The sequence below is a fragment of the Vibrio sp. 2033 genome (genome assembly GCF_033339735.1).
Genome location: NZ_JAWOVC010000002.1, coordinates 260752 through 318422, shown reverse-complemented (window position 1 = coordinate 318422; position 57671 = coordinate 260752). Strand labels below are relative to the sequence as shown.

Here is a 57671-nt window from a genome sequence, read left to right as displayed (position 1 = left end):
AGGGGATGTTGAGCTTGTAAGCATCAGCTACGACGGTCCAGATGGCATCTTCTCAGTAAATGGCGATGGCACTTGTAGCTTCGCACCGAATGAGAACTTCAATGGCCAAGTGTCGTTGGACGTGACTATTCGTGATGAAGATGGCGCAGAAGTCGACACCTATATCACTGTTGATGTATTGCCAATCAACGACGCACCAGTATCGGGTAACTTGGCTTACAACGTAGATGAAGATAACACGATTACATTGAGCCAAGAGCAATTGTTGTCTCAAGCGAGCGATGTGGACGGCGATGACCTTGTTGCTGAAAACTTGCTTGTGGATGGTAATGCGACAGTGACTGCTAACGACGATGGCAGCTTCACCATTACGCCAGATGCGAACTTCAATGGTGACATTGATATCACGTTTGATATTAGTGATGGTTCTGACACCTTGGTCGCGACGGCAGATCTAACGGTTAATCCAGTTAACGACCTACCACAGCCAGAAGATCAAGCGTTCACCATTGGCGAAGATGGCGTCTTGTTGTTCTCTGATGAAGATCTGCTTGATGGCGCAACGGATATCGATGGCGATGACCTATCGGTAGAAGGTGTGACCTACACAGGTGCTGATGGTGTCCTAACCGACAATGGTGACGGCACTTACAGCTTCGCGCCAAACGAGAACTTCAATGGCGACGTGAACTTTACCTTCGATGTTTCCGATGGCACAGATACCGTGACGGCGAATATCGATGTAAGCGTGACGCCTGAGAACGATCCACCGGTGGCAGGTAGCACGTCTTACACCGTACACGAAGACAACTCAATCACCATCAGCGATGAGCAATTACTAGCGAATTCGTCAGATATTGAAGGCGATGTTTCGGTTGATAGCGTGAGTTACAGTGGCAACGATGGCGTCTTCCAAGACAATGGCGATGGTACGTACACCTTCTCTCCAAACGAGAACTTCAATGGCGAGGTCAGCCTAGACGTTGTAGTTGTCGATGAAGAGGGTGCGACAGACTCAACCACTGCGGGTATTACCGTTCTTGAGGTGAACGATCCACCAATCGCAGGTGCGACAAGTTACTCTGTCAATGAAGACGAAGTCATTATCTTCACGGAAGAGCAACTGCTAGCGCAATCAAGCGATGTGGAAGGTGACGTGAGCCTAAAAAGCGTCTCTTACAGTGGTAGCGATGGCATTCTAACGGCGAATGACGATGGCACTTATAGCTTCGCGCCAAATGAAAACTTCAATGGTGGCGTAAGCCTAGACGTAGTAGTCGCTGATGAAGACGGTGCAACTGCGACAACCAACGCGAACATTGATGTATTGCCAGTCAACGATGCTCCGGTATCTGGCGACTTGGCTTACAGCGTCGATGAAGACGGTTCAATCACATTGAGTCAAGAGCAGTTACTGGCTCAAGCGGGTGACGTAGACAGCGATAATCTAGAAGCAGTGAACTTAACCGCGGTAGCCAATGCAACCGTTGTTGAGAACCAAGATGGTAGCTTTACGATTACGCCTGATGCGAACTTCAATGGCGATATCGACCTAAGCTTCGAATTGATTGATAACGATGGTGCGAGCGTGGAAGTGGGCGTTGACCTAACGGTGAACCCAATTAACGATGCGCCGCAATCAACGCCAGTGAATATTGCTGGCACCGAAGATACCACCATTCTTATCACGCAGGACATGTTGCTTGCTAACGCGACAGACATCGACAACACCTACGATGAACTGTCTGCTGTCGACCTAGTGATTGATGAGCAATACGGTGACTTGCTAGACAACGGTGATGGCACTTGGTCATTCACTCCGGCTGAGAACTTCAATGGTGATGTGCCAATGTCGTTCGGCGTCAGCGATGGTGATTTAGTTACGCCGGTTGAAGGCAATCTAAACGTCGAAGCGGTTAATGATGCACCAGAAGCACCAACCATCCAGATGCAAGGCGAAGAAGATGTGGTCATGGTGATTGACCCAGCTTACATCGCTGATCAAGTTACGGATCTTGATGGTGACGAAATCAGCGTAGAAAGCATCACGGTTCGTGCGCCTGCAAACGCGACATTAACTCAGCAACCAGATGGTATGTACCACTTGGTTACCACTCAAGACTTTAATGGTTTGGTGGAACTGGGCTACACCGCGACGGATGGTGAAGAAGTGGTTGAAGGCTCGTTGAATGTGGATGTTATCCCAGTCAACGATGCTCCATTCAATGTGGGTAATGCCTTTATGGCAACCGACGAGGATGGCGCATTCACCTTCGACGCTGGCGACCTGATGAACTTGTTCGGCGATATCGATACTGAAAACCTAGTCGTATCACGCATTATCACCGCAGAAGGTGAAGATGGTGGTGAGGTAACAGACAACGGTGACGGTACTTGGACATTCACACCGACTGGCGATTTTGCAGGGGTTTCTGACTTGCAAGTTGTGGTAAGTGACGGTGAGTTTGAGACGGTTCTTGATGTACCAGTGTTTGTTCGCCCGGTTGCGGATGGCGCGGTCATCACAACCGACCATGATGGTCCGTTAGTCTTCGGTGAGGACGAAACGGGTCACCTAGGCTTGAATGTCGGTCTAATCGACGATTCAGAAACGCTAAGTAACCTAGTGATGACTGGTTTCCCTGTTGGCTTCGAAGTTACGGATGGTGTGAACACCATTACCATCACGGAACCGGGTCAATACATCGACTTGAACGAGTGGGATATCTCAGACCTGCAAATGACGCCTCCGGCTGACTTTAATGGCGAGTTCTTCGTAACCGTGACCGCAACAACGGTGGATTACGGTGACGAGCCAGAAGAGTTCGAAGATGGCATCGATTCAGGTGACTTCGAAACCCTAGCGGGTGAACCCGTTATCCTAACCGCTGATGACCTAATCGGATTGGCAGAAAACGTAGACGCTGACGCGGGTGATGAAGTGAAATTCGTTCACCTAGCTGACCGCAGCCAAGGTGAGATTGTCGATAACGGTGATGGCACATGGACATTCAATCCAGCACCTGGCTTTACTGGTGAAGCGGATATCGCTTACGTGATTGATAAAGACGGTGTGCTGCATGATGAGCAAACAGGTGTGGTCGTGAAAGAAGATGCACCACAAGAGAATGCTTCTCCAGAAATCGACAGCATTTCTACCACAGAAATGGCAGCGGATGGCACCTTGTCGTTCACCAATGATGACATGCTATCGACCTTGAGCGATGCAGAAGGCGACAGCTTGAGCATTGAGTCAGTGAGCCTAATGGAAGGTCAAGGTGTGATAGAGACCGATAACCAAGGTAACTACCAATTCACACCAGCAGAAGGCTACACCGGAGATGTTCAAGTTGGCTTTATTGCCACTGACGGTGAAAACCGCATTGAGAGTTTCTTTAATGTCGACATCCAAGGTGAAGGTGAAACCACAACCAGTGAAGGCTACGCACTGGCTGATGATGGTTCACTAACACTAACGGAAGCACAGTTGATTGATGAGCTTGGCATTAGCCCTTCAGCAGAAGTGTTGGATGTCGCCGATGCAAACGATGCAGGTTTCTTCGCGAAATCAGGTGATGAAGAGTGGACATACTGGCCGAACGATGACTTCGATGGCAATTTGGCTATGGATGTTCAGGTCAACGACAATGGTGAAGTATCGACTCAGAATCTGAGCATCCAAGTTGCGGACGATTCAGCGCAAAGTGACGAGCCACAAATTCAAACTGCTCAAGCATCATCAGAGCAGCAAGTTGGCGAAGCGCAACAGCCTGAAGAGCAAGCAGCAAACGGTGCAGACAGTGAAGAGGAGAGCGCAGCTGATGTGACTGCAGCACCAGGCGATACCATTTCTATCTCGGTTCCAGATGAGGTCAGTGGTAACGAATCGGTGGATTATGCAGAAATGTCCGGTCTACCTGATGGTGCATCAGTAAGCAACGCACTGGATAATGGCGATGGCAGCTTCACATTAAGTGGCAACCTGAACCAACCAGTATCGGTTGACTTACCAGAAGGTTACGAAGGTACGAGCGAAATCCAATTCCAAGGTTACGACGAATTGGGCAGCGCAGTAGAAGGTGCGAGTGGCACAGTTGAAGTTGAAGTCGATGATCAATACACCATGCAAGGTTCTGCTCAAGATCAGCAACCAGACATGGCGGGTATGGAATCTGGCGGCAGCGACTGGACAAGTGCAGGAGGTCAAGATCAAGGTGTTGACTTCACGGACGACTCTGGCAGCTTCGACTCGGATACTCAAACGGGTACTGACCAAGGCAACGATTTCGATCAAAGCTCAATGTAACCAGTCCTAGACGAGGGCAGTGTCATTGCTGCCCAAACCAAAGCCATGCAGAGCCTACTTTGCATGGCTTTTTTGTTGGGCTTCTTTCTATGAGCTGTAGAAAAAAACTTGGAAATTGAAAAAAGTATTCTTAGTTAGTTTATACCCAAGTAACCTCGAGATGTTAGGTTCAGCGAGAATGGCTTGGTTTGTAGACGCGGCGGCGATTTAAAGGTCTAGTGGGTCTAAATCAAGAATCGACAACAAAGTATACAAACCAAGACAGCTCGCCCTTCGGGAGCGTGTCATTGACTCGGTTTCTGTGTCAAACAACTTGGAAAGAGCTGACTATTACGCTGCGTTGTTTTCCTTGACCCCGAATCAATGACAACGCTCTGAATCCTGCATCTTGAAGTCACTTGGGTATAAGAGTCATTTACAAGGAGGAGCGACATGTACCGTTATGTCAGTTCGCCAAAAGCGTCAAAGTACATAGTACCGCCGCCACTGCATCGTGAGTTGTCGTGTATGGATGTGCCGGAGTCAGAACTTGAGATGCGTGAAATTCTGAACAATTGGTTTGCCGATGGATTGGCGCCCATCATTCAGAATGAAGACAATTACATCTCTGCTAATGAGCAACAGCGCTTTGAGCAGCTCAGCCGCACGGTGGGCGTGCTACTGCGTAATAAAGATTACTACTTTGCCACCAAGCGGATTCTTTCATTGTGGGAGCAAGACTGCTTAGAAACGACTTACGTTAATTATCTGATTTTACGTAGTGAGCGCATACCATACTTCGAATAAGTCCCATTTATCGGCTTAAAATAGTGGTTTACATGGTTTTCTTAGTAACTTTTGATACTTGTATTTAACATTTTTATAAACATCGTTATATTTAAGGCTCATCGTTGTCAGGAGTTTATGGATGAACCTTACGATATCAGGGAAGTTGCAGCTCAGTTTTGTGCTGCTAGCCGTACTTTTTATGGCATCAGCGGTATTTACGTATCGCAACGTCACCACCGTAGAGCAATACGCCTCTTCGTTACTTAAATCCGATTTACCGACCGTCGACACCAGTCGCGGTATCCAACAGTCCGTTCAAGCGTCGCTGTCTTCTATTCGAGCCTACATGTTGCTAGGTGGCGATGAAGAGGCGAGCGCACGTTTGAGTGAGGACGTTCGCAATATCATGGCATCTACAGACGAGTCGCTTCCAACGTTGCAGGCTTTGATCTCTGAACAGGATTTTCAAGCGATTCAAAGTCAGTGGGATGCGGTAAAAGTCTCTTTGAACAAGCTGATTGAACTTAGCCACAGTGATGAGAACTTACCCGCGCACAACCTCTTTATTAACGAAGCGGCACCCATTGCAGAAGTGGCACTTGATCAGCTTCAAAGCTTAATCAACGAAGAGTCAGGAAACCCATTTGGTGGAGACAGAAAACGTCTGTTTAAAGTCTACGCCGACAGCTATACCTCGCTCGCCAATGCTCTGTCCGCCTTGCGAGATTTCCTGTTGTACGGGCAGCAAGATCACCTAGACAAATACCACGACTTGATTAAGTACCACAATCAGTCTGTAGCGGAAATCGACAGTAAACTCGACAGACTGACCGATAACGACCAATCACTGTGGTCACTATTTAAAGAAATGCAGCAACTGTACTTTCCTTTAGCAGAGCAGGTAATTGCATTGCGTCAATCGCCAGAATGGAACGAATCAAACTTGTTAATGGCGAATGAACTGTTGCCAGCAGCGGATGCACTAGACCAAAGTTTAGAAACGATCGTATTGGCTCAGCAAAGTCGTGCTGATCAAAGTGGACAGGGTATTAATCAGTCGATCAAGAACGTACTGACCACTATGTTGATTGCAGCAGCATTAGTTTTGTTTGCCGCAGTAGCGATTTCAAAATACATGGGCAACACCATTGGTCGCCGAGTGAAAAACTTATCGGAGCGTGCAAAGACGATCGCTTCAGGGGACGTTTCTCAGCCTTCGTTAACTGTTGTTGGGAAAGATGAATTGGCTGACCTTACCGATTCGATTAACCGCATGAACCAATCGTTAGCGAGCATTGTGGCAGGGGTGAGTGAGAAAGCGCACCAAGTGGATACCAGCATGGGAGCTTTGTTGGAATCGGCGCAAGTCACTTCATCGAATGTTGAACAGCAACAGACCAGCATTGTTGAAATGGGAAGCCAATTGGATGAAATCGCTTTAGCCGCGCGTAACACCCTAGATCAAGCCAATCAATCGGTGCAGAAGCTTTCTGATTCAAAAGGCGAGATTGAACAAGGTCGCGATGCACTAGAGCAAAACAAAGTCACCATGGAAAGCTTACATGGCAGCATTGAAACCGCGAGCACGCAAGTGACGCAGTTAAGCAAAGAGAGCGAAGCCATTGGTCGAGTGACGGAAGTGATTGAAGGCTTAGCAGAACAAACTAACTTACTGGCATTGAATGCCGCGATAGAAGCAGCGCGTGCGGGTGACCAAGGACGAGGCTTTGCGGTTGTGGCGGACGAAGTACGTATGTTAGCGACTCGCACTACTCAATCGACGACAGAAATAAACGGCATTATCAATGCGATTCAACGCTCGACCAATTCGGTGGTAGAGGAGATTGAACACAGTCAATCACTTGCGGAGCAGGGCGCTGAGCACATTGAAAAAGCGGTAACTCGTTTGCTTGTTACTACTGAGCAAATAGGTTCCTTGAATGAGCAAATGGCAGAACTTGCAGCAGCGGCAGAGCAGCAATCTCATGCGACCAATTCGATCACTGGATTGATGTCCGGTATTACTCAATCAGTGGATGAAGTTTCGAATAACAGCCAACGTGCATCAGAGACATCATTGCAAGTAAAAGAGCAAGTTACTGAGCTGAATCAACAGATGGCAACTTTCAAAACGGCGTAGATAAGGTTTACATCTTTCATCGACTTTTGAACGTTAACCAAATAGTAAAAAAGCCCCAATCCTTTTTACACAAAAAGGGTTGGGGCTTTTTGTTGGATGATACGCCGATATTCGTCTGCTTGCTCATTGGATTTGGCTATTTAAATCATAGCTAAAACCAAATTCTCTTCGCCGAGCCGGAGTCGTAATATGACTCCATCGGCAGCAAATACTGCAAAAGAATTTTTAAACTTTATACCAATCCCGGTAAGAGAATCGTTCGTTACTACGATTGGTATCATCCTTCTAGGAGCAAGATTATGAACAAACAAGTAAGCCTAATTGGTCTAGACAGCGAACAATCAGCACAACTAGCTCAACAGCTCAATCAACTGTTAGCGCATTACCAAGTGTTGTACATGAACTCTCGCGGTTACCACTGGAACATTAAAGGTGCGCAATTCTTCGAACTGCACGTAAAATTTGAAGAGATCTACACTGATCTACAAACAAAAATCGATGAGCTTGCAGAGCGTATTCTAACTTTGGGTCACACGCCAGCGCACGCATTCAGCAACTACTTGGAAGCAAGTGAAATTAAAGAACATCAAAACGCTACTTCTGGTGAGGAGTGTGTACAAGGTCTGGTTCAAGGCTTTAGCGTTCTGCTTCTAAAACAGCGTGAGATTCTACAAAACGCGGGTGAAGCAGATGACGAAGGTACAGCGGCATTGATGGGTGACTACATCCGTGAGCAAGAAAAATTAATGTGGATGCTTAACGCTTACCTACAAGGCTAAGCAGCGCATCACCCAAGCAATCCTTGGGAACGCATGAAACAATCGGGAATAAGTCATAAGGGGCACGCTGGTGCCCCTTTTTTTGTTTGCGTGTTTTATGTGTGTGCTTTATTTGCGTGGTAAGGATTGGAAATGGCTCAGTAAATCGCTGAGTTCATTAAGCGCCAACGAGGCTGAGTCATTGAAGGTTTCTTGATTCCCATGGTGCACAAGGCAAGAGGGCATCTGCGCGTTATACGCTGCCTGCAAGTCGTAAAGGTAATCGCCGACATAAAGCACTTCATCAGGCATCAAACGCCACTCTTTCGCCAATACCTGCAGAGACAAAGGGTCTGGCTTGGGCGGGAAGCATTCACGAGTGATGACTCGTTCTACTGAGATTTGGTTGTGCTCTAGTTTGCGCTGAGTGGCGATTTGGCAGTTGCGCGTCACGATAGCGGTTTTGATTTCATTTTGATGCAAGTGGGCGAGCAATTCATGGCAGCCAATCATTGGAGCAGACTGCTCAGCATCAGAAATCTCGTAATCAAATATCACGTTATGAGCGTGCTCTCGATGATGAGGATGCTCAAGTGCGTCGACAAAATCCAATAGATCTTCACTCTGCGGACAGCCAAGCTGTTGTCGCAATTCGCCGAAGTTCATATCAGAACTCACCAAGGTGTTGTCCAAATCAAACACCACGGCTTTAATTTTATCGAGCTGTAAAGGGAATGGAATCATAATGACCTCGTACAACTTAACCGAACTATCGTTTTAAAAAACAAAAGGTTATTGTTAAGTTTAGATTCTTCTGCTTAGATTGTACGAAAATAAATCACTAGTACGTCACAAATTAAATAGTCTTAACGATTTTAGTGTTTGATTACCTTTCCTCAAGACGAAAGATTTTGCCGCTGTCGGTAGAAAAGTAGATATAACCATCGGGGCTGATGGTTATATCTCTTACTCGCTCACCAAGATTCTCCATCAATCTTTTTGATTCGGTGAGCTTGCCATTCTCAATAGAAACCACGTTGATGTGCGCCAGCTTCAAGGCACCGGCGAGGATTTTTCCGTCCAACTCTGGGTATTTATCACCACGGTACAAAATCATATTACTGGGTGCGATAGAAGGGACGTATACCAGCTTGGGATCTTCCATTCCCGGTAACGACTTAGCTTCACCGACGTCCAACGGACCCCAATATTCTTTACCATGAGAGACTTTTGCCCAGCCGTAGTTCGCGCCTTTCTTGATTAGATTAATTTCATCGCCGCCGCGTGGTCCATGTTCAATAGACCACAGCTGTTTTGTTGCTTCGTCGTAAAACATACCTTGTGGGTTGCGGTGCCCGTAACTCCATATCTCAGGACGAGCTTGGGAAGGTTTGAATGGGTTGTCTTGAGGAACCGAACCATCAAGGTTAAGGCGCACAATACTACCAGCATGGGTTTGACTGTCTTGCCCATTATCACGTTCGCCACGGTCACCGATTGAGAAGTAAACTTTATCGTCTACAAATGAAATTCGACTGCCGTAGTGGCGACCCGTGTCGGTGATGGCATCAGCAACAAAGAGATCGTTCCAACCCACAAGTTGATTGTTTTGCAATTGCGCCGTCGCTAACGCCACCGTATTGCCTTTACTTGTGCGCTTGCTGTAGGTAAAGAAGAGTTGCGGGTTTTGCGTATCGGCATTCGGTGCGAGCGCAACATCCAATAAGCCGGCTTGTCCACTGGTGTTCACATCGGGGACGTTAAACAGCTTTTGAGGTTTGCCTGTGGTGATATCCAGCAACGAAACCGTACCGTTCTTTTGATTGACGATAACGCGTTGATTATCTAAGAACTCGATCCCCCAAGGGATCTGAAATCCATTCGCCACTTCGTTGGCGCGGTATTCGGCAGTGTTGGCAGAAAAGGATAAACAAGCGAGTAGGGTAGCAGCAATCGTTCTCATGGTTCCTTCCAATATGAATCGTGTTAATACTTAAAAGCTAACACTAAAAGACTATGTTTGGCAGAGATTCACTTGTATATGAATGTAAAAAATCCCCGATACGAGATCGGGGATTGAATTAAGGCTAGAGAATTGTTTAGTTAGCGAGATTACATCGCTTCTTCGAAGATCTTAGAAATTTCTTCGTGAGTTGCTTGTTTAGGGTTAGTGAAACCACAAGCGTCTTTCAGTGCGTTGTCTGCTAGTGTTGGGATGTCTTCTAGTTTCGCACCAAGCTCTTTAATACCTGCTGGGATACCCACATCTTTCGCTAGAGTAACGATAGCGTCGATTGCTGCCGCTGCACCTTCTTCAGCAGACATGCCTTCTACGTTTACGCCCATTGCTTTTGCTACGTCACGTAGACGCTCAGGACATACTTGCGCGTTGTAACGCTGTACGTGAGGTAGAAGAATCGCGTTACAAACACCGTGTGGAAGGTCGTAGAAACCACCTAGCTGGTGTGCCATTGCGTGTACGTAACCTAGAGAAGCGTTGTTGAACGCCATACCCGCCATGAACTGTGCGTATGCCATTTGTTCACGAGCTTCTAGATCTTCACCGTTTTTCACTGCTGTGCGTAGGTAAGCTTGGATAAGCTCAATCGCTTTGATTGCTACTGCATCAGTGATTGGTGTTGCCGCGATAGATACGTAAGCTTCAATCGCGTGAGTTAGGGCATCCATACCTGTTGCCGCAGTTAGCGAAGCAGGTTTAGCGAGCATTAGCTCTGGATCGTTTACCGAGATAAGCGGTGTTGTGTGCTTATCAACGATAGCCATCTTAATGTGACGCTCTTCGTCAGTGATGATGCAGAAACGCGTCATTTCAGATGCAGTACCCGCCGTCGTGTTGATCGCGATAAGTGGCATCATTGGTTTTGCAGATTGGTCTACGCCTTCGTAATCTGCGATTTTGCCGCCGTTAGAAGCAACAAGCGCGATACCTTTCGCACAGTCGTGTGGTGAACCGCCGCCTAGAGAGATAACGAAGTCACATTCGTTATCAGTAAGAAGTGCTAAGCCGTCGTTAACGTTGCTGATAGTTGGATTTGGTTGAGTGCCATCAAACACAACGGTTGCTACATCGCGCTCAGTGAGAAGGTCTTGAACTTGTTTGACTACACCGATTTGGTTAAGGATCTTATCCGTAACGATCAAACCTTTTTTAAAGCCTTGAGATTGGATGCTGTCTGCTGCGTCTTTCAAACAACCAGCGCCCATTAGGTTTACCGTAGGGATAAAAAATGCACTTGTCATATTGGATAGCTCCGTCGTTATTTTTAATAATCTTTCTTAATTTGCCATTTACTGTCGCACATTCGTTTCCAGATTGAAGTTGATCTAAAGCAAGTTTACCCACTTAGAGGTACTTGCAAGAGAAAAACTGTGACAGTGATCTTGTTGCACTGCGTATAAGTGCAACACTGATATAAAGTAGAACAAATATGAAACTATGGACGCAAACGATTGGCAGAAATTGACTTCTGACGCGGATATATCTCTAAATTCGACTAAAGTATAAAAAATCCCCATTAATAACTTAATTATCAATGGGGATAGGGAAGTGTTTTATAAGCTAACTACTAATAATTAAGCTATTTTAATCAGTTTTGATACTAACTTTTCGATACCTGAAGCCGCTTGAGAGATATTCTCTGCCAACATGTAAGCAGGGGTTGAAAGTACGAGGTGTTTTTCATCAAAAACGATGTCTTCGACAGGGCACGTGGTGTGTTCACCGCCCATTTGATTAAATGCTATTGAGACTGCCTCATCGTTGCCTACCGTTCCTTTCACGCCTTGCTCATAAATCATCGGAATAATGACAGGAGAAATACACAGATAGCCAGCTGGTTTTTTCGCATTAGCAAACGCGCGACAAGCTTGAGCTACGTGTGTGTTAATGGAGCACTCCGCACCCGAAACAGCGAAGTCGGTTAAGTTTTTCGCGGCACCAAACCCACCTGGAAGCAGTAGGGCATCGTATTCATCGACGTTAAGTTTGGCGACATCGTCAATATTTCCGCGTGCAATACGAGCTGATTCGATCAATACGTTACGTGTTTCATCCATTTCGTCACCAGTTAGGTGATTGATGACATGGAGTTGGTCAATGTTAGGTGCAAAGCAGTGCCAAGTTGCCCCTGCTTTCTCGATGGCGTAGAGCGCCAATACGGCTTCGTGGATCTCAGAACCGTCGTAAACGCCTGAACCACTTAAAATGACTGCGACTTTTTTCATGTTTGGATTCCTTTACTCTGAACGTTCCTTAGATTGCTCTTCGCTATCTAGACCATGCGTTTCCGAGTGTGTTTTAACGTTTTCACTCTCGTTGTCATCTTCATCATAGTAGCGCACAACAAAGGGTGTAAGCATAACACTAGAGGGCAGAAAATGTTTCATATCAACTCCAACGGCTTAATAGAATGATTTTTATACTGATTTTTATAAAACAGTACGTTGAACCTGATCATTTTTGAGTTAAGCTGACGTTTCCTTTGGCATTCGTGAGTGGTAGGTCACATGAAATCAGTGCAATTTCGTTTCACACTTTATGGTTGTATCGCGATTCTCTCTTGGAGTTGCCTGCTTGGCATCGCGAGGTTGGTTACGGAGAGTTTAGGTCCTGTAGGCGGGGCAGCCATGTTGTACTCTCTTAGCTCTGTTTTCCTTCTTATCGTGGTCGGTATTCCAAAGTTGTCTTACTTTTCTCCCAAGTATCTTGCGCTTGGTGGTGCGATGTTCGTCTGTTATGAAATATTTCTCGCTCTATCTTTGGGATATTCCAACTCGCGCGCGCAGGCAATTGAGGTGTCGATTGTCAATTACCTTTGGCCCGCACTGACGGTTTTATTTGCGGTCCTTGGCAGCAATAAAAAAACAAACTGGTTGCTTTATCCCGCAGTTACGCTGGCGTTTGTTGGGGTTGCTTGGACTGTGAGCGGTGAGAATGGCTTATCCATAACTCAGATCATGTCCAATGTTAGTAGTAACCCTCTGGTGTATTTTATGGCTTTCGCTGGCGCGGTTATATGGGCTTTTTATTGCAACTTAACCCAAAGGCAGCAATCTAAACATAATGCGATTACCCTGTTTTTCATTGCAACTGCTGTTTCGCTTTGGGTCAAATATGCGTTTACGGATGAGCCAACAATGACATTCAGTTGGGAAGCGATGGGGTACTTAGTGGCTTCTGCGGCTTTAATGGCTGGTGGTTATGGTTTATGGAACATCGCGATCGTTGGCGGCAATATGGTTTTTCTCGCCACCTTGTCTTACTTCACGCCCATTTTTTCCGCTTTATTTTCTTCCATTATTCTTGGCGTAACTCTGAGCCATAGCTTTTGGCAGGGCGTTGTGATGGTAACGGTGGGCTCGCTGATGTGTTGGTTAGTCACCAAAGAGAAGCGCGAAGCGGCTGGGTAAGTTACCAACGAGATCAGAGAATTTAAGTGAGCAACGAACAGATCTCCCTTGCGAGCTGTATTCGAATACGAAGCAACTAAATCGAAAAAATTAAAAAGCTCCCGAGATTGGGAGCTTTTTATGGAGTTTTAACGGCTCTTTGGTGGCACTCTAATAAGCGACGTTCAAGTGTAGTTGAAGCTTGAATCTGTGCTTCGACAGTCGCTTGATAAGCTGCTTACGAGTGTGCTCTAGTGTATCAAGCTCCAATGTGTCGTCATCAATATGTACGTCCACATTTACTCGTAGCTCTTGGCCCACCTTCGTTACGCCAGCCAGTTTCAATTGATGCTCAGTTACTTTTTCAATCTCAAGAACATCTTTGCCAACGCTCTGACACAGCTCTTTGCTTGGTGCCATCATTAGTAGTTCACGTAAGGCACCTACTAGCATATCGAACGGTACTTTGAGGAAGTAAAAGCCCATTAAAACCATCATCATGGGGTCGGCATATACCGCATACTCAGAGAATGGCGTTAGTGAAACAGCCCAAGCCGAGATAAATCCTACGGTCACCGCCACACTCAACAAAGTATCCATTTGCCACTGTTTTTTCTCCGCTTCAATCAAGCCTGATGAGAAGCGGCGGCTGCGTTTCGCCATAAACCACCAAGCGTAACCACAGCCGATAACATTCACGATGCCGAATAAGGTCGCAATAGAAGCATCGACCTCGCGACCTCCAGACATCAATGCTGATATCGCAGAGTAGAGAGAGAAGCTTACAACCACTAAAATGACGGCTGCTTTTATCGCAATAACGATTGGTTCTAAGACCGCTTTTCCAAATGGGAATACAGATTTTGAAGGCTTGTTAATATAGTAAGAAGCGGCCAGTGACAATAAAGTTAACAGTAAGCTGACCAAAGAGTAAACACCGTCAAAAACGATGACAATTGAGCCTACAAGCAAGCCAAGTACCATACCACCAGCAGCGAACCCAGATGCCAAAAGGGCTGAAATGGTTAGAATACGGTTTTCGTTTTTGCTTGTCCTGTCACACATAAAAGATGCCTTTGAATTTTAATACCTTACTATTCTTCGCTCATAAGGTAATTTAGGCAACCACAAAGTGACCGGTAACTAATTTAAAAAATTGCGTTTTTATTTATGTTCTTATAAAACAATGACTTACTGTGATTTTTTGGTGTCAGTAAAATTGACGCTCACTGATAAAATGTTTAGAAGTCAAATAAATACTCGCTCAATTTATCTGCTAACCACGTCATTGCTGGATGCTCAGTATGGCCGTTAGGTGAAAACATACAGTAGTCTTCTTGCGTCAAGCCGTATGTGTGTTTGATAACGGCGAGCTTCTGCTGACGAAGGTAATGGCGGATTAATGGTTCAGGAAGCACGCCCCAAGCGTCTTCTTCTAAGATGGTGTTCAGCATGTAGTCAAAACTCGAAAAACCAATATATCGAGTCGAGAAAGGTTGCAGTTCAGGGTTGTCTTTCTCATTTAGGTACACCATTAGTGCTTGCATCTGACTACGTAGATCTTCGTCTGAGACACGGCGCATCTTACTTAGGCGGTGTTCTACACTGCATACTGACATCATACGTATCTTGCCTAATGGGTTATATACGATACGAGGATCGTCTACTCGCTCATAATCAACGCCGAAAGCAAAATCTACTTGGTGGGTACTGACCAAGTTGGCTAAGTCGCCACTGGATGCCAAGATTAAGTTGAAGGTTGTTGAAGGAAAGCGGTTATTCAATGTATGAGATAATTCTTGCCAGAGATCATCAGGTAAGGAGTCGTCACGTGCTACCCAAACTTCCGCGTTAAACCCTTCCGAGATTTGAGCGCAGGTCTTTCTGACCCGTTGTGCGATGATAAGTAGGTGTTCGCAATCTTTGTAAATGGCTTTCCCAGCTTCAGAGAGGGTGAGCTGGTTGCCAGTTCGGTTAAACAATTCAACGTCGAGATCTTTCTCTAATGCCTTAATCGACATACTGAGTTTGGTACGATTGCAGTCGAGTTGCCTTGCCGCTTCAGAAACAGAACCACACTCAGCGATGGTGCAGAAGGCTTCTACTTGAGTTAAGTTCATGATTTGACACAACCAATAAATGAATTCAAATAATTTGGGTATTATGCAGATGCGCTCCCAAAGCCATGAAAGATTATCGAAAAAAACGCGAATCCGCCAGATAAGTCTATGGTCTTTTAACGGTTTTGCGGTAATCTATGTGGGTTACAAAAAGTGAACATGGAGGCCACGATGGCACAAGATTGGGACGGCTTAGCAAAAAACTGGGAATCAAATCCAGCAACAGAGCAATTTGCGCAGTCGGTGTTTGAGCAGTTACAACAGCTAACTCAGCTTGATGGCATTAAAGTACTAGATTTTGGATGCGGAACAGGGCAGTTAAGTCAACGATTGTCACCGATGGTTAAAGACATCGTAGCATTAGACGCATCGGAAGCCATGATTGAGGAACTCGATAAAAAAGAGCTCGTCAACGTAGAACCTGTGGTAGATGCATTATCTCGCGGCTTGGTTGCTCAGCACCCTGCGTTTCGTGGACAGTTCGACTTGGTGGTTGCATCATCAGTTTTAGCGTTCGTGGAAGACTTAGACGCGTCATTAACGATCTCACATTCTCTACTTAACCACGGCGGCTATTTTGTTCATTTTGATTGGATTGCAGAATGTGAACAAGACGGTTTTACCCTTGCGAAGTCTGAGCGTGCACTGAAAGAAGCGGGTTTTACTGAAGTTGAATCGCAACACGTTTTTGACATTACATCTGATGGTAAAACAATGTCGGTATTAATGGGGCTTGGTCGTCGCTAATACTGCTGAATAAAGAACACAAAATGACAAAAGCGAGCTAACAAGCTCGCTTTTTTCTTATCTGCTGAGGGTATATGTAACTTCACTTGCTCTAAACAAGTCGTCGTGGTGCAGGCAAGGACATACTCGAACAACTAAGTCTTCGGAGGTTATTTTGAGACGACTATCCTGCGTATCTCCTCCAGCACTTCAGGGTTGGCTATTGCGCCTAAATTTTCGACGTTTCGGTTGTTAACGACTTGCTTAACGGCTAACTCGACCAGCTTTCCTGAGCGTGTCTTAGGTATATCGCTTATTGCGTAAATCGCACTAGGTACATGCCTTGGAGAACATGCAGACTTTAGCTGTGCTTTGATGGAAGCGATCATCTCGTCATTGAGCTCTACCCCTTTGACTAATTGGACAAACAGCCATACTTGTTCGTTGCGATCGACTTCTTTTCCTACTGCGATCGAATCTAGAATACCGTCTATACAGTTCACTTGCTGATAGATTTCGGCCGTGCCGATTCTTACGCCACCGGGATTCAACGTAGTATCACTTCGACCATAAAACACGTATCCCCCAACGCTGGTCTGTTCAACATCATCGCCGTGGTGCCAAATATTGTCGAATTTATCCCAATAAGCGCGATGATATCTCTCACCGGTGTCGTTCCAAAAGCCAGCAGGGAAGTTGGGTAATGAATTGGCACAAACCAACTCACCGCGATCTCCCATTACGCTATTACCTTGTGGGTTAAAGACTCGGACATCGACCCCTAACCCTGCTGATTGGCACTCTCCCCGATAAACGGGAGAAATAGGGTTGCCTAATACAAAGCAGCCACAAATGTCTGTTCCGCCAGAAATCGAGGCGAGGTGTACATCTTCTTTAATGTGCTGATAGACATAATCAAACTGTTCTGGATACAGAACAGAGCCCGTTGAGCAAATGGTTTTCAGACTTGGAAATGCATCACTTTTCTGCGGAGAAAAAGATGCTTTTTCCAGCGCCTCTAGGTATTTTGCTGAGGTTCCAAACAGCGTCACTTCGGCTCGTTCTGCGAGGTCCCAGAGCACATCATGAGTGGGGTAAACAGGGCTACCATCAAAAATCACCAAACATGCACCGCTCGCGAGTGAAGAAACGTGCCAGTTCCACATCATCCAACCGCAGGTCGTGTAATAAAACACGCGTTCGTTCGGTTGAATATCGCAATGCAGTTGATGCTCTTTCAAGTGATTAAGCACCGTTCCGCCGACGGAATGAACGATGCATTTCGGTTTGCCTGTTGTGCCTGAAGAATAAAGCACAAATAGCGGATCGTTAAAATTCACACGAGTAAAAGTCAGCGCTTCGGGTGTGTATTGATTCAGGACGTTTTGCCAATCTTGGGTGCAGACATCGCATTCAAAAATGTGTGGTTTAAGGTAGCTAATTTGGCAAACTTGTTTAAGACCTTCAAGATGATCCGCAATATGCTGGTTTTTCTCTGACATATCGAAAGTTTTGCCATTGAATGTATAGCCATCACAAGTAAACAGGATTTTGGGTTTCACTTGACCAAAGCGCTCCAAAACGCTTTCGACGCCAAAATCAGGTGAGGTGGAAGTCCAGGTCGCCCCTAAACTGGTGGTTGCTAGCATGGCTATCACCGTTTGAGGTAGGTGAGGTAAATAACCAGCGACGACATCACCTTGCTTAATTCCACATTCTTTCAACCATTGCTGCACACTCGAAACTTCTTCGCACAATTGTTTCCAGGTGTAGGTCTGTTTTTCTTCACGTTCATTTTCAAACCAAATAGCGAGATCATCGGGTTGGTGACACGCGTAGGTTAGCAAATTTTCGGCGTAGTTAATTTGTGCGTTTGGGAACCATTTTATATCCCTATTTTCAACAGGTTGCTGCCAGCGACTTTCTGCTCGCTCTTTTATGGTCTCTCCCTGAGTGCCAATGACGTCGCAGAATAGCCAAACTTCCTGCCAAAATTTTTCTGCATGATCGAGTGACCATTGATGCAGATCAGCGAAGCTTTCAAGGGTATTTCCTTGTCGATTAATGTGTTCAATAAACTGTGTAATGTTGGCTTCTTCGATACGACTGTCGCTCGGTTGCCATACTTTGCTGCTCTCGCGCATAGGTCCCTCTATAACAAAGTGATAACAGGTTTTAGTGTGAGAGGAATACACGATAAAGTCAAACAAGCCAGATATTATATCGTGTCATAAAAATCATGCAGTTATGATGGGTTGTAAACAATATGTTACATCAGGATGATGCTGAGAAAATCGCGCAGGGATTGGAAGCTCTTAAGACTACAGATAGGCTTAATGTAAAGGATTTGTTAATGGAGATGAGCCATGACCCAGTATCGTTCTAAACCCGTAAACCAGGAAGGCAGGGTTGAATGGAGCCGTGAAGAAGACGCCATTTGGCGAGATTTGGTAACACGACAAATGGGTGTGATCCAAAACAGAGCTTGTGAGGCTTATTTACACGGTTTGACGCTGCTTGATTTACCTCAAGACCGCGTTCCTCAGTTGCCAGAAATTAATCGTGTCTTGATGGATACAACAGGTTGGCAAGTGGAGCCCGTTCCCGCGCTTATTGATTTCGACCGATTTTTTAATCTACTCGGTAATAAGCGCTTTCCAGTCGCCACATTCTTGCGTACAAGAGATGAGTTCGATTACTTACAGGAGCCAGATTTCTTCCACGAAATATTTGGTCATTGCGCGATGTTAACCAACCCAGACTTTGCTGCATTTACCGAGCATTATGGTCAACTAGGGCAAGCCGCTACCCCAAAACAAAGAGCCTATCTCGCTCGCCTCTACTGGTTTACCGTAGAGTTTGGCTTGGTGAAAGAAGGGGACAAAACCAAAATTTACGGTGGTGGTATTCTTTCATCTCCTGGCGAAACCCTCTACGCATTAGAGAGTGATGTAGCAATTCGCGACCCATTTGAATTACAAACAGTGCTGAGAACGCCTTATCGTATCGACATCATGCAACCGAAGTATTACGTGATTGATGACTTTTCTCTGCTTTTTAAAATCAGTCAGTTGAATTTATTGAAACAAGCCGATCTAGCGATTGAAGCTGGACTGCTTCCTCCACTTTTTGAACCAAAGGAACCTGCTCATGTTGAATGAACAAAAATGCGAAGCTTGTAGTATCGATGCCATTGCACTAAGCAAAGAAGAACAACAATCTCTGCTGCTGCAATTGTCTGATTGGCAGATCATTGAAAGAGAAGACATACCTCAACTAGAAAAGGTGTATAAATTTAAGAACTTCAAACAAGCATGGGCTTTCAGTAACAAAATCGCGGAACTGGCAGAAGATGAGTTCCACCATCCTTCTATTTTGTTGGAGTGGGGTAAGGTTACCGTAACGTGGTGGAGTCACTCTATCAAAGGTCTGCATAAAAACGATTTTATCTGCGCATCAAAGTGTGACGCGCTAGCATCGGCAGAGTAGGACATTACCTCATACAAAAAACGCCCGGCTTACGTCGGGCGTTTTGGTTCTAAATGACTTTTACATTACTTTATAGATTGATTCGGAAGACGGATGTCGTGCCCGATACCTCATTGCCAACGACGATAAAATGACCACCGTTACGGGTAAAGTAATTAATGGACTCTGGACCTAAATCGCCTGCTTTTGGATTGTATGTGTCGTTCATGCATTCGCCATCTTCGACTTCTGTACATACTGGCTGATTGTAATCACGGCGGTTTACGTAATGCATAAACTGCGCTTGTTTCGGGTCTGTGATGTCATAAATCATGATACCGCCTTGACGCTCCAAGCCGATAAACGCGTAATGACGACCGTTAATTTGTGCTACTTCAATCGCCTCTGGCTCAATACCTTTATCATCACTTCGGTCATTGCCACTATTATTGTTATCGTTGGTGCTGTTGAAGTTCTTGCCTTCATTCAGCAGCGCGATAGTCGCGAAATCGTCACCACTATCGAAGACCAACTTGCCGTTTTCATCCCAAATCGAGAATGAACGCGCGCCAAATGATTGAACATTCTCTTGTGCAGAAAGCGTTTGTTCCGGCTTAATCACTTTTAAACGCGCGAGTTGTTTGTTGTCTTTTAGTGCCTCTGCCAATGGGTGTTCTGCTGCTACTTTCAGCTTCTTACCGCGCACTTCATCAATATGGCTTAAACAGGTTCCTTGCTCAGATGTATATTCATCTGTACCGAGGTAATCGTCTTCATCCCACATAAAGCCAGCTTTGTCGCACAGTTCTTGAGTGGTTTTGAATCCGTACTCACGCCCGTCGCCTTCATTTGCAGATACGATGTAAGTACTCCCATTCACTGAGTAGCTGTCGATAGTGTCAGGCATAAATAAGCCAACCAGTTGTGGGTAGCTTTTCAAGTTCCCAATGATTTTGTCTTTGTTGGATGCATCGAGTTTAGCGCCCGACCAAGACTTCTCACCTAAGCCAACAATTTTTTCTACCGATTTGCTCTCTGGATTGACGATTGCCATGGCGTTATTTTCTTGTAGCGCGACATAGATTTTACCGTTATCTGCAAAAGTGAGGTATTCAGGCTCTAGATCTTGTGCGACGGTGGCGTTTGGCCCCGAAATACGCACATTCATTGGGAGCTCTGCTTTTCGTGAACCATCAAATTCGTTAAAGCCAATTTGTGTCACTTCTGCTTGAGTAACACCAAGGCTCAGATCGATCAAAGTGATACTACCTTCAGGGTCAATGCTGTAATCGCTGTTTGGTTCTCCTTCATTAGCGGTTGCGATGTATCGGCCATCTTTTGAGAAGCCAACCATTTCTGGCAATGCGCCTGTTGGGAAAGTCGTGACTAATGACAAATCGCCGGAGCGGTACAAGCCAACAATACCATTCGCTTGTTTATTACTGTTTTCAATCGCAACTGCTACCAAACCATTGAATACAGCGACACTGTTTGCTGCGCCAATTTCAATGCCCGCTGCTTCGCCAGCGCTGTTGAGATCAATGAATGCGCTTTGCGTTGGTACGCCGTTGTCATCCATAGACATTACATCGATACGTTTTGCTTGAGCATTCACCACATAGAGCTTATCTGTACAGGCGTCATAACTGACGATTTCAGCTGCCGATGTGTCGAATGGAGCATCAGCAACGGATGTCCCGATAAACGTTAACCCTTGAATTGAAGTTTCCCCAGCAACGGGCGCAGTGGTAGGTTTGCATTGTGTAGCGAATGAAGCCACGGTATCTTCGGGTTGTGATGAACACGCGATGGCAAGTGATGACAATGCGAGTGCACCGATTGCCTTTAAAGGGGTGATCATGATATCTCCTTATCAATCCGATAGGTTGTCAATCAGCATGGGTTTTATGCTGCTGTCCATTTCCGCAACTGGAATGATAGAGCGCTGAATGACGTGTGATTTGGTAAGGCTCTGAATATATGTATGATTGATGACTCTTATATTGGCTTTTTATGAAACTAATGTGTCATCAATATGATGAGGTAGGGATAGAGGAATAATGGAATTAAAATCGTTTTTAGATTTATTGGCAGCGTCACCAGAGCAGGTCGAATTTGAAGCAACGATGGCGGTGATCGAAGATAACTATACGTTTGAGCCAACCGCTTTTGTAAATGGTGAGACACAAAACAATGCAGGCGAGAACAACGGTTCGTGTAAGATCTTCGCTTTCGGTTTGCTAAACAACCTAGACAAAGAAGCGACGCTAGCCTGCTTTGGCCGTTTTTATCGTGAAGATGTATTGCAGCATCCAGAGAACAGCGATCACCAGAATATTCGTAATTTTATGGTGACAGGGTGGGAAGGCATTAAGTTTGAAGCGTCCGCTTTAACCGCTAAATAAACACCAGTCAGAAAACGATGATCAGTAAGCCAGTCGTATTACGCGACTGGCTTTTTTTCTAGACATTTTCGGCACAAACACAGCTGGTTGGCGCTTGGCTTGGGTAAATCACGGGTTTCAATAGTAAAGCACCAGCATGTCTCTTTGCCTGCGGCGATATCACAATGGGCTTGAGTCCCGCATTCAGGACAACTGTGTGTTGAATCTTCTCCTGCGATTTGTTCGATAATCGCATCTCGTTGGAGATCGGTTTTGTCTTTCCATTGGATGATTTCATCCATCGTTCGGTGACAACCAGAGCATATTCCGGCGTTATTTTTACATGCTGCTCGACAAGGTGACTTCATTGCTTTCTCGTTCTCATTTTTTATGCCGCGTACTCTAGCATAAAGCGAGTCAAGGCCGCCAAAAATAAACGTGACTGCGATTTGCTGGTGAGGAGGGAGAACCAGTGTTACCCTTGGGCGAGTTACCTTAACTCTCTGTCACTTATGTTAGAAAAAGAAAACCTCATTAAACTCGCTAGAATGCAAATGCCATTTGGGAAATATGCAGGGCGAGTGTTAATCGACCTGCCTGAAGAATACTTACTGTGGTTTGATAAAAAGGGCTGGCCAAGCGGCGAGCTAGGGGATTTGCTCAAGCTATGTTTAGCGCTCAAAATTGAAGGCTTAGATGGTGTCGTGAAGCCTTTGAAGCGTATGTAACTAGCCACAGAAACTCCCACTCTTAATGAAAAGACTTATTATGAATTTTGATATCGATGCACTGAAACATCACCAATTGGTCGAAGATGGTAAACTAGAGGGATGCTACATTCATCAGCCAGCTCAAGGTAGCCAACACAATGACAAAGCTGTTTTGGCAGAGCGCCAAGCGTTGGAAAAGTTGGGATATAAGGTAATACAGCTTAAAGCTAAAGGCGGGACAACAACGTTTGCCGAGGCGATGCAAAAGCTTGCGAAGGAAACTGGTCACCTGCCTAAGGAGTAAGTGAGTGTAACCTGCCACAGCCTTACAAGTTCTCCCACCAGACTATTTTTTCATTCAAAAGAGCCAGACCGTTAGGCTGACTCTTTTTGGGCCATTCAGTCCTAGCACTGTATCCTTTTGGTGTGTGTACCAATTAGATTATACCGTTTACAATTGAGAACGCTTATTTAGAGAAATAAGTATCCACGCAAATGTACATGCTTTATCAGTGATTTAACTATAGGAAATCTAGAGAAAGGATTAAAGAGTAGATTCTTCAGGATCTGCGTATAAAATAGAATCAAGAGCCCAATCGGATAAATCATAAGAGAAGGACTCTGTACCATGAAGCATTCCCCACATTGAGTTAATATTTCTTATATCCCAATTGCTTATGTCCTGATTAAAAGATTTGGCTCCGTAGAACATAATATAAGTACTATTCACTCCAGTAACATCCCAGTTGGAGATGTCTTGATTAAAATTCTCTGCTTGATAAAACATACCTTTCATGTAGTGCACAGAACCCGTGTTCCAAGATGAGATATCTCCATTAAATTTACTCGCTCCATGAAACATATACGACATATATCGTACACTAGTTGTATCCCATTCTGATAAGTCTTGGTTGAATTTTCTCGCCAGATAAAACATGTAGGACATATTTTCAACATTACTTACATCCCAGAGATTTATGCTATGATCGAATGATACAGCATTAGCAAACATACCTTCCATAGTCTTGACTTTGCTTACATTCCAGCTTGAGATATCCTGATCGAAAGACTTTGCCTTAGCAAACATTCCATTCATATCCTCAACCTTGCCAACGTTCCAGTTTGAAATATCTTGGTTAAAAGAGCTAGCACCACCGAACATAGTTCTCATATTGGTCACATTGGAGACATTCCATTTTGATAGGTCTTGATTAAAAGAGTCTGCTTTCCAAAACATTCCCGCCATGTTGGTTACATTACTAACATCCCAATTAGAAATATCCTGGTTAAAGGAATGCATTTCATAAAAAAGCTTACTCATATCTGTTATTTCAGAAGTATCAACGTTTGATATATCCTCCTTGAAGTAGAGCATCGCCTTAATATCATCGACAGTAACCTTCATTGGAAGAAATTTGGGTCTATGCTCATCCGTCAGCGCTGAAGTCATTTCATCATCATCGTAATTGAAAGTCATATAGTTGGCCACATTCAAGACATTCCAAGCACTCAAGTCCTGATTAAAGGTCCTAGCCGCAAAGAACATGGCTGTCATATCCGTCACATTACTAACATTCCACCCCGATATGTTCTGGTTGAAAGAATGAGTATGGCTAAACATATTGGTCATATTGGTAACGTTACTAACATCCCATCCAGAGATATCCTGATTAAACGCTTTAGCATCATGAAACATATAGGACATGTTAGTAACGTTACTAACATCCCATCTAGAGATATCTTGGTTAAATGTATGCCTATGAGCAAAAAGTCTACTCATATCTTTAATTTTAGAAACATCTACCTGAGTTACATCTCTACCTGCTTTGATCATTTCAACCAATTCTTGCCGCATAAGCGGATGTGTTGGGGTAGCTTCTTTTTCGCAGCCTGCCAGTAAAAATAATCCTATCAAAAGAATTGGCTGTAACTTCTGCATTATCTTCCCTTATTCAATAAAACTTAACCTGTTGTATATTATGTCTATTCTACTATAAAAAACAGACGAAGCTTTCCATATACAAGGTGCCCCTCTAAATTTTAGTTGACCACTACAACACAACTGTTCAGCATATGTTTTATTTTTAAACTCCATATCAGCAATGGCTAACATACTTACAGTATCTGTTTATATTAGCCTCAATGTTGTTTCTAATGACTTATCCCCAATCATCAAATGAATGATTGGTACGTTCACGTCATTATGTTCCAGTCATACTGCAAAAGTGCTTCTACCGATTAGTATGCTAGGATGCTCACCATCTTTTAACCGCAAAGAATTTTGTTAACTGTCCATTCTTCTTCACAATATCACGAACTTGGATGCGGTATATCTCTAGTGTTGTCATTCCACTATCCAAGAATAACCTCATTAGACAAGCATTTAGCTCTGGTATTTAGGTAATGACCTTGAAGAGTCAAGCTTTGCCTTTATCCTCGGTGAGCGTGGGTAGTGCCATGTGTGTTATTTCCTGTTTTACATCAAGAAACACACACGCTAGCAGTGGCAAGCTAAGAAATCAGTGATCTAGATATTGGTGTGATTGGCTTTAAGGGAAAACTGAATGATTGTCATTGCTCATTCATTTGCAATGAATAAAAATTTTTTATAGGCCAAAATTAAGTAACGTCAGGCGGAGCATGTGAACTAAAACGCTTTTGTCCAGAAATTTTACCGTGGGCAACTTCTAACGCAAAAGTGCCCCAAAACTCGCTAGACCAAACACTCTAGAAGATCTGTGTCGTTCATTTTACCCTACGAAAAGTTATCCGATAGAATGTAACCCAACACTATTGAGCCTTCATTGTGCCTGTTTGGTCTGTCAAATTGTCTATTTAACTGGTTAAATCATCAGGTAATCTTTTTGAGGATGATAAATAACTGAAAATATTGTTATTATCCTTTTTATTTATCAGTAAAACCGACTCCCATGAGATATGAATCCGCTCCGTAGCCCAAAAAGAAAGACAAGAAACAACTAGAGAACGAGTAGCTCGCCAACGTCGAGAGCGCAGGAAGAGGGAAGAGTTGAGGTATACCGCGAGCGATGAAAAGCGAAGGACAGAAATTAGAGAGAGGGTTCTTAGAGATAGACAAGAGGCTGGATTAGGTCAAATCTCTCAAGGTTTAAAAACGCCTCAAATTCTGAGCGATTCTACCGGGCAACAGTGTTCACTTGAAGATGAAATGGCTAAAAATCATCAACATATACTTATTACTGATTTAGAAGATGCGTACAAGATATTGCATAACGTTTGGCTCGATTCTGGTTGCGAGTATTAATGCAGCAAAATCATGGTTCAACCACACAGAGCCGATGTTTGACGCCGCGTCTATTGCTAAGCAATTCGGGGATATGAACATTAAGGCGGATCTTGTTGAGAGCAGAGGAAAAATCATTGTCGCATTCAATGGGACAGATCAGAACGGGAAAGCACTCAAACATGCGTTTGTGAATGGCGCTCGTATCAACATGAACCGAAAAAATACTCGCTTAACTCATTTAAAGCAATGCAACCGGGTTTTAGCCCGAAATCTAGGGTTGCAAACTTTAAAGGTGCAGGAGCTTTAACGTTTGTTGTATCGGCGAGTATTGCTGCCAGTGACCTAGTGTTTAAAGATGATTACCACCTAGTGTATTGGTTTGGGAATGTTCGCTCTGACATGTTCAAATTTATACTCCAGAGCGCACATGGTGAGGCCGCGTTGTTTGCTGCTGCTTTCTTAGGTCAACCAATAATTATATGTGCAATTGCTGTAACAGCGACAAAACTTATTTAAGGACATGGACTGCATGGAATCCAAAAACGAGTCTAATCGACGCCCTCTTGCAGTGCGTAAAATCTCAGTTATCAAACGAATTGCTATTTGGCTGAGCCAAAAAAACATTACCCCTAACCAAATCTCACTGATGAGCATCCTCTTTGCCGCTATTGGCCTTGCTTTTGCAGCTAGTTATCGCTTCTGGCCTACGCCAATTTGGTTAGTGCTGTTCGCTCTGATGGTTCAAATGCGGTTATTGTGCAATCTATTTGACGGAATGGTCGCTGTAGAAGGTGGGAAGAAAACCCCTGCTGGTGAGTTGTTTAACGATGTTCCAGACCGTATTGCCGATCCGCTGTTGATTATCGCTGCTGGTTTCGTTGCTCATTCAGCATTTTCTATGCCTCTAGCTTGGATTGCGGCACTATTAGCGGTACTCTCAGCTTACATTCGCGTTTTGGGTGTTAGCATGGACTGCTCGGCCGACTTTCGAGGACCAATGGCTAAGCAGCATCGAATGGCCCTACTCACAGTAACTCTTTTAGTAATGGCGATTAACCATTGGTTTACGTTATCACTTGGCATTTATTTGATGGACATATCGCTTGCAATCATGGTAATTGGCTGTGCTGTAACTTGTTGGCGTCGTTTGGTATGTATTTTTAATGCTAAAAAAGAACTCGCTAACTTATTATTGAACCATGAAAAAAATCATCAGGCCAAGCATTCTAAGTCTCTAACAGCCAACGAGACAATCGATAAGGCGGTAGGTGAAACTAACCATGATTAATATCCCTACGCATTCGTTATACATGATGGCCGCCATCACACTCGTACTAGTGATTGGCACTTTGGTTTACCTGTATTTGTCACGCCATAATCTTAATAAGGATTACCACGAGCTTAAACTTCGCATTCGTTCTTGGTGGTGGATGATCGGAATCGTCTTTGTTGTGCTCTATCTGCCCACTCAATACACGCTGATTTCTGTCGCCTTTTTGAGTTTTATGGCGCTGAAAGAGTTTCTCTCTGTAGTACCAACGCGCATGACAGATCGACGTGTGATCTTCTGGGCTTACCTTTCGATCCCGTTTCAATACTACTGGTTATCAATCGGTTGGTATGGCATGTATATCATCTTTATTCCTGTCTTCACCTTCCTCTATCTTCCAATGGTCGCGGTGCTGATTGGTGATACCAAAGGTTTCATTCGCTCAGCAGGTATCATTCACTGGGCGCTAATGCTGACGGTATTTTGTGTTAGTCATATGGCATATTTATTGGTATTGCCCAGCAAGAATCCAGAGACCGGTTCAATGGGAATGCTACTGTTCTTATTGGTATTCACTCAGTTTAGTGATGTTTGTCAATACGTATGGGGTAAGAGCTTCGGTAAACACAAAATCGTACCGAAAGTCAGTCCAAACAAAACATGGGAAGGCTTTATTGGTGGTGCGGCAACCATCATCATCACTAGCTATTTTGTGGCACCTTACCTGACACCATTAACTTCAGTTCAAGGTTTAGTTGCAGGGATGATTATCGCCTTGAGTGGCTTTATTGGCGATTTGGTAATTTCATCGGTTAAACGTGACTTACAAATTAAGGATACCAGCCAGTTTATCCCCGGCCATGGCGGCATTTTAGATCGTATTGATAGCCTGATGTTCACCGCCCCCTTATTCTTCCACTATATTTATTACCTCTACTACTAAGAAGACGATATGAAAATTTTAAAAGTTTTGTTCGTCTTGCTGTTTGTGAAACCACTGGTGTTTGTTGGTTTGGGGCTCAACATCATTAATCGGCAAAATCTGCCAAGCAATGGTCCTATGGTGGTCGCGGCTAACCACAATAGTCATCTCGATACTTTGGTATTACTGGCACTCTTTCCTATCAGTATGGTACATAAGGTGCGTCCTGTGGCAGCAGCCGATTACTTTCTCAAAAACAAAGTATCAGCATGGTTATCACTCAATATTTTGGGCATTATTCCCATCCATCGTTCACCGAGTAAAAGCGAGCGGCATACTGTATTTGATGAGTGCCATAAGGCACTTAATCAAGGAGATATCTTGATTGTCTTTCCTGAAGGTAGTCGCGGTGAACCTGAAACTATGAGCGGGTTAAAGAAAGGGATTTATCACTTAGTTAATGAACATAAAACTTGTCCTGTCATTCCGGTGGTGATGCGCGGATTAGGTCGAGCGCTCCCTAAAGGAACAGCGATGCTTGTTCCTTTTAACTGTGATGTTGTATTGGGAGTGCCAATCGCGAGGTTTGAAAATGCAGATGACTTTCTAATAACCATGCAAGTTGAATATCAACAGCTTGCACAAGCATGTATTGTGACTAACCACGAAGAGTAGATACGTTCTAGCTCGACAGTACTCCATTATCGTTTAAAGCAAGAGCCCCAAAAACTTAGGGAATCCGTTTGTCTTACTAGATCCGAACCAGCAATTTTGGACACTGAATTAAGTAATTTTCTATACTTGAAGTTACTCGTACATTACTAATTTAAGTAGAAGTTCTAAGTAACTTTGCCCACCTGCAAGCTATAGTATTTTCTCAAGCTATATTAAGTTCTTAAAACCGCAGAGCTTAAATAGTGTGGTTAAGCCTTTGATTCGGATGTGGCCTGCCTTTGTAATCTCTTTCCCCAAAATACAATGTGTTTTGTTTTACAGGAGTCAGAATGCCTGGCTCCTTTTCCCTTTGCTTGTCGTGAGCTCTACCATCTTGGTCGTAGAGTATTGGTTACCGAAACCATTAACTCATGTTAGTGAAAGGAAATTCCTGAGCCCTATAGTGCTTCTTTCACCAATCTTCTGTTTGGGCCATTATTTCTAACATCCAGACGCGAAATAGCATAAGATACACGGCCTTTACTAGCACTGAGCCACTCATCGTAATGACAGATAAAACACAGCAAGCGACATTTGCCGATCTTGGCCTGATTCCAACATTAGTCGAGCGACTAGAAGCGTTGGAATACAGCCAACCGACGCCCATTCAATCCCGTTCTATTCCTGATATCCTTGAAGGGAAAGATATTATTGGTGGTGCCAATACGGGGTCTGGTAAAACCGCTGCTTTTTCGCTGCCAATCTTGCAAAAAATTGTTCAGCAAGACGAATCAAACAATCGCCGTGGCAACTTCGTTTCCCACCTGATTTTAGTACCAACTCGTGAGTTGGCATCACAGGTGGCATATAACGTCAAATCTTACTCATACCATCTCAGAGATAAGATCAAAACGGTTGCCGTATTTGGTGGTGTATCGGTGAACCCACAAATGCTGGCGCTTCGTGGTGGCTGTGACATCATTGTTGCAACGCCGGGTCGATTACTTGATCTGGTATCCAGTAACGCGATTAAGTTGGACCAAGTAAAAACGCTTGTTCTTGACGAAGCCGACCGAATGTTGAGCCTCGGATTTACCGAAGAACTGAATAAGATTCTTGCGTTACTACCAGAGAAGAAACAGACGCTGTTATTTTCTGCTACTTTCCCTGATAAAGTCACGACGCTGGCTCAGCAGTTGCTCCGCGACCCTGTTGAAGTTCAGTTGCAGAGCGCAGAAGCCAGCACTTTGGTGCAGCGCGTGTTTAGTGTAAATAAAGGTGAGAAGACGGCGGTACTCGCGCACTTAATCAAACAGCATCAGTGGCGACAGACTTTGATTTTTGTGAATGCTAAGAATGCCTGTAACCATTTAGCTCAAAAGCTGTCAAAACGCGGTATTACCGCTGAAGTTTTCCATGGTGATAAAGGGCAGGGCGCTCGTACTCGTGTCCTTGACGGTTTTAAGTCTGGCGAGATTCAAGTTCTTATTGCCACCGATATCGCAGCACGCGGCCTTGATATTGAAAAACTTCCAGTGGTGATTAACTTCGATCTTCCGCGTAGCCCTGCTGATTATATGCATCGAATCGGTCGTAGTGGTCGTGCTGGTGAAGTAGGTTTAGGGTTATCTCTTATCGATTACGACGACTACCACCATTTCAAAGTGATAGAAAAGAAAAATAAGTTCCAACTTGAACGCGAGCAGGTAGTCGGTTTTGAAGTGGAAGACGATCAGAGTGAAGCCTACTTTTTACCAATGAAGCCGCGAGCGAAGCCAGCAGGTACGGGTAAAAAGAAGAAAAAGCGTAATCAATAGAAAACGTAAACTACATGTGATTTTACTTACGGGAGTTGCTGGAGAAAGGGAATGCTCACTAGCTTGAGTCTTCGCTTCTAGCCATTCCTTTAAAGAACAATAGAGCCCTGCTGGAGCTACCAGTAGGGCTCTATTGCTTTTCAAGATAGTGTTATTGGCGACGAGCAGGGCGTCCGCGAGGTGAACGCTTTTTAAATGCAGACGCTGCTTTAGCTTGTGACTTAAGAATAGAGTCAACGGTTAGCGGCATTGGCTCTTTAGGTTCAAGGCCATGAGGGAAGGTACGAGCTCTTGGTGGTAAGTTGTATTCTTCTTCGCTCGCGCGTGGCATACGCTTAAAGCGATAAAGGTAAAAGTTTTCTAATTTTTCTCTCGCCCATTCGGTTTTCTTTAAATACTTCACGCTACTTGCAATCGAAGGCTTAGTGTTAAAGCAATTAAAACGCATTGCTGTATCTAGAATGTCCCAGCCGTAAAAATCTACTAACTCTTGCAACATAGTCTCTAGCTTTAACCCGTGCAGTGGATTGTTCTGTTGCAGCTCGATTCTCTCTTCGTCAGTCATCATTTTTAAGGGCCTTACTCATTAAAGGGCGGAGTTTAACAAAGTATACAATGCAGAGATATCTATAGTTACTTTGCGATGGATGCGAGCACAGTGCTCTCTACCTTGAAAGTATAAATCGGAATTGGCCGCTCTACTTGGCTCTCTGCTCAAAAATGACTCTTAAAAGTTCAAGCGTCCCAGCTCGATGTTAAATTATTGTGTAATAAGTGAGATTTTTGTTGTTCTTTTACTAATGTCTAATATTCCTACCCATAGCAACACATGCTTAATAAGCTCAAAATCAAAATTGGTTCATGCCGCTTTCTTAGTATGGCCTAGAAGTTTGATGTGGGTGTTGTCTCGTATTGGTCGAAGGTCTGTCTACCAAGCGAAACTCTAGTTGACGTAGTTCAACGTTGAAACATAAAAGGATGACTCAATGTCTGACAAAAGTAAGACTTTTTACAGGGATGTGCGCAAAAAACCGCATGAATTTGAAAACCGAGAAGACTTTCTAAATCATGATTTAACAGTCATGAGCTTCCGTCGCTGGGGAATTCATTTGCCCTCACGTGATTACAGTATTGAAATTGAAGACTGGGTACCTGCATTAGCAGCAACCATTGGTAAAGTGGTTATGGTCACTGCCATGGTTTCCGCTTTTGCTGCTCAGTTTGGTTTATCTCCGGAATTCATTGCAGAAAACGTGCGTTACGAATTACTTATCGCTGGAGCCCTGTTCGTCATCCTGTTTTCTGCCATCTTAAACCCGAATGCAAACTTAGCGGGTACCCATGGTCCAATGATACCGCTGATTCCTATGATCGCAGCTGCAGGAGGGCACCCTCTCGCGCTAGGTTTGATGGTATGTGTTTTTGGTTTAATTCTCGCTTTAACCAAAGGTGGCTCTAAACTCATGACTCTGACTGGTATCGGGGTTCGAGGAGGGTTGTTGATCTACCTTGGTGCTGTTGGGTTGCTCGGGCAAATTAATAAGACGGAAGCGTGGGCTGCAAGTACGGACCAAGGTTACATTTCGTTTGTGGTCATAGGCCTAACCGTTATGGTTTACGCTTACTTAGCCAAGATCAATAAACGTTGGCTCGCTATCCCATTGTGCTCTGCACTCGCGGGTATTGTTGCTTATTTGATGGGCGCTGAGTTTGCTTTTACCACAGAGCCGGGCCTGCCTAATTTCAGTCCATTCTACTGGTGGGGGGAAGATACAGGCTGGCAGCTAGGCTGGCCAACCCTAGAGCACTTTATTGCCGTGACTCCATTTGCTCTACTGGCTGTCGCTATGTGGTCCCCTGATTATCTCGGCCATCGTGTGTTTCAAGAACTTAACTACCCGAAAGAAGCGAAAGGCGTACTAATGGATGTCGACGACACGATGGTCGGAGCATCTGTTCGTCAGGGGGTTGGTTCACTCTTAGGGGGCGGAAACCTAGCTTCTTCTTGGGGAACGTACATGATTCCTGCCGCAATTGCCAAGCGTCCTATTCCAGGTGGCGCACTGTTAACGGGTTTCATGTGTATTGCGGCGGCGGTAATTGGCTACCCAATGGATCTAGCAATGTGGGAACCTGTTCTGCGCGTTGCTTTGATTGTGGGTGTATTCTTACCACTGCTTGAAGCCGGTATGCAGATGATCCATAAACATAAAGATTCACTCAGTGCAGGTATCTGTATTTTTGCCTGTGCATTCGTTAATCCTGTCTTCGGTTGGGCAATCACGATGCTGTTGGATAACCTCGGGCTTATCGGCGACCATGAGCGTGCTAACGAACTATCGCGCAAAGATAAATATCTGATTCCTGGCACTGCGTTTATCGTTTGTGCAGGCTCCCTTGCTGTTGTTGGTCAGCTTCCAGGCATTCCAGCTCTTATCGGTTAATCGAATTATGCTTTTAAGGCATAGTGGGATTGGTGAATAAAAGGACTTGCTTCTTAAAATACAAGACACAAACAAAAAGCTACCTAGTACCAGGTAGCTTTTTGTATATAGGGTTAGGCTACGGAGTTAGGCTATATGAGTGATTCAATGCCGTATTTTGCGCCGTAGTGTTCAACGACAAAATCAATGTCTTTGTCACCACGGCCTGATAAGTTGATCAAAATCGAGCCGGTTTCTCCTTGCTGCGCGAGTTTAATTGCGTAAGCGACAGCGTGTGAGGATTCAATAGCAGGGATTATTCCCTCTTCACGAGACAGCTCAAAGAAGGCATCAATCGCTTCGTCATCGGTGATTGAGCCGTAATTGACACGGCCAATGTCTTTTAAGTAACTATGCTGAGGTCCAACCGATGGGTAATCCAAGCCACTTGCTACAGAGTGCACTTCCTGAGGTTCACCTTGTGCATCTTTAAGCATGTAAGACTTAAATCCGTGCATGATACCTGGCTCACCGAGTGTGAGTGTTGCAGCATGCTCGCCAACCTTTTGCAAAGAGCGGCCCGCAGGTTCAACGCCGTGAATGGCGACTTGTTCATCCTCTAAGAAAGCAGTAAATAGCCCCATCGCGTTAGAACCACCTCCAACGCATGCGACGAGATTATTGGGTAACTTGCCGGTCATTTCTTTGAATTGAACTCGTGCTTCGTTACCGATAATTGATTGGAAATCTCGTACCATTTTAGGGAATGGGTGAGGGCCAACGACAGAGCCTATCGCATAAAGTTGTGTATCAGGATCTTTCAGATAAGCTTCGAATGCAGAATCTACCGCTTCTTTGAGGGTTTTGCGCCCATGAGTGGCAGGAATGACATTAGCACCAAGGATTCTCATGCGGACGACATTCGGATGTTCTTTGGCGATATCAACTTCACCCATGTAAATATCGCATTTCAAGCCAACCAATGCCGCGGCTGTAGCAAGCGCAACACCGTGTTGCCCTGCGCCAGTTTCAGCAATCAGTTTCTTCTTACCCATCTTTTTAGCGAGAATGGCTTCCCCTAAGCAGTGGTTAATTTTATGTGCGCCTGTATGGTTTAAGTCTTCGCGCTTTAGGTAGATGTCTGCTCCGTATTTTTTAGACAAGTTTTCCGCATGGAAGATTGGGCTAGGTCGTCCAACAAAGTGCTTATACAAGCGAGCGAGTTCCGCTTTAAATTCAGGATCTTTGCTGCATTCCTCATAAGCTGCGTTGATGTCATGCATGATTTGTTCAAGCTCAGGTGGAACAAAGCTACCACCGTATTCACCAAAGTATCCTTCTTCGTTGGGCATAGTGAGATCAAACGAGTTTTTCATTATTTACATCCTAGTTAACGAAAGTATTGATACTTTTATACCCAAAATTTAGAAGTGGTTGTGTGATCAGTTGCTTAAATCAGAGTTCGCGATCTAGTGCACTAGTTAAAAAGTACAGCTTGTGTAGGGGATAATAGTTGTGATGTAGAATCAGGTGGTTTGAATAGGTGCAAAAAAGCCTCGAGAGATCCTAGGCTGTCATAAGAACCTCTCGAGGCAAACAGAATGCTGGAAATACACTCTGCGATGGTGTCTGGAAACAAAAATTAGATTCGTTTCCTTTGTCAGATATTAGGGTTTTAGAATGAGTCGATGTCAGCGAAATGTCACAAGTTAATTGCGGTATTAAAAGCTTATTTTTTATTTTTGATTAATGGATTAGAAAGTAACCTAAAACAGGCTAACCTACCGCGTGTTCCGCATCTTTTAAGTTGAACATGTCTTTCTTTGTTTCGAATCGGTGTCTTTAACCAACACGTGCACTTTGGTCCCTAAAGTAAACGTGGCGCTCTGGATGGAAATTTTTTGTTTGACTGCATCAAATTCGAACTCACCATTTTGGAAAGTTGGTAAAGGAATGAGACCTTCGATTCGGTTTTCCTCTAACTCAACAAATGCTCCGAAGTGTGTGAATCCAGACGCTGTCCCTATGAAGTGTTGTCCGATAAATGGCTTCATGTAATGGCATTTCAGTGCAAACTCAATCTCTCAGCTAGGGATAATGTGCTCGTAATTATTAGAATTTATTTATTGAGCAGATATATTTAATTTCATTTTTTCTCTTATATTCGCCAATCGCTTTTATTTTATAAACTTTATTTTTATGAGCAAAGCATGAAGCGAAGTGATTCAGATATGAATGAGATTAATTTAGTTCCAAACTGGAATTACAAGGTAGGTTGTGTGATTACCTAAAGATGTATACCAAAGTGACTTTATTGAAAGTGATTAATGATGGTGTGGGAGAGGTAAGTGATTTGGGTATATAAACTTAGATAGAGAATAGTAAGGGCAGTAACAAGTGGAAGGGGATTGTGGCACCAACAACATTGATGCCACACAAAGAATTACAGTGCAGTTACTTCAGCTGCTTGTAAACCTTTGTTACCTTGTTCAACAACGAACGATACTTTTTGGCCTTCAGTAAGAGTTTTGAAGCCTTCAGAAACAATAGAACGGAAGTGAACGAATACGTCATCACCGCCATTGTCTTGAGAAATAAAACCAAAACCTTTAGTTTCGTTGAACCATTTTACTGAACCAGTTAATTTATTAGACATAGATACCTCTATATTTGATTGTTTTAAATATTGAATTTTTAGCTAATATCAAGTGCTACTATATGATTTTAGAGATAACTATTTTGTCGCAGGAACGTAAACGAGGAATTCGATGTGGAACTGAGAGAAACTTTGATCTTTAATTACATTAATAGCTCTTTCCGTAAGAGCTGATGTGCAGTATACCGACAAAATTAATAAAGGCTAGCCTTTTCTTTTTTATTTTTTGAGTACGCCAAGCGCATTGCTTTCAAAGCATACGCTTGGTGTATAAGACGGCGTGATGTTATAGGTGGCGTCGAGCGCTTAGTGTTTTCTGGTTGGGCCGTTACGAACAATGTCTTTACCATTGTCATATACGTGCTGCGAAACCCAGCGACCAAGGAGCAATTGGTGCTTTTCTCCTAATACGGCAACAAATGGACGGCCATCGGTATTAGAGGTGGCTAGCGCAACGCCAGTGACACCTTCAAGGCCGAGAGCGCCGCCTTCTACTAAATGCAGAAATGCCTCTAACTCTTCAATCGTTTCGATTACATGGTTATCAATATTCATTGTATTCAATCTCTTCGAATTGCATTGCGGTCGCGTACTCTACCTAAGTTAAGCGTGGAAACCAAGCTTCTACGTGCGTCATGTAATGAGAGAACCTTGCCCTGCAACTAATCATCAATAAGTTAGTCTCGATAGTCCGGAACTTGCCTAGATTCAATGAGGCAGAAAACACTCTCTGGTTAGACATGAGTCACATAATGTTGTCTGGTATATCTCATCAATACTTTTGCTATTGGATGGGGTGAAGGGGAGTGCAATAATTTGTAAAACTCTTTTCCTAAAGGCTGTTATGAAGAAAGTCCTGATTACCGGTTTTGAACCTTTTGGTGGTGACGCCATTAACCCTGCCTTAGAAGCGGTCAAGCAATTAGAGGCTGCGGCCATAAAAGGCGGTGTGATAGTTACTTGCCCAGTCCCCGTAGCTCGATACGACTCGGTGAAAGTCGTTATTGAAGCAATAGAAGCGCACCAGCCAGACTGTGTGATTACTGTAGGGCAAGCGGCCGGGCGTAGCGCGATAACCCCAGAGCGTGTCGCAATCAATGTCGATGATTTTCGTATTCCAGATAACGTTGGTTATCAACCGATTGATGAACCCGTGGTGGCTGAGGGTCCTGATGCTTACTTCTCGACACTACCGATAAAGCGTGTTGTGCAAACGTTGCAAACGCAGGGTATACCTAGCCAGATTTCCAACAGTGCTGGAACATTTGTATGTAACCATCTCTTTTATGGGATCCAACATTACTTGAAAGACAATCCGATTCGTCACGGGTTTGTTCATATTCCTTTATTGCCAGAACAAGCAGCAGATGGCAGTCAGCCTTCTATGTCTTTGGACATGATAGTCGAAGGACTAAAGCTGGTGGCGCAAGTTTGTATTGCCAATGATAGCGATATCCTGATAAGCGGTGGAACGATTTGCTAGTAAGTGTTTTAAAATCCAGTAAGTGTCTGAAAGATAATAATAAGCTCGTCGTTTGATGTTGTAGTAAATGTTAGCTTTGTCAAATTTCACAAGTAGCGAAAGGAGTAGCATTGAATAGTCAGGTTGGATGTTGTTCAAACTGGCATTCCTCTAGTACAGGAGGTGTTAGGGGCTAACTTTACGAAAGGCGAGTTATTATGAAAAGCAACAAAAGTAAGTCAATCGCACTTATCTCTGTCGTTGTTTTCGCGTTGGCTATTGCTGCGCTTAAATTCGAAAACACGCTCGGAGTTCTTCCCATCGTAGTCGCTATTATCGCGTTTTTTACTTGCGTTATTTATACCAGTAGATACCTGTCTGATATGAAGCGTTCAGAGTTGATAAGTCAACCCAAACAAGCTCGAAAAATGTGTTCCAACGCATCACGTAATGAGCTTGATGCGTGCGATAAAAAGCGTTGAAGCGAGTCACATTCTCCGTATACTTTGCTGGAGCATTAATGCACTAACGTGTCGGAGATAAGCATGTCAAATCGAGTACCAACCAACATACTGACCGGATTTTTGGGTGTCGGTAAAACGACCACGATTTTAAATCTACTGAAGAACAAACCGGAAAAAGAAAACTGGGCGGTTTTGGTCAATGAATTTGGTGAGATTGGCATCGACGGTGCATTGATGACCGACCAAGGCGCGCTGATTAAAGAAGTGCCGGGTGGTTGTATGTGCTGCACTGCGGGTGTGCCGATGTCGGTAGGTATCACCGCATTATTGCGTCAAAAACCGGACCGTTTATTGATTGAGCCGACAGGCCTTGGTCATCCAAAACAGGTTATCGCGACGCTTACCTCACAGCAGTATGAACCTTACGTTGATCTTAAAGCGACGATTGCCTTGGTTGATCCGCGTAACTTAAGTGATGAAAAGTATCTTTCTAACCAAAACTTCGTGGACCAGTTAGACAGTGCAGATGTGGTTATTGGTAGTAAGGTTGACCTATGTTCCAGCCACGACCTTGATGTGTTTAATGACTGGGTGACGGACCAATCCCCTTCAAAAGTATTCAGTAAGCTTATTCATGACGGTGAGTTGCCGATAGAAGTCTTGGATATTGAGCGGGTTTACGGCAGCGCTTCTTCCCATATCGAGTCACATCATCATGACCACGCTCATCAAGAGCCTCAATTCCAGTTGGCGCTTGGTGAAGCCTTTGTGCGCAAAGAGAACAAAGGGCAGGGTTATTTTAGTTGTGGGTGGTTGTTTGGGGCAGAGTATAAGTTTGATTTTGAAAAGCTTTTCTCTATGCTGTCGGACTTGACCGCAGAGCGTGTTAAAGCAGTGGTCAATACGGATCAAGGTTGTTACGCGTTTAATGTTGCCAACCGAGTCGTGTCGGTGAATGAAATCAGCTTAGAAGGCTTTGAATCACGATTAGAAGTGATAGATTCTCAGCTGTTGCCATGGGATGAGCTTGAGCGAATTCTCCTTCAGTTATCTGGCATCAAACATTAAATCGCGCAAAGGTTAAACGAAAACGGTGAACCACTAATATATCTGTGCTCACCGTTTTTTCTTTTGTAGGATTTCAATGAGAAAAGTGAGATAAATCACTCAAATTCGGGTATAGTGCACGGCTAAATTTTTAAAGCTATTTTTAGTGGTTTGTTTAAGGAATACGCTCAATGTCATTTTCATCTCAAGGTTTTGCGCCAGAAGTGGTTAAAGCACTGGCAGAATGCGGTTATGAAAAGTTAACGCCAATTCAACAGAAGGCGATTCCAATGGCTCGCAAAGGCCATGATATTTTCGCTACAGCACAAACAGGTACTGGTAAAACGGCTGCGTTTTCTCTGCCTATGATTCAGCAGTTGCTAGACAGTAACCGTAGCGCTTCTCGTAAGACTGCTCGCGCACTTATCTTGGCTCCAACTCGTGAGCTTGCTGAACAAATTGCTGACAACATCAAAGCTTACACGAAGTACACGAACCTGTCGGTGGCTGCGATTTTCGGTGGCCGTAAAATGTCTTCTCAAGTAACGGCATTAGAAAACGGTGTAGATATCCTAGTGGCTACACCTGGTCGATTGGAAGAGCACATTGAACAAGGTAATGTCTCGGTCGCACACTTAGAGTTTTTAGTGTTTGATGAAGCAGACCGTATCTTGGACATGGGCTTTATTCACGCAGTACGTAAGATCATGCTAGATGTGGATACTGATCCGCAAATTATGATGTTTTCTGCAACGACTTCGAGCCAACTAAATCTGCTAGCAAAAGATATCCTGCGTAAGCCTAAGCGTATTGAAGTTGAGCGAGCGAATACGACAGCACAGACAGTTGCTCACGTGTTATATCCAGTTGATCAAGAGCGAAAAACGGAACTGCTTTCGGAACTGATTGGTCGTAAGAACTGGAAACAAGTGTTGGTATTTGTGAACTACAAAGAGACCGCAAACGACGTTGTAAAAGAGCTGAAACTTGATGGTATCAAAGCGGTGGTTTGTCATGGTGACAGAGCTCAAAGTGCTCGTCGTCGTGCGTTAGAAGAGTTCAAGTCCGGTAAAGCACGTGTCATGGTGGCTACCGATGTCGCTGCTCGAGGTCTAGATATTGAAGATTTACCTCACGTTGTGAACTATGACATGCCTTTCCTAGCGGAAGATTACGTTCACCGAATTGGTCGTACAGGTCGTGCAGGTAAACAAGGCCATGCTGTTTCATTTGTAAACCGAGATGAAGAGCTCACGGTTGTTCAGGTTGAAAATCTAATCCAGCAGCGAATTCGCCGTATTGAGCTTGCAGGCTATGAACCAAAACAGCGTGAATCTTACATTGAAAAGCTGCACTCAAAACCAGTGTTTAAGAATCGTCAAGGTCGTCGTAATAACCCGAACCAGTCGGCAACAGACCAAGGGTCGGCAGAGCGTCGTCTTGCTATGGTGAAGCGCCTGAAAGCGCGTCGTGGCGCAAAGTAAATTACATCCGTTTTAGATGAAAAGAGCCCCTCAATATAGGGGCTTTTTTTGTTTTGTCGTTTCGCGTTAATTTAGGCCAAGCATATTTGGCTCACCACGATAAATAATGCGATCGTTTCCTCGGTGAATACCAAACGTAACTGTAACAGGTGGATTTTCCTCTTCACTTGTCGTGTTATCCCAATCGTATTTCAGCCAAGGGATGCGATTACCTGAGCCGTCTAAATCCAGGTGGAATTGTATTTGCTCGCGTGCTGAGTCAATTTGGCTTGCAACGATATCGGTCATCCTGCCAACATGCATTGTCCCAACTCCAGAAAGCATGGCGTTGTTTGCAGGCGCATTCGACCAAATTGGCGTGCTGAAGTAATATTCACCATTCGCCGTCGTTGAACTGTCATCGAAGTTAGTCGTAAATCGACCGTTTTGCCAAGTTTCTACAGCAAGTGGCACTTTGAACACCATGCCTTGGTTGCCACCTACATCTTGAAAGTTCAAACGACCGAATCGAATGTCCGGTTGTTGAGTGAGCATTTCGCTGTTATCAAAGAAATTTACCTCATCAACGGCTTTAGTCGTGACTATACCTATTTTGCTGCTGTCACTGTTAGTCCCTTTATTAAATGGGCCATCAGGATATTGCTTATCTGTCGTGTTCTTTTTCCAGCATGGGCTATTGTTACAAGTCGCATTGGTCGAGGGCTTCTCGATCACAAACGTTCCAACACTCGCGTTACCCAGTAGTTTCCAGTCTACCTTCTTAGGCTTAGGCGGCAAAAACCGTTCGGAGTATGAGCTTAGCTCGCCTAAGTCGAAATGTTGTTGAAGGTTAGACGAAAAGTCGACGTAATTCTTCACGTTTTCCTTATTCGCATTGAGTGCGACAACATCGTAAGTGACTTTCTCAAAAGGTTGATTCATGTAAGCAAAAGTTTGGCCATGTGGGTAGTGCCATTCTTGGTCTTGCACTTGAAAATATTTTGGGTAAAAACGACCAACGTAACGATAGCCTTCGTTCACAGTCATACCTAGATATTTACTTTCTAGGTTTGCTTTTACTCTCAAGCTCCCGACTTCTTCCCAATATAATCCATTAAAGACGAATTGATCATTCTTGGCTGAATTATGCGCCTGAGCCAGTGAGTCACTACTTTTTAGCAATTTTGAGGTTTGGTTCGTTGTCTCTGATGGCGTATGTTGTTCACTCGACAAGACAACCGATGTTGCTGGAGCGTCATCAAGCATAAAATTACGGGTGATAGAAGCATCACAATAGCGTGCTGATTCAACAGACCCACTTACAGAGCCGTCAGGTTGCCAAATGATTGGTTTCACTGTTAGAGAGAAAAGTTCTCCAGCAGCGATAAACCCATCTCCCTGTTTAGAGGTGCCAGAAGGCAAAGCACGTTGGTTGTCACAAATAGCGAGTGTCCATGGTCGCGAGTGCACATTAAATGTCCCTTTCACTTCCACTTTGCCTTCTTCAGGGCACTCTTCAAATCCCTCACATTCAAAATGATCGGACAATGTCACTTCAAATATGCCGGACTCGTTCGTGATAAGACCATGTTCAGACAAGCCGTCTTTAAATTCCGCTGAATAGCTAAACTTTCCTTCACTTCCTCCTAATGGTTGAACCAATGGATGAAAAACCTTAGGCGTACCATTGTAGTTGCTTGCCACTACAGGTTCGCCGGTGGAGGCACAAGCAAGCAATCGCGTATGCACGTTTTCTGGCTTACCTGCAATAACGTGTATTTCGTTTAAAGCGGTGCTTTTCGCCTTTGAGTAGGCCTCAAACATAAATGGCGTAAACATAAAGCTAACAGTTTGATGCTTGCTGGTGTCTTCTGCCATAGTGAAAGTCAGCGTGTAGTTAGTACCTAACGCGATGGTATCAATATCGTTCGGGACCACTCGAACAACGAGCTCACCATTGTCGTCAGACATAAATTGGTTTGCTTTTAATGTATGCTGACCTTTGATCACCTCTAAAGTGAACAAGTCAGGGTGTGATAGGACGGCACTGACTTCTGCGCTTACAACTTCTCCATTATTGGTTGTCATTGCTGTAAATTGCGGAAGATCGTCGCCGCACATCAGTGCCATGTCGTCCGATGGTGTGACGCTTAGGTTTAAGTCGTTCTCCGATGGAGGCTGCATGCTGCAATTCGGAACATCTTGAGGGGTGATTGGACAGACTTGGGAAGAGTAGTGACAATCAGCCTCGCCCAATCCACAGTATTGCGTGTATTTGTTGTCTTGTGCTTTCGTTTGTGCACTTCCTGGCGTTTGTTGGATTTCACCACAAACTTGACTAGGCTGATTTGGAGCGTTGTTGAAGTTCAATGTTTGGAAGTATTTAATTGCTGCGGTGGAACTATAGAATGAGCCACTTAATGTAGCTGACGATCCTACAGATTCAGCCGTACCATAGATCGACATATCTTTTATAATCAGAGATTTGTGCGCAGAAACATCACCGACGACAAAATGGTCTTGTAAAGGATGGTTTGTTTTTAGGTGTAGTGTTTCGCCTTGTGATTCGACCTTACCACAGATGTTTGTATTAAATATATTGGTCGTGCTGTGAGTCAAAATGTCACCAATAATGGTGTTGTACTCACCATTAATATGAAGGGCCTCACCTGTTAGCTCTATATCCCCATCGATGAGAACGTTATGCAGCTTTGTTGGATAAGCCGATAGAAGATCACCATAGATAACAGTGTGCTTGTTTTGGTAATCGTCGAGGTTTGATGCTTTCTCATTGTTAACCGTTAATCCGGTAGCGAGGGCGTGTAGAGAGATACGTTTATTGGGTTCACCAATTGTATTATTCCCCTCTAACACAATTCCATAATCTGCTTTTAATGTTATCTCTTTTTCCGGTAATGAGGAGACAATTTTATCACCAGCGGGTAGGACTAGTTTCCCTGTACAGAGATAAGTCGTGCCATCGCTTTCGATACTAAAACTCTTGTGTGAGCAAAGTTGACCTAACTCAGATAGATCTTTTACGTCATAAGTGGTGGCGTGTGAGGTTAGCGGTAAAAAAAGAACCGCAGTGAAAATACTGCAAAGACGCATCATCAAATGTCCTAATGAGTGGAACAAGATGGCATCAAGCGAGCGTGAGCAAATGCTCACTGAAATTGGAATAGCTGCGGTACTTTTTTGTTCTGAAGCCGCTTAGTTATTGAACTTTGGTTATTTTTTATTTCGTATGTCATACCAAAGTTTAGCGGCCTTATTACAACGTAAGTGTCAGGTTAGTTCAAGAGGCAAGTGTGATGTGTGTCGATTTATATGTGTAACTATTTGTTAGTTAAGGATAATAAGTAAGCATGTTGGTTCAGAATCAGGAAGGACGCGATCCTGATTCTGAACGTTTACAACGCTAGGCAGCGTGAACGATGAGTGGAGCCATCTGATATAACTCTTCTAGTATGGCTTTCGTTTGTCTCGAATACACCAGACAATCTCGATCTCCAACGAGCTGAATTGCTCTCACTTTACCTGCAACCAAACATTGCCTAATCGTGCGTAGAACCATTTGGATATCAATTTCTGACGCGCCATCAAGGCTGTTTTTGGTTTTTAGAGATCCAAGGTCGATACTAATGATTATTTGGTCGCAGTGGTCTAGGTAATTGCCGATCTGTTGCTTAACGTTATTGCGATGACGAAAAGAAAACTCTTTCTCGGTCACCCAATCACAACCTTGATCTTCCGCGTATTCCCACGTTTCCTGCTTCGTCTCTTGCTCACTGACGCCAGCAAAAAACAATCGTACGTTTTGATAGCGAGAAAGAGCAAAATGGAATGCAGAGCCTAAGCGTGGCTCAAGTGTCGGCTTCAAGTTCATGTTATGCCCGATATTTACGACACCCACTTCGTCTCGATAGGACACGACCACAGGTAACATGGACAAGATTGCCTCGGTACAGTTAGTGACTAAAACCGGAATTGAGTGACGAGAAAGCGAAAGGCTTAATGCTTCTTGAAACTCGCCATTCTCCAGTTTGTCGTGGTTGAAGTGCCCATAGTTCTCAGCGGTTTCATGATCATGTTGTTGGTAAAGCCAATCACTAGCATTTTCCAAACTTTGATCAGCTAATTCAAACGCGCCCTTAGACATGGGTGGCAAATACTCACACACTGTCATAAAAGAAAAAGGGTAATGTTGCGGCTGCTTCACTGTGTGATGGAGTTTATAGCGTTTGAAAAAGCTTAACATGATGAATTACCTTTCTGGTGGTAGTGCCCTTGCCGCTTGCAGTACATGTAAAATAATGCGCTGCTTGTCCTTTTCGACTCGGTGGGCCGGAGCCATCACCGAGACTGCGCCAATCAGTTTGCTTCCTTTCATTACCGGTGCGCTAATACCTGAAACACCAGGGTCAATCTCAGAAGTACTGACGGCATATCCGTGTTTACGGATGGTTGTGAGCTCTTTTTCCCACTCGTCGCGTCGGTGATCTTGATTAAAATATCTCAAGATTTTCTCGCATCGACTTTGAGGCATAAAAGCGAGCATCACTTTAGATGAGGCACCGCGCAGCAGAGGTTGACTTTGACCCTGGACGAAGCTGCAACGCAGCGCCTGCATACTTTCTTTCTGTCTGACACAAAGCGCACGATAACCAGCTGGTACCATATAAGCGGCCATTTCCCCGGTTTGTTGTACCAACCTAGCCAGTATGGTTTCGACCATGTCGAGCCCATGTTGCGCGGTCTCATAGCTGTGCATGAGTAATAATGCCGCCGGACCAACGACAAATGTCTTGTCGTGAACGCTTTCTTCGATCAAATTCCACTCTTTAAGCAGTTTTAAGTGTCGGTAAAGGCTGCTTAAAGGAACGTTCAATTGCTCGCTTAGCGTTTTCGCCGAAACTGGGAACGGACTAACTGCAACTTGCATTAACAACTGCAGTGATTTTTCGTTTACCTGGTTAGCATTAGCTTTGTTTGTCGTCATGAGAGTGTTGTAACGTGTTGTAGGAGTTACGACAAATATAATTCTTAATCACTGAGAAAAGAAAAATAATTTTAATGGGTAATTCTTACATGATGAGAAACAGACAGGTAAAGAATTTCGCAAGTACCGATAGACATAACATGGTGTCGAATTAAAGTCTCAGGTTTGAGGCGCTTGATACTAAATTGGAACAGGAGTGAATAAGACATTGTTTAGTTTGCGGTATTACTCAGCGTTTCGCATACTGAGTTAATCCAAACAAATAATGTTAAAAAACGTGAGTTGCTAGCGGGTATCGGAATCGAGGTACCATCTCAGTAAATCGGTTTTATAAAAGGTTACTTTTATATGCTGAATAAGGCGATTTTTAAAAAAGCCATCATTTTTCTTCTGCCTATTCCCTTGGTTATTGGAGAGGTTTTGTATTTAGCTCGTGAAAGCGTGCAAAACAATCTCAATCATTTATTAGAAAAAAATGTGCAAATTGCAGATGAAATTTTATTCCAAATAGAGACAGAAAACCGCACGGCGTTGCTACACCCTGAACGATGTGAAGAGCTCCAGCAAAGCTTAATGTTTGAACGAGATATTGAAGAAATGCTCATTGTGAAAGAGGGAGTCATTACTTGTTCTTCGAAATTGGGAAGTATCTCTAAACCGTTAGCTGAGCACATCACCTTTCCTAAGGGACAAACGCTAGCGTTTGGTAGTGTTGATAGCTTGTACGATCAGTTCTTGCTTGTGGTAACGGAGGGAGAGCGGGGTTATCAAGCCGTAACGATTATCGATCATGACTACTTTAATGCAACAATAGGGTTTAACAACGATTTACGCCTAAAACGCTCTGCGCTGTTTATCCATGATCAAGTTTCACCTGAAGGAGCATTAAGAGCGGGAAGTAATCCTATCGGTATCAAATCGTCGCAAATGTTTGAGTATGAAGCTTTGAGCGAAGCCAGCGATCTTTTCGTCAAACAGAGAACACTTTCCTATTTTTTGTACTCAATTCCAATTATTTTCGTTATCTACCTTTGCTTGTATGCGTTGAATAAGTTTATTGATCCCCATCGCAATTTGATACTGGATCTTAAAAGAGCGATAAAAAGAGGAGAGTTGACCCTGTATTACCAACCGCAAGTTAACGTTGATACCGGCCAGTTATTCGGGTTTGAAGCGCTAGTGCGATGGGAGCATCAAAGTAAGGGGTTCATTTCTCCGGATGAGTTTGTCCCTGCGGCAGAGCAAAGTGGATTGGTTTTTTTACTTACTGATTTCGTTCTGGATAAAGCGGCAGAGGACTTCAGTAAATTAGGCTTTGATCAGCCTGTCCACCTTGGTATTAACGTGCCGCCTGGTTATTTAGTCGGACCAAACGCGATCAGAAAAATTCAATTGCTCGACAGACAGTTGAGCCGAAACAAAGTCTCATTAGGGGTAGAGATAACGGAGCGTCAGCTCATTGATTCAGAGGCGAGAAAATGCATTGCAGCGCTGCGAGTGCATGGTATTGATGTGCTGATCGATGATTTTGGAACTGGCCAAACCTCGTTAGCATTTCTACAGCACATGCGCATAGATTACTTAAAAATCGATAAGTGCTTTGTCGAAACTATTGGTATTCCTAGCCTTAGTGCTTCTGTCTTAAAAGCGATGGTTCACTTCGCGGAAGAATTACAAGTACAATTGATCGCTGAAGGCGTGGAAACCATAGCGCAAGCTGAACACTTAAAGAAGATGGGAGTGAGATATCATCAGGGATACCTGTACTCCAAACCATTACCTTATGAGCAGCTTGCGCAGCGAAGTCATTATGATTGGTAGACGTTAGCTCTATAACACTGAGCATTTTCATCAAACACAAACTCTAACTCATTTTTGATGCTATCTAAGCGGTCTTCTTGGTAGTGAGACACATACAATAGTTGGCTTAAATTCTCTCTAGCGATGAGCTCAAGTGTGTTCTTAACTAACCGTCTACCCAAAAAATCTAACCCTTGATACGGCTCGTCCAAAATCAATAATGTGGGTTGTTTCACGATGGCTCTTGCAATCAGTAATAGTCGCTGCTGACCGTACTCTAATTGCTTGAATGAGGTTTTTTTGTACTGGCTCATATGTAAGATATCGAGCCACTCGTTTGCAATATTCATCTCTTTGCGAGTTGGCTGGTTATACAACCCAATCGAATCGTAAAATCCTGACAAAATGACTTCTAATGCGCTGCAATTGACTCGATATTGGAGGTGTAGCGCTGAAGACACCATACCGATATGCTGCTTAATTTCCCAGATTGTCTCGCCAGTACCACGCTTTTTACCAAAAATATCAATGTCATTGCTGTAGCATTGCGGATGATCGCCAAAGATCAATCCAAGTAAGGTACTCTTTCCACAACCATTTGGACCTTTGACCTGCCAATGTTGGCCCTTGTCTATGCGCCAGTTCAAGCCAGTAAAAATCTTCTTATCGGTATATTCAACAGCCCCATTCTTTAGTTCAAATATTGGGTTGTTGAATGGTGTCGAGTGCTGATGCTGACGTATCAAGCTCATCATTTCTTCACTCTGTTGTTCTGACTGAGATTTAATTTGTCCAATGATTGGATGATTATCCCAACTGGACTTATCCATTGTACTATCAAGCTTTCCTGCACTGAAAAGCGCGATGCTATTGATCCACTCAGGCATGTCAGATTCGCGAGAGAAGGTTATGAGTAGTTGCACATTTTGAGAAAGCGAGTGTAAATAGCGAGCGAGAGCAGCTCGGTGCGCAATATCTAAGCCAGTAAATGGATTATCTAGTAATACTAAGTCAGGTTGTGTGGCTAAAGCTCGGGCGAGCATTACTCTTCTGGTTTCTCCGGTAGAGAGAACACGGAAGCCACTATCTTTAAGATGACTTAGGTCGAGATCATTAATTAGCTGTTCAGTTAAGTTGGTGTCTTGGCTCTGCTCTAGGATTAATGAATAAACAGTGCTCCCTTGGTCGATACGATCAAGAAAATCCGTATCATCCTTTTCTAATTCTCTTTCCAGTAATCGCTGTTGCTCTGATAACGACACTTGCGCAACGGACAGCCCATTTAGCTCAATTTCCCCACTATCTGGTGACATTTCATCACAAATAAGGTCTCCAAGCAGAGAGCCAATATCTCCATCCGCGCTGAATATCCCCCAAGACTGCTGAGTGTTAATTTTCCAATCGTCAATAAACAAGTGTGTCGTGTTTCTCTTAGCTGCAAGCTGACGAAAGTGAATAGTCATTGCGTTTGTCTTCCTTGTTTTCGTTTTAGTGGATTACTTATAACAATTTACGAACTCAGTACGGAAGCGCTTTTGTGTATTAATTTTGAACAGTGCTCAGTCTTGTGCATATTAACGAAGCCTTGTATTAGAGGATAAAAATGCGACTAGAGTCATTAAGTAACAAGTAAACTTGTCAATAATTTTGTTTTATTTTTGAATCAACCTATCATTATGCATGTATATGTTATGCTGATAAATTCATATTTGCCGTTTGTTAATTAATCAATGTAAGGACACATGTTTATGAGTGAAACGGAATACGATTACCCCTCGAGTTACAGCCTAGTTTCCATTACCGATACCTCCAGTTACATCAAATATGCCAGTGAAAACTTTAATGAAGTCGCGGGGTTTGATGAAGGGGAGCTTATCGGTAAACCCCACAATGTTGTGCGTCATCCTGATATGCCAAAACAGGCTTTTAAAGATTTATGGACTCACCTGAAAACTGGCAAACACTGGATGGGAATGGTCAAAAATCGACGTAAAAACGGCGGCTATTATTGGGTTGACGCGTTTGCTTCTCCTATAAAATCTAATGGTGAAGTTGTGGAATACCAATCAGTGAGATTTAAACCTGAGCGTATACACATCCAGCGAGCGGAAAAAGCGTATTCGAAGCTTCGAAATAATCGTAAGCCGTGGAAAATGTATCTTCCTCGTACACGTTTGTGGATGAGATCGGCCTTCTTCCTTTTAATTTCAAACCTTATTGGCTTACTCATTCTACAAATGAATCAATCACCAGTGATAGCGTTTGGCGTTGTTGCGTTACTTTCCGTTTTCTCTATTTATGTATTAACCAGACCAGTTGAGAAGCTCGCTAAACAGGCTAGGCAAGACTTCAACAATCCACTCATGGAATATATTTATTGCGGAAGAATCAACGATCTGGCTGAGATTGAGCTGGGTATGAAGATGCGTAAGCAATTTGCCAATGCGCTACTGGGGCGCGTTGGCGTGTCTGTAAAAGACTCTTGCGAAGAAACGCGCGCAAGTGCTAACAGTGCTGCGACAAATAGCCAGCAAGTGACGGAGAACTTAAGCGCACAGAAAGTGGAGATTGACTCGGTCGCAACAGCGGTCAACGAGATGCAAGCCTCTTCATCTGAGATATCAAATAATGCTCAAGCGACCGCCGAGGCTACGTTAGAAGCGCAAAATACGATGATAGACAGCCGTAGCGTTATCGATAATGTTAACCAATCGGTTTTAGAGTTGGTTGATGAGCTCGGCGAAATATCTAAAGTGGTCATACGTTTGAACCAACAAACCGAGCAAATTGGAACCGTTGTTGAAGTCATCAACGGTATTGCCGAACAAACTAATTTATTAGCGTTGAACGCTGCAATTGAAGCCGCGAGGGCAGGCGAACAAGGCAGAGGGTTTGCCGTTGTAGCAGATGAAGTGAGAACCTTAGCTAAAAGAACTCAGGAATCGACAACAGAGATTAAATCGGCCATTGAAGGAATTCAAAATGGGAGCAAATCAGCGGTTTCTGCGTTAGAGAAAGGTAACGAAATGTCGACCGGAACGGTAACATTGTTAGGTACTGCTTTGGATAGCATTCAACAACTGGAATCCCTTGTTCAAGACGTTGTCGAACGAAACCAACAAATTGCGGTCGCGATAGAAGAGCAGGTTTATGTAACGGATGAAATAAATGAAAACATCCAGTCGCTTAATTTAAAGTACAGTGAATCGTATGAACTGATGACTGAAACGAATCATATGAACACCAAAGTGCAAAATTGCACCAATGACCTGTCTGAAATGATTAAAAAGTTTGCTTAAACTTTAGAAAATCGAAGTTAAAAGCCCGCTAAACATTAGCGGGCTTTTAACTGGAATATAGTGAAGTGCTGGATTCGTTTACGAGCGAGGATTTCTAAATCTCGTCTTTGTAAGAGCTAAAACGACGAAAGCTCGCAATAAATGCGAGCTCTCTAAATAAGTGGCGGAGAGATAGGGATTTGAACCCTAGATACGCTATTAACGTATGCCGGTTTTCAAGACCGGTGCTTTCAACCACTCAGCCATCTCTCCGTTGTGGGCGGTATAATAAGGAGCATAGTCCGACTTGTAAAGTGCTGAATTATAATAGAAGTACTGTTTGCTTGTTTTATGATCACTGATGTGATGTTGGACAGTTTGAAAGCGGAGTGAAAAAGGGACAAAAAGTACCAATTTATAGAGTTTTTACTTTATATTGGCGCACGTCAATAAAATGGTGTTTTATTGTTATCTTGCTGATATATAAGATATAACATGCTTTTAGGGTACATGTGTTCGCCCGAAAGTATTTGCAAGACTTTGTGAACTAATTCAAAATTAACTGGTATAGCCAGTTGTGCTTAGAATTCTTAAGGGTGTTTATGAAGGTCACAAATCTATTTAAAGACAAAGTTGATGCGATTTCTGCTCATCAATCCGAGTTTATGAATTGGATGTCTCCAACGTTACGCGATTATTGGAGTGACTTTTTGGGGAAAGCTCAAAATAGCTTTCTTTTCTCAAAAGTTCGTGATCACCAGCAGCCAGCCGTCAACGAAGAAGTTGCACCTCAACCTGCACCGATCGTAATGGCACCAGAGGCTCAAAAGCTTTATGACGAGTTAAGTGAAAAAATTGGCGAAGTTATTCACACTGGTGATTGGGTTCATGTGTCTCAAGAACGTATTAACCAATTTGGTGCGGTAACGGAAGACATGCAATGGATTCATACTGATCCAGAGCGTGCTTCAACTGAATCTCCATTTAAGACAACTATCGCTCATGGCTTTTTAACATTAGCATTGCTGCCTAAACTGACGGATTCAGTTGATCCAGAAAAGCCAATGTTCCCAACAGCTAAAATGGTAGTTAACTTGGGTTTAAACCAAGTTCGTTTCCCTTACCCTGTCAAAGCGGGCAATAATGTTCGTGCAGTCAGCACGTTAACAAAAGTAACGCCAATCAAAAAAGGTTTGGAGATTGAGCGCGAAATTAAAGTGGAAATTGAAGGTATTCGTCGACCTGGTGCGGTTGTGGTCTCTGTAATTCAACTGCATTTCTAATTCCGAAACCGGAGAGAACACTACATAGGAAAAGAGAGCATCAAGGTGCTCTCTTTTTTATTTTTACTGATTAAAGTTTTTTACTGGCGTATAACCGTAATCTGCAATCGCTTTTTGTCCCTGCTCTGAACGAAGGAAAGCGATAAAACCTTTACCTGCATCGCTAATCTTATCTACTTTGTATAGCACTAGGAATGGTCGCGCCAACTTGTACTTATGATTGCTAATGTTTGTCGAGGTTGGGTCAATACCATCTAACTGAATCGCCTTGATCGAGCGATCTACTGACCCTACAGAGATAAAACCAATGGCGCGAGTGTTATGGTTAACAATGGTTTTTACCATGCTGTTGCTGTTTACAACCAAGTTGTTTGGGCTGATATCCGAGACGAGGCGATCATTAACGATTTTGGTCAGTCCCAGCAAGCTTTCGAAGCTGTAACGTGAACCTGAAGACGCTTCTCTAGTAACCACCGCGATAGGCTGATCTGCGCCCCCGACCTCTTTCCAATTCTTAATCTTACCTTTGTAAATATCAAACAGCTGTTGCTGAGAAAGGTTTTCTACAGAGTTGGTACGGTTTACAACAACAGCGAGGCCATCATAAGCGATAGGGTATACATTGAGATCTTCACCTTTTTCGCTTTCAGTCAGATAGCGAGAGCTCATGCCTATTTCGGCTACTCCTTTATTGACCATGGTGATACCAGCACTCGAACCAATGCCCTGAACAGCAACGTAATCGTCTGGGTGTGTTTTGTTGTATTCCTCAGCAAGTACATCCATCACGCGAGCAACCGACGTTGACCCTGAGATGTTGATTTCTTTTGCAATGGTAGGGAGGGAGACTGCTATGGCCAATAAAGTCGCCACAGTAAAACGTAACATATTAAACTCCATATACGGGATAAAGCAGAGTTTATGATATTGCGTTCAGGTTACACTTTTGTGAACTGTTAGCGCTAAACAGGGGAATTGTTTCTAGTCAAGAGGTGATGGAGCTAGCGTTTCCAAGTGGATTGAGATGATAATCTGGGCAAATGATAATATAGCTATCTTATACTTGAGTTAGGTAGATAACTACCATCGGTGATGATGTAAAGGTTATATACTAGGATCGACAGCTCTAACTATCATCCATCGGGAGAACGTTGATGTCAGTGTCCCAAATGGCGACAAGTCGTTTATACAAATCAGTTCAATCGCTCTGCTCTGCGCGTAATGCTAACTTGCCTGTCGAACAGGGCAAGTGCCTCTATGAGCTAGTAGAAAATGGCGTTGAGCTTCATCGGGCGCATTTTCTCCTCGACTCCCAGCATAGCGAGTATACTTCTCCCGTCGCGAAGATCATGTTTGATGAGGACAACCAACTTTGGTATTTCTATGTTCCCACATATCACAACGAGCTGTTAAGGTGGGTGCCTTATAAGCCACTTCCATTTAGCCGAATGCTTGAGGACTTACTCAACGAATTGGAGCGTGATCCTCAAGCGTGTTTTTGGGAATAGGGTGAGCCCAACGGATGCGAATGCCGACATGATTTATACTTTAGGCTTAACGACTTGGTTTCTAAAGTCTTTGGGGGTCATGTTGTAAACGGATTTAAATGCTGTACTGAAATGCGCTGCACTTTTAAAACCAGACTCAAACGCTATTTCTGTTATTGATTTTTCTGACTTGCGCAGTTGGGTTGCTGCGAAGTTTATCCGTTTCACCTTTAATATCTGAGAAAACGAAAGATCATCTGCGGCGAGGCGACGTTTTAAGGTTGCGATGGACATGCTCATATGAGCCGCTAAGCCTTCTAGCGTGATGTCTTTTTCAATATTACCCTCAATGTACTTAATGGCTTTTTGAGAGTCGCTCAGGCTACTTGCATCATCTATGATAGATAGGATGTTTGGCTCTACCTCAACCATCAACGACAGCAATGCCATTGCGATATGGCTTTGTGTGTAGTCTGGAGCATTGCGACTCGCTAACTTAACCAACATGTCCTTCAATTGTGCTACTTCGCTACTGGATTGCGTTGAAAAAGGATAGAAGCGCCTTTCTTCCGTTTTGGAACGTAGCATCGGGTGCGCTTTCTTAAAGTCACAGAATATATTTGGATTGAAGACTAAAGCCAGTGCTTTAAAGCCTCCGTCACTAGAGACGGCTTCTGCACTGCTCAGATCTGCGGAGTTATAGAGTGTGAAATCTCCGGCTTTAAGTTCAAATTGCTCACCATTAGGTTGATGAACTAATAGGGCACCTTCTTCAACAATATATAACCCATTATGTGTTGCAGTGTAACGCTCACTTTTGCGCGCAGTGAAGTGATTAAAGCGAATGATCTCAATGTTCGGCATACTCGTTCTTATCGTTTTACATAACAAATAAAAAAGGCGCTCAATAGAGCGCCTTTTAACTTCATTCGGTATTATTCACTTACAGTCTGTTCTGTTTGTGCTGCTGGTTGTTCAGCGAATACCTGGGTTGGCTTTGCAACTAAACTGCGGTTTTCTTGGTTTACGTCCGTAAGGACAATTTCCAATGTATCCCCAAGTTTGTATACGACCTCTTTATCGATAGAGATGGTACCGTTGTCGCCATTGCACTCAATTCTTTCTTTATTATCAAGAATTAGTGCACCAGGAATAAAGGCTGCTGCGCCATTTTCGAGAAGTCGGACACGTGCGCCTGCACGATTAATATCGAAAATCTCACCTGTGAAACAAGTTTTCTTGCTCGGCTCATCAGCAAGCGTGCGTGCATATAGCCAATCTGAGACATTTCGCTCAGCGATTTTATGATGTTTACGATGTAGAGCTAGCTCTTCGCCTACTTGGTCATCTGGTTTTTGTACGGGTTCTTTACCAAGGATGACGGCCTTCAACATACGGTGGTTGATCATATCACCGTATTTACGAATTGGTGATGTCCAAGTTGCATAGATGTCTAAACCCATTGCGTAATGAGGCAGAGGCTGATTACCCACTTCACTGTATGCTTGGAACTTACGAATACGGTTATCTAGATAAGACGTTTCTTGAGCTGCTAACCAGCGGCGCAACGCAGCAAAGCCTTCTAGTGTAGCAATAGACTCCGCTGTGAACTCCAACTGGCCTTCTGGATTGACAAGTTGAACCACTTCTTCAATCTTCTCGTTCTTGATACCTGCATGCGTATTGAAGACACCTGTTTCAAATTTATCGCGTAATGTACGACCTGCACAGATGTTTGCGGTAATCATGGATTCTTCAACAAGGCGGTTTGCACTGCGGCGCATGTCTGCGTGGATAGCGATTACATCGTTATCTTCACTGAGCTCAAAACGGTAGTCAGGACGATCAGGGAAGACCACTGCGTTTTTCTCACGCCATTCAGCGCGAGCAAGAGAGAACTCATAAAGATCACGAACGATGGTCGCGATCTCTTCAGATGGCGTCCATGCTTCAGAGCTGCCGTTTTCTAACCAATCAGACACGTGATCGTATACTAGGCGTGCATGTGATTTGATGTTTGCCGCGAAGAATTTAATATTGTCGCCAATCACACCATCTTTACTTACCGTTACGGTACAGCAAATAGCAGGGCGGGTTTCTCCTTCAATCAGAGAACATAGGTTGTCCGCTAAATCGCGAGGTAGCATCGGGATGTTGCGGCCTGGAAGATAGATAGTATAGCCACGCTCACGCGCTACTTTATCCATTTCATCTTCAGGTGTGATGTAGGCGGTTGGGTCCGCAATAGCGATGGTGAGTTCGAAATCGCCAGATACGGTTTTCTTCGCGTACAGCGCATCGTCCATATCTTTAGTCGATTCACCGTCGATAGTGACGAATGGAACATGAGTCATGTCTACGCGTTCTAGCTCCGCGTCGTCTTTCAGTTCCCAGTTATCGATGCCTGCTGGCTCAGAGTTTGGTAGATCGTTTTGAGCAAGCGTTACCCACCAAGGCGCAATTTTATCATTCGCGTCAGTGATTTTTTCAGAAATTTCTACGAAGAAAGAGTTATCGCCTTTTAGAGGGTGGCGAATAAGATGTGCGACAACCCAATCACCTTCGGCGAACTCGTCAGGTTTTAGACCTTTCTTTAGTTTCGCTTTAAGAGATAGCTTTTTAAGCTGTGGGTGATCAGGTGCTACGTTGAGCTTGCCTTTGAACATTTTTACTCGACCAATAAAGCGAGTCACGGCTTGTTCCAGCAGCTCTTGTGGCTCTGCAACTTCGCGTTCATTTTCGGTGCGGATAATGGCGATGACTTTGTCACCGTGCATGCACTTTTTCATGTACGCAGGCGGGATGAAGAAGCTCGTCTTACTGTCCACTTCCAAAAAGCCAAAGCCTTTATCTGTGGCTTTTATTGAGCCTTCTTTTTTAGGCAGGTTTTCTTGGATTTGCTGCTTAAGCTGAGCGAGTAGTGGGTTATCTTGAAACATCTTTTCTTAAATTACCTATGGAGTTGGGCACACTATAATCATTGCGAGCTATTATTACTACCTGTGGAGCGTAATTTCGCCGTGAATTTTGCCAATTTAACCACGAGAAATTGGCTTAAATATTGATGAAATTCTCATCTGTGAGTTACGCGAATCTACGGGGAATGGTAGGGTTGGTGGAAAAATATGCTAAAAATACCATTGTTGAGAATAAATTGTGATGTAATTCAATTTTTTCTGGATTTTTTTATGCTTTTAAGGAATAATCCGCCTCCCTTAGTCGTCCCTAATGGCTTATCGCGGTTGTGTACTGTGCTGTGTTCCCGTCTGAATGGAATCAGTATCTGGATGGATCAGTATCGAATTGGAAGAGCATATGGGACTGTTTTTTTGTTTAATTAAGTAGGATCCCAATGCAAGATTCTGTTATTCAATTCAGTGATTTATCTCTGAATGATTCTATCCTTTCTGCTCTAGACGGAATGGGTTTCGTGTCACCAACTCCAATTCAGGCTGCGGCAATCCCACACCTATTGGAAGGTGCTGACGCGCTGGGTAAAGCTCAAACAGGTACAGGTAAAACAGCAGCGTTCTCTCTGCCTCTTCTCAACAAACTCGATCTAAACCAACGCAAACCGCAAGCGATTGTACTTGCTCCGACTCGTGAGCTGGCAATTCAGGTTGCAGCGGAAATGAAAAACCTTGGTAAAAACATCAAAGGTTTGAAAGTTCTAGAGATTTACGGTGGCGCATCTATTGTCGACCAAATGCGTGCTCTTAAAAGTGGCGCTCATGTAGTTGTTGGTACTCCAGGCCGTGTTCAAGATCTTATCAATCGCGAACGTCTACACCTAGACGAAGTTAGTACTTTCGTTCTTGATGAAGCAGACGAAATGCTAAACATGGGTTTCGTAGATGATGTAACTGCGATCATGGAGCACGCTCCAGAGTCAGCACAACGCGTTCTGTTTTCTGCAACTATGCCTCCAATGCTGAAGAAGATCGTTGAACGTTTCCTTCGTGACCCTGTAACGGTTGACGTTGCTGGTAAAAACCACACTGTAGACAAAGTTCAACAACAGTTCTGGGTAGTGAAAGGTGTAGAGAAAGATGAAGCGATGTCTCGTCTTCTTGAAACTGAAGAAACTGACGCGTCAATCGTATTCGTACGTACTCGTCAAGATACTGAGCGTCTGGCTGACTGGCTATCTGCACGTGGCTTTAAAGCAGCTGCACTGCACGGTGACATTCCTCAGTCTCTACGTGAGCGTACTGTTGATCACATCAAACAAGGTGTTATTGACATTCTAGTTGCAACTGATGTTGTAGCTCGTGGTCTTGACGTTCCACGTATTACGCACGTATTCAACTACGACATCCCATTTGATGTTGAGTCATACATCCACCGTATCGGTCGTACTGGCCGTGCTGGACGTAAGGGTAAAGCGATCCTTCTAGTTCGCACTAACCAAATTCGTATGCTTCGCACTATCGAGCGTGTAACTAAGTCATCTATGGAAGAAATCCAACTTCCTCTACGTGACCAAGTTGCTGAAGCTCGTCTAGCTAAGCTAGGCGCTGAGCTTGAAGCAGAGAAAGAGCACAAAGCACTAGACAAATTTGCTGAGTTGGTAGAGAAACTACAAACTT

At 43.9% G+C, this 57671-nt stretch carries 47 protein-coding genes, 1 tRNA gene and 2 pseudogenes (2 of these 50 only partly in view); 26 read left to right on the top strand and 24 right to left on the bottom strand.

Annotation, left to right across the window (positions count from 1 at the left end; translation table 11 throughout):
* The 4 genes from R7P74_RS04705 to R7P74_RS04690 form a co-directional block, all read left to right on the top strand.
* A protein-coding gene (locus R7P74_RS04705) for a tandem-95 repeat protein (RefSeq protein WP_318122714.1) crosses the window boundary here: on the top strand, positions 1-4306 show its final stretch. Its footprint begins 14948 nt before the window's first position; the window shows 4306 of its 19254 coding nt (coding positions 14949-19254); its start codon lies beyond the left edge, outside the window; the stop codon is at positions 4304-4306.
* Positions 4307-4738: 432 nt separating this feature from the next.
* Positions 4739-5092 (top strand): hypothetical protein, encoded by a 354-nt coding sequence (locus tag R7P74_RS04700; protein ID WP_005453713.1) that lies wholly within the window; start codon positions 4739-4741, stop codon positions 5090-5092.
* Positions 5093-5213: 121 nt separating this feature from the next.
* Entirely contained in the window at positions 5214-7214 is a 2001-nt protein-coding gene (locus tag R7P74_RS04695) for a HAMP domain-containing methyl-accepting chemotaxis protein (RefSeq protein ID WP_029789935.1), read from the top strand.
* 299 nt (positions 7215-7513) lie between these two features.
* Positions 7514-7993, top strand: coding sequence for a Dps family protein (locus R7P74_RS04690; protein WP_005388254.1), 480 nt, complete (start codon positions 7514-7516; stop codon positions 7991-7993).
* Positions 7994-8101: 108 nt separating this feature from the next.
* Here the strand turns inward: R7P74_RS04690 and R7P74_RS04685 are convergent, their stop codons facing one another.
* From R7P74_RS04685 to R7P74_RS04665, 5 genes are all read right to left on the bottom strand, one after another.
* A complete protein-coding gene (locus tag R7P74_RS04685) occupies positions 8102-8716 on the bottom strand; it encodes an HAD family hydrolase (RefSeq protein WP_005375585.1) in 615 nt (204 codons plus the stop codon).
* A gap of 142 nt (positions 8717-8858) precedes the next feature.
* Positions 8859-9935, bottom strand: a complete 1077-nt coding sequence (locus R7P74_RS04680) for a PQQ-dependent sugar dehydrogenase (protein ID WP_318122713.1) — start codon at positions 9933-9935, stop codon at positions 8859-8861.
* Between the two features lie 149 nt (positions 9936-10084).
* Positions 10085-11233 (bottom strand): L-threonine dehydrogenase, encoded by a 1149-nt coding sequence (gene yiaY, locus R7P74_RS04675; protein WP_005388247.1) that lies wholly within the window; start codon positions 11231-11233, stop codon positions 10085-10087.
* Positions 11234-11566: 333 nt separating this feature from the next.
* Positions 11567-12217: an isoprenoid biosynthesis glyoxalase ElbB gene (gene elbB, locus R7P74_RS04670; protein WP_017634378.1), complete on the bottom strand. Its 651-nt coding sequence runs from the start codon at positions 12215-12217 to the stop codon at positions 11567-11569.
* A 12-nt stretch (positions 12218-12229) separates the two neighbouring features.
* A complete protein-coding gene (locus R7P74_RS04665) occupies positions 12230-12379 on the bottom strand; it encodes a hypothetical protein (protein ID WP_017634379.1) in 150 nt (49 codons plus the stop codon).
* Positions 12380-12499: 120 nt separating this feature from the next.
* Between R7P74_RS04665 and yddG the strand changes: the two genes are divergently transcribed.
* Positions 12500-13402 carry an aromatic amino acid DMT transporter YddG gene (gene yddG, locus R7P74_RS04660; RefSeq protein ID WP_005375578.1) on the top strand — a complete coding sequence of 301 codons (903 nt, stop codon included), beginning with the start codon at positions 12500-12502 and terminating at the stop codon, positions 13400-13402.
* Between the two features lie 150 nt (positions 13403-13552).
* On the opposite strand, the gene R7P74_RS04655 is transcribed toward yddG, so the two are convergent.
* Entirely contained in the window at positions 13553-14446 is an 894-nt protein-coding gene (locus R7P74_RS04655; protein ID WP_053303754.1) for a cation diffusion facilitator family transporter, read from the bottom strand.
* 176 nt (positions 14447-14622) lie between these two features.
* The gene (locus tag R7P74_RS04650; protein ID WP_005375568.1) at positions 14623-15501 is read right to left on the bottom strand and encodes a LysR family transcriptional regulator; all 879 of its coding nucleotides are present in this window, start codon (positions 15499-15501) and stop codon (positions 14623-14625) included.
* A gap of 171 nt (positions 15502-15672) precedes the next feature.
* Here R7P74_RS04650 and R7P74_RS04645 point away from each other — a divergent pair, with 171 nt between their 5' ends.
* Positions 15673-16248: a class I SAM-dependent DNA methyltransferase gene (locus R7P74_RS04645; RefSeq protein ID WP_017821100.1), complete on the top strand. Its 576-nt coding sequence runs from the start codon at positions 15673-15675 to the stop codon at positions 16246-16248.
* 149 nt (positions 16249-16397) lie between these two features.
* Here the strand turns inward: R7P74_RS04645 and R7P74_RS04640 are convergent, their stop codons facing one another.
* Complete coding sequence (locus R7P74_RS04640) at positions 16398-18371, bottom strand: acetoacetate--CoA ligase (RefSeq protein WP_258670072.1); 1974 nt, start codon at positions 18369-18371, stop codon at positions 16398-16400.
* 222 nt (positions 18372-18593) lie between these two features.
* On the opposite strand from R7P74_RS04640, the gene phhA reads away from it, so the two are divergent.
* A complete protein-coding gene (phhA, locus tag R7P74_RS04635) occupies positions 18594-19388 on the top strand; it encodes a phenylalanine 4-monooxygenase (protein WP_258670074.1) in 795 nt (264 codons plus the stop codon).
* A complete protein-coding gene (locus R7P74_RS04630) occupies positions 19378-19716 on the top strand; it encodes a 4a-hydroxytetrahydrobiopterin dehydratase (RefSeq protein WP_005375563.1) in 339 nt (112 codons plus the stop codon). Before phhA ends, R7P74_RS04630 begins: the two co-directional genes overlap by 11 nt.
* Positions 19717-19786: 70 nt before the next feature.
* Here R7P74_RS04630 and R7P74_RS04625 read toward each other — a convergent pair whose 3' ends face one another.
* Entirely contained in the window at positions 19787-21556 is a 1770-nt protein-coding gene (locus R7P74_RS04625; protein WP_318122712.1) for a choice-of-anchor I family protein, read from the bottom strand.
* 199 nt (positions 21557-21755) lie between these two features.
* Here R7P74_RS04625 and R7P74_RS04620 point away from each other — a divergent pair, with 199 nt between their 5' ends.
* Positions 21756-22100 carry a HopJ type III effector protein gene (locus tag R7P74_RS04620; RefSeq protein ID WP_005375560.1) on the top strand — a complete coding sequence of 115 codons (345 nt, stop codon included), beginning with the start codon at positions 21756-21758 and terminating at the stop codon, positions 22098-22100.
* Positions 22101-22138: 38 nt separating this feature from the next.
* Here R7P74_RS04620 and R7P74_RS04615 read toward each other — a convergent pair whose 3' ends face one another.
* Positions 22139-22447, bottom strand: coding sequence for a cysteine-rich CWC family protein (locus R7P74_RS04615; protein ID WP_080276966.1), 309 nt, complete (start codon positions 22445-22447; stop codon positions 22139-22141).
* A 144-nt stretch (positions 22448-22591) separates the two neighbouring features.
* Between R7P74_RS04615 and R7P74_RS04610 the strand changes: the two genes are divergently transcribed.
* A complete protein-coding gene (locus R7P74_RS04610) occupies positions 22592-22807 on the top strand; it encodes a DUF3820 family protein (protein ID WP_206952771.1) in 216 nt (71 codons plus the stop codon).
* Between the two features lie 40 nt (positions 22808-22847).
* Positions 22848-23093 (top strand): hypothetical protein, encoded by a 246-nt coding sequence (locus R7P74_RS04605; protein WP_033906842.1) that lies wholly within the window; start codon positions 22848-22850, stop codon positions 23091-23093.
* 240 nt (positions 23094-23333) lie between these two features.
* Here the strand turns inward: R7P74_RS04605 and R7P74_RS04600 are convergent, their stop codons facing one another.
* Positions 23334-24728: a BspA family leucine-rich repeat surface protein gene (locus R7P74_RS04600; RefSeq protein WP_053303747.1), complete on the bottom strand. Its 1395-nt coding sequence runs from the start codon at positions 24726-24728 to the stop codon at positions 23334-23336.
* Between the two features lie 991 nt (positions 24729-25719).
* On the opposite strand from R7P74_RS04600, the pseudogene R7P74_RS04595 reads away from it, so the two are divergent.
* The 5 genes and pseudogenes from R7P74_RS04595 (at position 25720) to R7P74_RS04575 (ending at position 30717) form a co-directional block, all read left to right on the top strand.
* A pseudogene (locus R7P74_RS04595) lies at positions 25720-26570 on the top strand (hypothetical protein).
* A gap of 4 nt (positions 26571-26574) precedes the next feature.
* Complete coding sequence (locus R7P74_RS04590) at positions 26575-27342, top strand: CDP-alcohol phosphatidyltransferase family protein (RefSeq protein ID WP_080996661.1); 768 nt, start codon at positions 26575-26577, stop codon at positions 27340-27342.
* Positions 27335-28267 carry a phosphatidate cytidylyltransferase gene (locus R7P74_RS04585; protein ID WP_017635765.1) on the top strand — a complete coding sequence of 311 codons (933 nt, stop codon included), beginning with the start codon at positions 27335-27337 and terminating at the stop codon, positions 28265-28267. The genes R7P74_RS04590 and R7P74_RS04585 overlap by 8 nt, the downstream gene beginning before the upstream one ends.
* A 9-nt stretch (positions 28268-28276) precedes the next feature.
* The gene (locus tag R7P74_RS04580) at positions 28277-28921 is read left to right on the top strand and encodes a lysophospholipid acyltransferase family protein (RefSeq protein ID WP_225473279.1); all 645 of its coding nucleotides are present in this window, start codon (positions 28277-28279) and stop codon (positions 28919-28921) included.
* Between the two features lie 545 nt (positions 28922-29466).
* Positions 29467-30717: a DEAD/DEAH box helicase gene (locus R7P74_RS04575; protein WP_005375545.1), complete on the top strand. Its 1251-nt coding sequence runs from the start codon at positions 29467-29469 to the stop codon at positions 30715-30717.
* A gap of 151 nt (positions 30718-30868) precedes the next feature.
* On the opposite strand, the gene R7P74_RS04570 is transcribed toward R7P74_RS04575, so the two are convergent.
* Complete coding sequence (locus R7P74_RS04570; protein ID WP_005375544.1) at positions 30869-31285, bottom strand: VF530 family DNA-binding protein; 417 nt, start codon at positions 31283-31285, stop codon at positions 30869-30871.
* Positions 31286-31703: 418 nt separating this feature from the next.
* Between R7P74_RS04570 and R7P74_RS04565 the strand changes: the two genes are divergently transcribed.
* The gene (locus tag R7P74_RS04565) at positions 31704-33161 is read left to right on the top strand and encodes a DUF3360 domain-containing protein (RefSeq protein ID WP_054576803.1); all 1458 of its coding nucleotides are present in this window, start codon (positions 31704-31706) and stop codon (positions 33159-33161) included.
* 131 nt (positions 33162-33292) lie between these two features.
* Here the strand turns inward: R7P74_RS04565 and trpB are convergent, their stop codons facing one another.
* From trpB to R7P74_RS04545, 4 genes and pseudogenes are all read right to left on the bottom strand, one after another.
* On the bottom strand, positions 33293-34516 hold the full coding sequence (gene trpB, locus R7P74_RS04560; RefSeq protein WP_213962373.1) for a tryptophan synthase subunit beta: 1224 nt from the start codon (positions 34514-34516) through the stop codon (positions 33293-33295).
* A gap of 426 nt (positions 34517-34942) precedes the next feature.
* Positions 34943-35224: pseudogene (locus R7P74_RS04555) on the bottom strand (S1 RNA-binding domain-containing protein); the annotation flags it as partial.
* A 359-nt stretch (positions 35225-35583) separates the two neighbouring features.
* Positions 35584-35796: a cold-shock protein gene (locus tag R7P74_RS04550; RefSeq protein WP_005375644.1), complete on the bottom strand. Its 213-nt coding sequence runs from the start codon at positions 35794-35796 to the stop codon at positions 35584-35586.
* A gap of 306 nt (positions 35797-36102) precedes the next feature.
* The gene (locus tag R7P74_RS04545) at positions 36103-36351 is read right to left on the bottom strand and encodes a hypothetical protein (RefSeq protein ID WP_262657247.1); all 249 of its coding nucleotides are present in this window, start codon (positions 36349-36351) and stop codon (positions 36103-36105) included.
* 289 nt (positions 36352-36640) lie between these two features.
* Here R7P74_RS04545 and pcp point away from each other — a divergent pair, with 289 nt between their 5' ends.
* From pcp to R7P74_RS04525, 4 genes are all read left to right on the top strand, one after another.
* Positions 36641-37279, top strand: a complete 639-nt coding sequence (gene pcp, locus R7P74_RS04540; RefSeq protein ID WP_318122711.1) for a pyroglutamyl-peptidase I — start codon at positions 36641-36643, stop codon at positions 37277-37279.
* 197 nt (positions 37280-37476) lie between these two features.
* Positions 37477-37740: a hypothetical protein gene (locus R7P74_RS04535; protein ID WP_005375648.1), complete on the top strand. Its 264-nt coding sequence runs from the start codon at positions 37477-37479 to the stop codon at positions 37738-37740.
* Between the two features lie 63 nt (positions 37741-37803).
* Positions 37804-38790, top strand: coding sequence for a CobW family GTP-binding protein (locus R7P74_RS04530; protein WP_054576802.1), 987 nt, complete (start codon positions 37804-37806; stop codon positions 38788-38790).
* 170 nt (positions 38791-38960) lie between these two features.
* On the top strand, positions 38961-40253 hold the full coding sequence (locus tag R7P74_RS04525; protein ID WP_318122710.1) for a DEAD/DEAH box helicase: 1293 nt from the start codon (positions 38961-38963) through the stop codon (positions 40251-40253).
* A 66-nt stretch (positions 40254-40319) separates the two neighbouring features.
* Here R7P74_RS04525 and R7P74_RS04520 read toward each other — a convergent pair whose 3' ends face one another.
* From R7P74_RS04520 to R7P74_RS04510, 3 genes are all read right to left on the bottom strand, one after another.
* Complete coding sequence (locus tag R7P74_RS04520; RefSeq protein ID WP_318122709.1) at positions 40320-43346, bottom strand: DUF6701 domain-containing protein; 3027 nt, start codon at positions 43344-43346, stop codon at positions 40320-40322.
* Between the two features lie 307 nt (positions 43347-43653).
* The gene (locus R7P74_RS04515; protein WP_005375657.1) at positions 43654-44493 is read right to left on the bottom strand and encodes an arginase; all 840 of its coding nucleotides are present in this window, start codon (positions 44491-44493) and stop codon (positions 43654-43656) included.
* A gap of 6 nt (positions 44494-44499) precedes the next feature.
* Entirely contained in the window at positions 44500-45234 is a 735-nt protein-coding gene (locus R7P74_RS04510) for an IclR family transcriptional regulator (RefSeq protein ID WP_005386192.1), read from the bottom strand.
* A gap of 348 nt (positions 45235-45582) precedes the next feature.
* Between R7P74_RS04510 and R7P74_RS04505 the strand changes: the two genes are divergently transcribed.
* Positions 45583-47055 carry an EAL domain-containing protein gene (locus R7P74_RS04505; RefSeq protein ID WP_005375659.1) on the top strand — a complete coding sequence of 491 codons (1473 nt, stop codon included), beginning with the start codon at positions 45583-45585 and terminating at the stop codon, positions 47053-47055.
* On the opposite strand, the gene modF is transcribed toward R7P74_RS04505, so the two are convergent.
* The gene (gene modF / locus R7P74_RS04500) at positions 47043-48497 is read right to left on the bottom strand and encodes a molybdate ABC transporter ATP-binding protein ModF (RefSeq protein WP_213895898.1); all 1455 of its coding nucleotides are present in this window, start codon (positions 48495-48497) and stop codon (positions 47043-47045) included. The genes R7P74_RS04505 and modF overlap by 13 nt on opposite strands.
* Before the next feature lie 285 nt (positions 48498-48782).
* Here modF and R7P74_RS04495 point away from each other — a divergent pair, with 285 nt between their 5' ends.
* The gene (locus R7P74_RS04495; RefSeq protein ID WP_213916936.1) at positions 48783-50333 is read left to right on the top strand and encodes a methyl-accepting chemotaxis protein; all 1551 of its coding nucleotides are present in this window, start codon (positions 48783-48785) and stop codon (positions 50331-50333) included.
* A 161-nt stretch (positions 50334-50494) separates the two neighbouring features.
* On the opposite strand, the gene R7P74_RS04490 is transcribed toward R7P74_RS04495, so the two are convergent.
* Positions 50495-50585: transfer RNA gene (locus tag R7P74_RS04490), tRNA-Ser, on the bottom strand.
* Between the two features lie 329 nt (positions 50586-50914).
* On the opposite strand from R7P74_RS04490, the gene R7P74_RS04485 reads away from it, so the two are divergent.
* Positions 50915-51595, top strand: a complete 681-nt coding sequence (locus R7P74_RS04485; RefSeq protein ID WP_005386198.1) for a MaoC family dehydratase — start codon at positions 50915-50917, stop codon at positions 51593-51595.
* Positions 51596-51658: 63 nt separating this feature from the next.
* Here the strand turns inward: R7P74_RS04485 and R7P74_RS04480 are convergent, their stop codons facing one another.
* Positions 51659-52483: a phosphate ABC transporter substrate-binding protein gene (locus R7P74_RS04480; RefSeq protein ID WP_017635752.1), complete on the bottom strand. Its 825-nt coding sequence runs from the start codon at positions 52481-52483 to the stop codon at positions 51659-51661.
* Positions 52484-52749: 266 nt separating this feature from the next.
* On the opposite strand from R7P74_RS04480, the gene R7P74_RS04475 reads away from it, so the two are divergent.
* Positions 52750-53103, top strand: a complete 354-nt coding sequence (locus tag R7P74_RS04475; RefSeq protein WP_017635751.1) for a DUF3024 domain-containing protein — start codon at positions 52750-52752, stop codon at positions 53101-53103.
* 33 nt (positions 53104-53136) lie between these two features.
* Here the strand turns inward: R7P74_RS04475 and R7P74_RS04470 are convergent, their stop codons facing one another.
* Together R7P74_RS04470 and rnb are read right to left on the bottom strand one after the other, a co-directional pair.
* Positions 53137-53946 (bottom strand): helix-turn-helix transcriptional regulator, encoded by an 810-nt coding sequence (locus R7P74_RS04470; protein WP_053307810.1) that lies wholly within the window; start codon positions 53944-53946, stop codon positions 53137-53139.
* Between the two features lie 71 nt (positions 53947-54017).
* Positions 54018-56021, bottom strand: a complete 2004-nt coding sequence (gene rnb / locus R7P74_RS04465) for an exoribonuclease II (protein WP_170890049.1) — start codon at positions 56019-56021, stop codon at positions 54018-54020.
* Positions 56022-56434: 413 nt separating this feature from the next.
* On the opposite strand from rnb, the gene R7P74_RS04460 reads away from it, so the two are divergent.
* A protein-coding gene (locus R7P74_RS04460) for a DEAD/DEAH box helicase (protein WP_005375680.1) crosses the window boundary here: on the top strand, positions 56435-57671 show its 5' portion. It continues 695 nt past the right edge of the window; the window shows 1237 of its 1932 coding nt (coding positions 1-1237); its start codon is at positions 56435-56437; its stop codon lies beyond the right edge, outside the window.

Bases quoted from the DNA above. Each gene is read 5' to 3' on its own strand.
- R7P74_RS04550 (WP_005375644.1), bottom strand. From the start codon at position 35,796: ATGTCTAATAAATTAACTGGTTCAGTAAAATGGTTCAACGAAACTAAA.
- R7P74_RS04630 (WP_005375563.1), top strand. From the start codon at position 19,378: ATGTTGAATGAACAAAAATGCGAAGCTTGTAGTATCGATGCCATTGCA.
- R7P74_RS04535 (WP_005375648.1), top strand. From the start codon at position 37,477: ATGAAAAGCAACAAAAGTAAGTCAATCGCACTTATCTCTGTCGTTGTT.
- R7P74_RS04680 (WP_318122713.1), bottom strand. From the start codon at position 9,935: ATGAGAACGATTGCTGCTACCCTACTCGCTTGTTTATCCTTTTCTGCC.
- R7P74_RS04650 (WP_005375568.1), bottom strand. From the start codon at position 15,501: ATGAACTTAACTCAAGTAGAAGCCTTCTGCACCATCGCTGAGTGTGGT.
- R7P74_RS04580 (WP_225473279.1), top strand. From the start codon at position 28,277: ATGAAAATTTTAAAAGTTTTGTTCGTCTTGCTGTTTGTGAAACCACTG.
- R7P74_RS04600 (WP_053303747.1), bottom strand. From the start codon at position 24,728: ATGCAGAAGTTACAGCCAATTCTTTTGATAGGATTATTTTTACTGGCA.
- yiaY (WP_005388247.1), bottom strand. From the start codon at position 11,233: ATGACAAGTGCATTTTTTATCCCTACGGTAAACCTAATGGGCGCTGGT.
- R7P74_RS04475 (WP_017635751.1), top strand. From the start codon at position 52,750: ATGTCAGTGTCCCAAATGGCGACAAGTCGTTTATACAAATCAGTTCAA.
- R7P74_RS04695 (WP_029789935.1), top strand. From the start codon at position 5,214: ATGAACCTTACGATATCAGGGAAGTTGCAGCTCAGTTTTGTGCTGCTA.
- R7P74_RS04565 (WP_054576803.1), top strand. From the start codon at position 31,704: ATGTCTGACAAAAGTAAGACTTTTTACAGGGATGTGCGCAAAAAACCG.
- R7P74_RS04590 (WP_080996661.1), top strand. From the start codon at position 26,575: ATGGACTGCATGGAATCCAAAAACGAGTCTAATCGACGCCCTCTTGCA.
- R7P74_RS04510 (WP_005386192.1), bottom strand. From the start codon at position 45,234: ATGACGACAAACAAAGCTAATGCTAACCAGGTAAACGAAAAATCACTG.
- modF (WP_213895898.1), bottom strand. From the start codon at position 48,497: ATGACTATTCACTTTCGTCAGCTTGCAGCTAAGAGAAACACGACACAC.
- trpB (WP_213962373.1), bottom strand. From the start codon at position 34,516: ATGAAAAACTCGTTTGATCTCACTATGCCCAACGAAGAAGGATACTTT.
- pcp (WP_318122711.1), top strand. From the start codon at position 36,641: ATGAAGAAAGTCCTGATTACCGGTTTTGAACCTTTTGGTGGTGACGCC.
- R7P74_RS04620 (WP_005375560.1), top strand. From the start codon at position 21,756: ATGGAATTAAAATCGTTTTTAGATTTATTGGCAGCGTCACCAGAGCAG.
- R7P74_RS04515 (WP_005375657.1), bottom strand. From the start codon at position 44,493: ATGTTAAGCTTTTTCAAACGCTATAAACTCCATCACACAGTGAAGCAG.
- R7P74_RS04645 (WP_017821100.1), top strand. From the start codon at position 15,673: ATGGCACAAGATTGGGACGGCTTAGCAAAAAACTGGGAATCAAATCCA.
- R7P74_RS04520 (WP_318122709.1), bottom strand. From the start codon at position 43,346: ATGATGCGTCTTTGCAGTATTTTCACTGCGGTTCTTTTTTTACCGCTA.
- R7P74_RS04485 (WP_005386198.1), top strand. From the start codon at position 50,915: ATGAAGGTCACAAATCTATTTAAAGACAAAGTTGATGCGATTTCTGCT.
- elbB (WP_017634378.1), bottom strand. From the start codon at position 12,217: ATGAAAAAAGTCGCAGTCATTTTAAGTGGTTCAGGCGTTTACGACGGT.
- phhA (WP_258670074.1), top strand. From the start codon at position 18,594: ATGACCCAGTATCGTTCTAAACCCGTAAACCAGGAAGGCAGGGTTGAA.
- R7P74_RS04530 (WP_054576802.1), top strand. From the start codon at position 37,804: ATGTCAAATCGAGTACCAACCAACATACTGACCGGATTTTTGGGTGTC.
- R7P74_RS04495 (WP_213916936.1), top strand. From the start codon at position 48,783: ATGAGTGAAACGGAATACGATTACCCCTCGAGTTACAGCCTAGTTTCC.
- R7P74_RS04545 (WP_262657247.1), bottom strand. From the start codon at position 36,351: ATGAATATTGATAACCATGTAATCGAAACGATTGAAGAGTTAGAGGCA.
- R7P74_RS04615 (WP_080276966.1), bottom strand. From the start codon at position 22,447: ATGAAGTCACCTTGTCGAGCAGCATGTAAAAATAACGCCGGAATATGC.
- yddG (WP_005375578.1), top strand. From the start codon at position 12,500: ATGAAATCAGTGCAATTTCGTTTCACACTTTATGGTTGTATCGCGATT.
- R7P74_RS04575 (WP_005375545.1), top strand. From the start codon at position 29,467: ATGACAGATAAAACACAGCAAGCGACATTTGCCGATCTTGGCCTGATT.
- R7P74_RS04570 (WP_005375544.1), bottom strand. From the start codon at position 31,285: ATGATGACTGACGAAGAGAGAATCGAGCTGCAACAGAACAATCCACTG.
- R7P74_RS04665 (WP_017634379.1), bottom strand. From the start codon at position 12,379: ATGAAACATTTTCTGCCCTCTAGTGTTATGCTTACACCCTTTGTTGTG.
- R7P74_RS04605 (WP_033906842.1), top strand. From the start codon at position 22,848: ATGAATTTTGATATCGATGCACTGAAACATCACCAATTGGTCGAAGAT.
- R7P74_RS04610 (WP_206952771.1), top strand. From the start codon at position 22,592: ATGTTAGAAAAAGAAAACCTCATTAAACTCGCTAGAATGCAAATGCCA.
- R7P74_RS04505 (WP_005375659.1), top strand. From the start codon at position 45,583: ATGCTGAATAAGGCGATTTTTAAAAAAGCCATCATTTTTCTTCTGCCT.
- R7P74_RS04700 (WP_005453713.1), top strand. From the start codon at position 4,739: ATGTACCGTTATGTCAGTTCGCCAAAAGCGTCAAAGTACATAGTACCG.
- R7P74_RS04470 (WP_053307810.1), bottom strand. From the start codon at position 53,946: ATGCCGAACATTGAGATCATTCGCTTTAATCACTTCACTGCGCGCAAA.
- R7P74_RS04640 (WP_258670072.1), bottom strand. From the start codon at position 18,371: ATGCGCGAGAGCAGCAAAGTATGGCAACCGAGCGACAGTCGTATCGAA.
- R7P74_RS04625 (WP_318122712.1), bottom strand. From the start codon at position 21,556: ATGATCACCCCTTTAAAGGCAATCGGTGCACTCGCATTGTCATCACTT.
- R7P74_RS04525 (WP_318122710.1), top strand. From the start codon at position 38,961: ATGTCATTTTCATCTCAAGGTTTTGCGCCAGAAGTGGTTAAAGCACTG.
- R7P74_RS04585 (WP_017635765.1), top strand. From the start codon at position 27,335: ATGATTAATATCCCTACGCATTCGTTATACATGATGGCCGCCATCACA.
- rnb (WP_170890049.1), bottom strand. From the start codon at position 56,021: ATGTTTCAAGATAACCCACTACTCGCTCAGCTTAAGCAGCAAATCCAA.
- R7P74_RS04690 (WP_005388254.1), top strand. From the start codon at position 7,514: ATGAACAAACAAGTAAGCCTAATTGGTCTAGACAGCGAACAATCAGCA.
- R7P74_RS04655 (WP_053303754.1), bottom strand. From the start codon at position 14,446: ATGTGTGACAGGACAAGCAAAAACGAAAACCGTATTCTAACCATTTCA.
- R7P74_RS04480 (WP_017635752.1), bottom strand. From the start codon at position 52,483: ATGTTACGTTTTACTGTGGCGACTTTATTGGCCATAGCAGTCTCCCTC.
- R7P74_RS04685 (WP_005375585.1), bottom strand. From the start codon at position 8,716: ATGATTCCATTCCCTTTACAGCTCGATAAAATTAAAGCCGTGGTGTTT.